The organism is Polyangiaceae bacterium, from assembly GCA_016715885.1.
Classification (GTDB): domain Bacteria; phylum Myxococcota_A; class Polyangia; order Polyangiales; family Polyangiaceae; genus Polyangium.
This window is the reverse complement of record JADJXL010000003.1, coordinates 346,030-403,700: the sequence shown is the minus strand read 5'-3', so window position 1 is coordinate 403,700 and position 57,671 is coordinate 346,030. Positions and strand designations below refer to the sequence as shown.

Below are 57,671 nucleotides of genomic sequence, written 5' to 3'. Positions count from 1 at the left end.
TGCAGACAATGAGCCCCCATGAAACGAAGGCTCGAAATGGCTGACACGCGCACACGATGAACCTCAGGAAAGCCAAGGCTCGAAATGGCGACGGATTCATGTTTCGATGGTACGACGACGGCGTAATGCGGATCAATGGAAATGGTAAGGGGCTACATCGTGCAAATTATCGGCACCGCCACGATGATTTATCTTCATCCTGGGCTCGGACCGGACAAGAACGTGCAACAAGGTGCATCCCCGGAGGCTGGGTCGTCGCTTCCGCCATCGCCGGCGCCGAATTTGTGGCGTTCGTCGAAACCCCATGCCACGAGCAGGAAAGTGTGGAACCTTGACCTGCGCATGAAATCGCTTCGTCGTGCACAGCTCTTGGGGATCGTCGCCGTCATCGGCTGCGAGCAACAAGCTCGGCGACCCGACATGCCGGGGCCCTTTGATCCAAAACGACCAGCAGACCTCGCACGCCTCGCTCAGGGCGACGCCGCCGATATCGAAGCGCGATGTATCGAGTGTCATGACGATATCGCGGCGGAGCACAAGAGCTCGCTGCACCGTGCGGCATGGACGCATCCAGCGTTTCAGCGCGCTTTTGCTATCGAGCCGGCGGCGTTTTGCCAGGGATGCCATGCCCCGGAGGCTCCCGCGGATCAACCAGTCCCCGCTCGACTTGGGGCCATCGGCGTTGGTTGTGTTACGTGCCACGTCCGAAATGGCGTGATCCTCGCGGCTCCGGCGCACGCCAAAGACAAGCCCGACAAAGAGGCGCCCCATGGTGTCACGCGTGATGAGCGTTTTGGAGGTCCGCAGGCTTGTGCGAAATGCCACGAGTTCGCGTTCCCTCGAGCACCGGGCCGTGATCCGCGCGAATTGATGCAATCGACGCTCGAAGAACACGCGCGTTCGCCGTATGCGGTCATATCGTGCGCGGATTGTCACATGCGGCGCGCCGACGGTCGAGTCGGCAACCACGCTTTCGCCGCATCACGCGATCCCGACACCATTCGCAGCGCCGCGAAAGTTACCGCCACGCGGTCCGGTCCGACGTCGGTTCGAGTGATCTTGTCCCCCGGCGACGTGGGTCATGCCTTTCCCACGGGCGACCTCTTTCGTCGATTGACGGTGTCGGCGGAGGCCGTCGGCGACGATTTTGCGGTCGTCGGCCACGCCGAGCGACACTTGGCGCGGCATTATGTGGAGGTCCGCAGCGGTTCCGCTGCCGTGCGGGTTCAAAAAAGCGACGATCGCGTGGGTCCGGGAGGCGAAGACCGAGTCGTGGATCTGGAGCTCGGGGCTTTCAGCAAGGGCGCGCCCATTCGCTGGCGCGTTCGCTACGAGCGCGTCGAGCACCCGCTGTCCATCGACGGCGAGGAGGCTGTGGTGGAGGGTTTTGTTACGGTGGCCGAAGGGCGTTTGCCCTGAGCGGCCATCGGGGGTCATTTCTTCAAGGCGCCCGTGGCGAGGTCGATGTTCAAGGTGCGGCGCACGCGGGGCGGATCGCCGCACAACACTTGCGGGCGCGCGGTGGGCATGCTCTTGCGGATCACGCCCGTGAGCGCATTGCCCATTTCGAGGTTCTTGACGAACGCACCGAAATACCTTCGTTGGCCATCGTCGGTTTCGACAAACCGAGCGCCCTCGAATTCGGGATGCCCGGCCAGGGCTTTGCGCGTCGCGGGAAAGTCGAAATCGGGAGGGGCATCTTCGGCGAGCGTGTAGAGCACGACGAAGACTTTGTCGCAATCGGGCGTTGCCGGGCGCAAATCGCCAGGCAGAAGCTGGCCTTTGGCGCTGAGTGTCGCGAAATCGAGGACAGATTCGAGCGGGCGTGTGCGGAACAAGAATGCGCGGGGCCCGTCCTTTTCAGCATCTTGGCTGTCCAGCGCTGCTTCCACCCGATTGCCCGCCATGCGCCACGATCTGCGACGGCTGTATTTGGGGCGAAACGCCGGACGGGAAGGGGACTCGCTGAAATACGCCGCCACGGGGACGATGGTACACCTCGCCCTGATGGCCGCTGAAACGCACATAAAGGGCCGCGCCACGGAAATCGAACGTGGACTCGGCGATCCATGTGTCGCCTTCGTTCGTGGCCGCGACACTGATGATCGAGATTTCACCGGGCACGTCTTCGACTTTCCACGTCTCGCCGTCGAAGTGCGCGAGGTACGGGAAACGTTTGCCGCCTTTTTCGATGCGACCGCCAACGAGCACGTCATTGGCAGCGCGGACGTGGATCGATGTGGGGATGATGATGCCGCCGCCCGGCAGGATATCGACCGTGCCCTCTTCCTGGCCGGGCTTCCAGCGCTCGACCGCACCCGCGTCGTTTGCGGTGCCGATGAGGAAGATTTCGCCGGTCGGGAGGGCGCGTAGTCCGCCGAGGATGGGCCTGAGGCGACTGCACACGCGGGAGTTGTCGCTCGTTCCCGTGCGATCCTGGGGCATGACATCCGGCTTCGGTCCCTCCACCACAATAAAATCGAAGAAGCAATAGCCAATGCTGTACGCTGCAGAGCCGGGGCCGCGTAGCGAGAGCCAGCGCCCGTTGCTCCAGGGAACGGCCAGGTCGTCGTACGAGGTGGGTCCCGGCTCGGCCGTGACCGGCTGCCATGCGTCGCGCCATCGAAGCAGCGTGGTCGTCCACTGGCTTCGTGCCGGCCAGCTCAGCGTGGTCATCCACAAGGTATCGGGCCACCGGCCGCTCAGGCCCATGATCGGCTGAGGGTAGCCGGACCCCATTTGGGGAGGGTGTCCTGCGCGCAGCGAGGAATCCAGGTGGAGCGCGTCGCCATCACCAAGGGCAAACGCTGGCGGGTATTCCTCGTACACGATTGTCTTGCCTTCGACGGCGGCGACACGCAAAGCGCTATGCCCTTTCGCAACGAGGTGGAGCGTTGGGGCAGGCTTTTCGGCCGCCGGCAATGGCGCGCTCGGAGTCGGAGCGACAACGCTCGAAGAGGCGACTGGGCCGGCATCGGCCGGCTCTGCACGTGTAGGCGTAGGGTTCGAGCGCGAGCAGGACGCGAGGGCCGCGGTGAGAATCGAAAAAACCAAGGGGCGCAGCATGGAGCTTGCAGTGCAACACGAAATGGTGCGCGAATCAAGCTTGGGATTGCAACAATTCCTTCAACGGGTTCCGTGCCCCGTGGGCAGAGTGGTCTGGACCAGGCATTGCCCCGAAAGTGGTATTGACAATGCGCCAGTTTCGTTCTGCGCTGACGAGCCATGAGTGAACTTGTCATCGAAAACACTGCCACCGAACGTGATGACGCCATTTCAGCGTGGAGTTTGGCCCGCCGTGTGACGCCGCGGTTCGTTTGAGCGTATGTCATTCTGTACTTTTCCCCCGGATCCTCGAATGTTCGTCCATTCGTCATCACGCCTTTCAGCGGCTGTCTGCACAAAAATACGATGGTGGTGCATTCAGGTCGTCTCAAGGAGCGGATGCCATTCGTCATAGGGTGGAATTGCAGGTTGAAATCCCCAAGCGCACTGCGCTATGCACGCTGATATGCGAAATCATTCTGGAATACATGGCAAGATGCCTCGTGGCACTTTCGTCTGCGGGCTCGTGCTCGTGGCGGCATCTTGCGCAACGGACAGCATGCAGGACCGCCCCCTGGAAGCTACCGAGCAGCCTGCAGTCGAATCGACGGAAACGGACAAGCTCCTCGCGCCCAGCGACCTGCGAGCTTCGTATGTTGCATCGGTGCAGTCTCGGGCTTCCGAAGCATACAATGCCATGGCGTTGCAACATGGGAGCTACTTTTTTACGAACGAAGCCCACATGTTTGGAACAATACTCGATCGCTGGGGTGTGGATAACCTCGGACGAAGAGCCGTGGTCCATGTCGATGCGGGCGATGGGGTATGGGTGCGAGGGTGCGATTTCCAAGTTGTCGGATGCGGAGCCCGAAGCGGAGGGCAATCGGGTTTGGTATCGGCACGATGGGCTCGAGAGCTGGTACTTGAATGGTCCGTTGGGCCTCGAGCAAGGGTTTGTCATTGCTGAAGCGCCTGCGTGTGCGGGGACGAAAGTGGTGACGATCGCGTTTGATAGTCAACTGGTCGCTCGGCTCGAGGATGGCGATCGGGATGGTCTTGGCGATACGATTCGGCTTTTGGATGATGCGAATCAGGTTGGGCTTTCGTACGCGGATTTGTTCGTGACGGATGCGCAAGGGAAAAGATTGCCCGCATGGTTCACGCTCGAAATGGGGCAGATTTCGATTCACGTGGACGATGCGGGGGCGGTGTATCCGCTGGAGATCGATCCGCTGATCATGACGCAGCAGGCGAAGTTGTTGGCGAGTGGTGGGATGACGAATGATCGGCTCGGTTATGCCGTGTCGATTTCGGGGGATACGGCGCTCGTGGGGGCACCGAATCTGGACGGGTTTTGGTCGGCGTTCGTTTTCGTCCGTAATGGTGCTGTCTGGACGGAGCAGGCCGAGCTTTCGGTGGTTGCACCGACCTATAATTATGGCACTGCGGTGTCGTTGTCGGGAGATACGGCGCTCGTGGGGGCGCCTTATGACGACGAAAATGCATTTCACGGGGGCGCGGCGTATGTCTTCGTGCGTAATGCGGGTGTCTGGACACAAGAGGCGAAGCTCTTGGCAAGCGATGCGGCGCTGGATGATTTGATGGGTACCTCGGTATCGATTTCGGGGGATACCGCGATCCTCGGTGCAATTTATGAAGACGACAAAGGCTCGAATGCCGGTTCGGCTTACGTCTTCGTGCGTAATGCTGGTGTCTGGACACAACAGGCGAAGCTCTCGGCAAGCGACGGGGCGGCGGACGATCGTTTCGGCACTTCGGTATCGGTTGCGGGGGATACGGCGCTTTTGGGAGCGTATCTCGACGACGACAAGGGTTCGGAATCCGGTTCGGCCTATGTTTTCGTGCGCAATGCTGGTGTCTGGACACAGCAGGCAAAGCTTTTGGCAAACGACGGGGTGGTGGGCGATCGTTTCGGAACTTCGGTATCGTTGTCTGGGGGCACGGCGCTCGTGGGCGCGCCCAACGATGACGATAAGGGTTCGTCGTCCGGTTCGGCTTATGTTTTCGAGCGCAATGGGAGCGTCTGGACGCAGCAGGGGAAGCTCGTGGCGAGCGACGGGGCGGCGAGCGACTTTTTCGGAATTTCGGTATCGTTATCCGGTGATGCTGCGCTCGTCGGAGCATACGTCGACGACGACAAAGGCAACGGATCGGGCTCGGCCTACGTATTTCTGCGGAGCGGTAGCTCTTGGACACAGCAAGCGAAGCTCGTAGCGACGGATGGCGCGGCGGACGATCAATTCGGACTTTCGGTATCGCTCTCGGGTGATACGGCGCTCGTCGGGGCGTATCAGAATGACGACCAAGGCAGCAATTCGGGCTCGGCCTATGTGTACGTCGTCGTTCCCCAAAGCAATGGTTCGTCATGTGTGCAGGGCCTCCAATGTGTAAGCGGTATCTGCGTTGACGGCGTGTGCTGCGATAGTGTTTGTGGTGGAGGCGCTGCTGATTGCATGGGGTGCAGCGTGGCCACGGGAGCTGCGATCGATGGAACGTGCAGTGTGGCGGCAGCCGGCACGCAGTGTCGTGCGTCGGCAGGTGCGTGCGACGTTGCCGAAGCGTGCAATGGCGTGAGCAATACGTGTCCCGCGGATTCCAAGGCTGCCGCGGGCACGGAATGCCGCGCGTCGGCAGGTGCGTGCGACGTAGCCGAAGCGTGCAATGGTACGAGCAATGCGTGTCCAGCGGATACCAAGGTTGCTGCGGGCACGGAGTGCCGCGCGTCTGCAGGAGCGTGCGACGTTGCCGAAGCGTGCAATGGTACGAGCAATGCGTGTCCAGCGGATACCAAGGTTGCCGCGGGCACGCAGTGCCGCGCATCGGCAGGAGCGTGCGACGTAGCGGAAGCGTGCAATGGTACGAGTGACGCGTGTCCAGCGGATACCAAGGTTGCTGCGGGCACGGAATGCCGCGCATCTGCAGGAGCGTGCGACGTAGCCGAAGCGTGCAATGGTACGAGCGACGCGTGTCCAGCGGATAACAAGGCTGCCGCGGGCACGGAATGCCGCGCGTCGGCAGGTGCGTGCGACGTGGCCGAAGCGTGCAATGGTACGAGCGATGCGTGTCCAGCGGATAACAAGGCTGCCGCGGGCACGGAATGCCGCGCGTCGGCAGGTGCGTGCGACGTAGCGGAAGCGTGCAATGGTACGAGCGACGCGTGCCCAGCGGATACCAAGGTTGCCGCGGGCACGGAATGCCGCGCATCGGCAGGAGCGTGTGACGTAGCCGAAGCATGCAATGGTACGAGCGACGCGTGCCCAGCGGATACCAAGGCTGCCGCGGGCACGGAATGCCGCGCGTCGGCAGGAGCGTGCGACGTAGCGGAAGCATGCAATGGTACGAGCGACGCGTGTCCAGCGGATAACAAAGTTGCCGCGGGTACGCAGTGCCGCGCGTCGGCAGGAGCGTGCGACGTAGCGGAAGCATGCAATGGTACGAGCGACGCGTGTCCAGCGGATAACAAGGCTACTGCGGGCACGGAATGCCGCGCGTCGGCAGGAGCGTGCGACGTAGCGGAAGCGTGCAATGGTACGAGCGACGCGTGTCCAGCGGATAACAAGGTTGCCGCGGGCACGGAATGCCGCGCATCTGCAGGAGCGTGCGACGTAGCCGAAGCGTGCAATGGTACGAGCGACGCGTGTCCAGCGGATACCAAGGTTGCCGCGGGTACGGAATGCCGCGCGTCGGCAGGAGCGTGTGACGTAGCCGAAGCGTGCAATGGTACGAGCGACGCGTGCCCAGCGGATAACAAGGCTGCCGCGGGCACGGAATGCCGCGCGTCGGCAGGTGCGTGCGACGTAGCCGAAGCGTGCAATGGGACGAGCGACGCGTGCCCAGTGGATACCAAGGTTGCTGCGGGCACGGAATGCCGCGCGTCGGCAGGTGCGTGCGACGTGGCTGAAGCGTGCAATGGTACGAGCGATGCGTGTCCAGCGGATAACAAGGTTGCCGCGGGCACGGAATGCCGCGCCGCAATGGGGCCATGTGACGTTGCAGAGAGCTGCAACGGCAACGATTCGGAATGCCCGACCGACGCTGTCGCCGATGTGACGAAGGAATGCCGACCCAGCGGCGGGCAGCGCTGATCTTGCGGAGAAATGCGACGGCGTGAGCAAGGGTTGCGGCGCTGATATGCTGGCGCTGCCGGGAAGCATCTGTCGGCCAGCGGCGGCCGAATGTGATGCTACCGAAGTATGCAGCGGCATTTCGACGGATTGTCCCGTCGATGGCACTGCGCCTGACGGATCGCCGTGCACCGACGGACTCTGCAATGGTGGTGTATGCATGAGCGGAACTGGCGGCGCTGGCGGCATGGGCGGCGCTGGCGGCATGGGTGGCGCTGGCGGTGCTGGTGGTGCTGGCGGTGCTGGCGGTGCGGCAAGTAGCAGCAGCTCGGGTGGCGCTGGCGGTATGGGCGGTGCTGGCGGTGCTGGCGGTGCGGCAAGTAGCAGCAGCTCGGGCGTGGGGCGCTGGCGGGCGGCGGTGCTGGCGGCGGCAGCAGCCCGGCGGCTGGGCGGCGCTGGCGGTGCTGGTGGCTCGGGGGGCAATGTCGAAACGAGCAGCAGTAGCAGCAGTAGCTCGGGCCGTACTCCCGCCAACGAGGGAGGCTGCGATTGTCGCGCCGTTGGTGGTTCACAGCGCGATTCGAACAACCGAGGCTTCGGCCTTGTTCTTGCCGCGCTTGGCCTCACGGTCCTCCGGCAACGCCGCCGAATGCGCGTCTGAGAGGGTGGCGCGATAGTCCGCCTGCTCGGAAAAGCCAACCCATCTGCGCTTGCACGAAATTGAACCCCCCATCGTGCGCGCAACCCAATCTCACCCCGCAGACAGTGCGTTGTATGCGAGAGCCAGCCAGCCGGCGAGGAACAGCAATCCCCCGAGCGGCGTAATGGCGCCCAACTTCCGCCGGCCCGTCAAAGCCATCACGTACAAGCTGCCCGAAAAGAGAACGACGCCGCCAAGGAAAAACCACGGTGCAACGGGGCTACCCGATACGGTCGGCGCCGGGCGCAATGCGCATAGGCCAATTGCGAGCGCATGCACGAGGTGATATTGCGCGCCCGTTTGCCACCAAGCGAGGCGCTCGCCGCCGTCCGCGAGGTCGCGCATCCGTTTTTTGAGGCCATGGGCACCAAATGCGCCAAACGCGACGCCGAGAAATCCGACCATTCCAGCGAGCAGTAGGGAAACGCGTTCCATTCGGGAAACATGACGCGAAATGGCGCGTTCGCCAGGAATTGTTACGACCCTGATGATCTCATGCCGCCGTTGGCTCGGTCGGAGGTTCCTCGGGCAATGGATTCGCTTCCGTCGTCGATGCATCGACTTCGTTCCGCGCCAAACCTACATCGGCTAACACCGCATAAATCGCCGGCAGAACCACCAAGACCAGCACGGTCGACACCGTGATTCCAAACACGATGCTCGCTGCGACCGGAATCAGCGATTGCGCCTGCTTGCTGCGCTCGAACATCAACGGAACGAGCCCTGCCACAGTGGTCGCCGACGTCAGCAGCACGGCGCGGAATCGTTCGCGGCTCGCGCGCTGCGCAGCTTCGACGGCCGTCGCGCCGCTCGCCCTTGCTGATTTGATGAACAACATCAGCAAAATAGAATCGTTCACTACGACACCCGCGAGCGAAACGAATCCAAGTAGCGATTGCGAGCTGAGCGGCAAACCGATCAGCAAGCTGCCCCAGACGACGCCCACGAATGCGAAAGGAATCGCGAGCATCACCACCAGAGGCTCGACGTAGCTGCGGAACTGGAGGCTCAGCAGCACGGAAATGCCAAAAAGACCAAGGATGAGGCCACGGCCCATCGATCCGAGCGTTCGCGCCGATTCTTCGGCTTCGCCACCCATCGTGAGGTTCACGTCCGGAAAATCCTGCTCGATCTGTGGCGCCTTTTCTGCAGCAAATCGGCGCATCAAGGACGCCGCGTTCGCCACGTTTCGGTCGATGTTCCCCTTTACGGTCGCCGTCCGTACGCCATTGACGCGGCTAATGGTCGCAAAGCTTCGATCAGGCGCAATCGTGGCAATGGCACCGAGCGGGACGGAAGCTCCCGGCGACACGCTGAGCGGAAATTGCTCGAGATCCGTCAACGTATCGCGATTGCTCCGATCCATTTCGACAAAGAGCTCATATTCCTCGCCCGCCTGATACAAGTGCTCGATGGACGTGCCCGCCAAAGATGCTCGAAGCTGCCCCGATACGGAAGCGCCCGTCATCGACACCGTACTTGCATCCGGCCGGAGTTTCACGGCGACTTGAGCCGTGCCCGGCTGCATATCGTCGGCGACGTCGAAAACTCCATCGAACTGGGAAAACCATTCTTTGATTTGCCCGGATACTTCCCCGAGTCGTTCGAGGTCATTGCCTTCAATGCGTACTTCGATGGGATTTCCGCCCGGACCGCGACGTCCGCCGGCGCCGAACGTAGCCGAAACGGTGCTGCCCATCGGCCCCGCTTCTTTGCGCCACGCCGTGGTGAATGATTCGAGCGTCGTCGTGCGAACTTCGACGTCGAGCAAGTCGACCGATACCGTGGCCGTATGCGGCCCGGGTTCTTCGACGTCCGGATTGTAGTTGAACCTGGCGGATACATTGCGGACGAGAGGCTGTTTGTCGGGTTGTTTTTCGCGCTGCGCATCGGAGACGCGCCAAGCGGCATCGACGACTCGATTCACTTCCCGCTGGGTGCGTGCGAGCGACGTGCCTGGTGGCATTTCCAATTTGAATTGCACCACGTTTCCTTCGGTGTCCGGAAACGCTTGATAACGAAGTTTGCCCGAGGTCACCATTCCAATCGACACGCTGAGGACGGCGAGCACGACGCCCAGCGTGATGATTCGGTGATGGACGGCGGCATCGACGGCTCGACCGAGGACGCGTTCGCGGAATTTGGCGAATCGGTCGTCGAACCACGTACGAAAGCGGCCTTCGGGCTCTTGTCCCGGCATACGTAGCGAATGACCGAGGTGCGCGGGCAAAATGAAGAATGCCTCGACGAGACTCACGGAAAGGACCGCGAGGAGGACGAATGGGATGACTTGCAGCGTCCTTCCAATGCGGCCTTCAATGGCCATGAGGGGAATGAACACGCATGCGGTGGTCGCGAAGGACGAAAGGACACCACCGGCGACCTCTTTGACGCCGTCGACGGCGGCATCCATCGGCCGTTTTCCCCGCATGAGATGCGCAGCAACGTTATCGGCCAATACGATGGCGTCGTCCATGAGCAGACCAAGGGCCACGAGCAGGCCCATCATGGTCATCATGTTGAGCGTTTGTCCGAGCAGCTTCATGGCCCACATGGCGCCCAAGAATGAAATGGGCAGCCCCGCAGCCACCCAAAAGGCAAGCCGCCGGCCAAAAAAGAGCCATAACGTGAAAAACACGAGCAGCAAGCCCTGCCAGGCGTTATTGACCAACAGCTTCAGGCGATCCTTGATGACCGACGCCGCATCCTCGGTCAGCGTGAGTTCCACGCCTTCGGGTTTTTTCACCTCCTGATCTTCGAGGAATTGCTTGACCGACGCGACGATATCCAGGCTGTCCTGCGAGCTCGTTTTGCTGACCGCGAGAATGCCGGCTCGACGCCCATTAAAAAACGTCTGATCGGCTTCGACGGCAAAAGTGTCCTCGATTTCCGCAATCTCGCCAAGGCGCACGGAGCCGCCCGTGGCGACGCCCTTGACGACGACGTCGGCAAGCTGCTCGACGCTCGTTCGCTTGTCCGAATAACGAACGACGATTTCCCCATCACGCGTGTCGAGCTTGCCAATGGGCATGTCCAGGCTTTGAGCGGAAACGGCAGCGGCAACGTCGCTCGTCGTCAAGCCCTGCCTTTCGAGCGCTGCGCGATTGACTCGAATGGTGAGCCGATGCGTGGAAAAGCCAGAAACGGTGACCTGCGTGATGTGACCGTAGCGGAGCAGCTCGCGTTTGAGGTGTTCGCAATAAAGTTTGAGGTCTTGGGGCGACATCGGCCCGGTGACGGCAATGGAGGCAACGGAGGCGACGCGCGTTGCTGCGGCGACTTTGGGCGGATCGACCTCGGCGGGGAAATCTCGAATCTTGTCGATGGCCGATTTCACGTCGGCGAGGAGCGCGTCGATTTTGATGCCATCTTCGACTTCGAGCGTAATGCTGACGCTGCCTTCGCGAGCTTGCGATCGCATTTGCGAAATACCGGGAAGGCCGGCAATCTCGTCCTCGATGCGCTGGGTGATCCTGGTATCGACGATTTCGGTCGGGGCACCCGGGTAACTCGCGCTGATGCGAATCGTGGAGGGCTCGAATTCAGGAAATGTTTCGCGCTGGAGCTGCGGAATGGCAAGTCCGCCGATGAGCACGAAAACGAGCATCAGGAGGTTTGCAGCCGTGGGGTGTCGAGCAAAATAGGTAATCACGGCGCAGGCTCCTCCGCTTTGGCGGCGGCAGAAAGCCACGTGGCGGCGGTATCGTCTTTGCGAGGCGCAATGAGCATGCCCTCGACCGCAGGCGAGAGCGACGTCAAAATGACTTGTTCACCTTCCTTGACGCCTTTGGTGATGCATGCGTATTGCTCTTGCAGCAAATCGGTCTCCACCGTACGTATTTCGAGGCGGTTTTCTTTGGTTACGACATGAACTTTGTCGCGCTGTAATGCGGTTCTGGGAATGGCGAGACAACCTTTTCGCGCCGGACCTCGCAATTCCACTTCGGCATGCAAACCGACCGACAATGGAGGCCCCGTTCGGCCTTCACGCCGGCGAGCATCGATGACTTCGACGACGACGCCCATCGTGCGCGTCGCGGGATCGACGCCTTGAAAGCGGCGGAATTTGCCATTCCACGTGGCTTCGACGCCTTGGCTCTTCAGGCGAATGATGGCTGTAATGGCCGATGAGCGCCGCGCACGTGGCGCTGCATTATTTGCGTCCGCGCCTGCATCGGCAGGGGGGGCGCCTGCATCGTCAGGAGGTGCGCCCGCGTCGGCGGCGTTCGCGGCAGCGGGACGGGGGCCCAAGAGCGACCCGATGGTACCGACTGGAAACTGCGCCGCGACTTCCATGACGTCGATACCGTCGCCAATGACGATGACCGAGCCTGGGCTGATGGCTTGTTGCAAGCTTGCGTTCACCTGGCGAATGCGCATGGTGAATGGCGCGACGACTTCGGTTTTCGTGAGGCTGATGCGTGCGCCTTCGACGCCGGCCTGCTGCTGATCAATCTGTGCTTCGAGCACGCGGCGGCTGGCGGGCAATTCGAGGAGCGTATTTTCCAGCGATTGCACTGCTTTTTCGGCAGCAATGACGCCGCGTTCTGCGGTGTCGACTTCGGTTGCCGTTGCAACGCCACCTTCCAGGGATTTGCGCGCACGTTCGAGGTCCTTGCGCGCGAGCTCGAGCGCTTTCTTTTCGAGCTCGAGGTTTTTCTTTGCGCTTGCTTCACGCGCCCGCAATTCGTCGATCTGCGCCCGCACGCCGCGCACCGTGGCTTCCGTGCGGCTCTTTTCGAGCTTGTAGGTGCCGGGGTCGATTTTGAAGAGGAGCGTGCCTTCTTGGACGGTGCGTCCAACTTCGACGTTTTCGCCCATTTCGACGATGCTCCCGCCCACTTCGGCAATGCCTTGCCAGCTTCGTTGTGCCTGGACGACACCGTAACCGGTTACGCGCGGGATGACTTCGAGCGGCTTGACTTCGAGCACGCGAGCTGCCCGACCGCGTTCTCGGGAAGGACGGCGCGCGGGGGCGTCGCCCGAGTACTGGATCCAGGCCGTGATCAACGCTCCGGCGAGAACGATGGCGAAGAAGGTGAGGAGCTTGCGACGAAGCGGGTGCATCGAGGCACGATTGATCAACCGAGCCGCGAACACAAGAGGTATCGTTGGAGGACAAACCGTCGTGCGCTGCTCCTTTCGAAGTGCGGGAGCAGCAGGAAAACCCCAAAGCGATCGTCATCTAGACGAGCTATTCCGATTTCGGACGCAGTTGTCTGTAATGGCGTAGGGGGCTTTTTGCGGGGTTGGTGCCCAGCAGCGCGCACTGCCGCACCAATGCTTTCATGATTGATATCGAGGAGCGCTCGGCTATGGTGCGTGCACCCGAAGTGCAGGGCCACGATCCGGGCTCGTATATACCCCAACACTTCCCATTGCGACCGAATACCCCGGTCGGGTCCACTTGGAATATCGAGCGCCGCGCAACGGAGCGGCGGTCGGCTGCGACCTCACCGCGCGGTTGCCATGAAACAACCGGCAGCGCACACATGCGCGCGCAGCGCCATTCACACGTGGCTCAGTGAAACCGGTATCCAACCCCAATCGGCAGCGCAATGTGAAAACCGTCCGAGGTCTTCAGGAACGTTGGCCACGCGCTTGCGAGCAGTGAGCCTGTCATGAGGCTCTCGCCCTTGCCGAACTCCGCAAGCCGGTACGACACTTCCGCGCTGGCGCCGAACGAGAAACCAAAGCCCACGTCGTCCTCCGCAGGGATCGTACGGTCGAGAATCACCTTGACCTCGTCCTGGCCTTGGTTCTTGGCGACCCACTCCGAAGGCACGACGCCCATCGCGCCGACGATGGGAGCGTTTTGCGCGCCCCAGCCGACGACCACCGTGCCGCCCACCCAGAGCCGCTCGCCAACTTGCATCGACAGCGACGGCCCGACGAGCAACGAATAACCGCCGGTAGGCATGAAGTTGCCGTAGAAGCGTCCACCGAGGTGCAGCTTCTCGCTCACGGCAAAACCCACGAACGCTTGACCCCCGACCGAAACACCGATCGCGGGATCCGTGATCGCACGACACTTCGACGAATCGCACACCTCGAGGTTCGTCGCGTCGAAACCGGCCGCGTCCGTGATGTGGTACTCGTACGTCAAATTCGATAGCGCTGGCAGGCTACCGCCACCGAGGAACAACTGTCCGCCCACCGAGATCCCAACATCGACGACGATGCGCTTGGCTCGGTGCACCGGACCTTTCGAGTCGTCGGGTTTGTTGGGGGGCGGGTTTGTCGTCTGAGACCCGTCCTTGGGCGTATCCGTCGGAGGCGTCTTGTCGGCCGTTTGATCCGGTTTGTCGGGACCCTTCGGCGGCGCAGCGCTCGCATCCTCCTCGAGCGCTGGGATCGGCACCGTCTTCAGTTGCCCTTGCTTGACCGTCACCGTCGTTTCAAACGGTTTGCGCTGCGGAGCGCTTGCCACGATCTTGTGTTCGCCAGGATCGACTGGACGGCCCTTACCCTGCGCCGATGTGTCGATCTTCTGCCCGTCGATGGTGACTTCCAGTCCGGCCGGTGGCGATGCGATCGTGACCGAAATCCGCGGCAGCTTCGGTTCCAGAGCTTTGCTGTTGCCTCGCGCCCGCGTCTCGATGTCCGACCGCCCAGCCTTGCGAGCCGCAGCTTCGGCATCGAGCAGCTCGCTCCATGCCGTCGCGAGCTTGCCCTGCTTTTCATGGCAAAGCGCCAAATCGACCAGCGTCGCGACGTTGGAGCTCTGCGCGTACGCTTCGGCAAACTTGGGGCAAGCCTCGTCGTACTTCTTCGCAGCGACGAGTTTCTTGGCGTCCTTGACGAGCGCTTCGGCATCTGCTGCATGAGTCGATGCCGCGGGCAAAAAAGCCGCAAACGCAAGCGTCAGCGCGACGAGACGCGAGGGCAAACGTCGAAAGAAGCGGTGGTGTGCAGGGGGAAGGTGCATGGGGGCAAAAGACATCGGTTGGTTCGTCGAAGTCATCGAGTGCAGAGCCCGCAATGGTAACGCTACATGAGCCATCCGAGCCACAGTCGTCGTATCGACCGTGGCCGTTATCGTTTCATGAGCGCCCTGAACCAGCCGGTGGGCGCCTTTTCTTTCTCCTCGTCAGCCGCCGGATCAGGCCCCTCGAGCTCATCGCTGAGCCCCGCGAACGTGTCGTCCGCATCGAGCGACGAGTTTGCGGCAGGAGGGAAGCTGCTGGCCGAGTTCGCCCCGGTCAGCTTGAACAGATCTGGCTGCAGACTCGTAGGTGCATCGTGCTGCGTGAGTGACTTGAACTCGAGCAGCATGAGGTCGAGCATTTCGCCGATGGCCGCGAGCCCATCGACCTTTCTCATCGGCGCACCGGCTGCACCGAGCACCAGATCGGCCACCTCGTATTCGCTCACCGGGCGGCCGTACTCGTACAGGAACCGGATCAGATCGGCGGCGAAGTCACGCGCGGTCAAGTACCGGTTGTCGCGATCCTTGGCGAGCGCCTTGCGGATGATCGTTTCGAGCTTGGCAGGGACGCCTGAATTGATCGGTGCGAGCGGCGGAATGACCGCATCGCGCACGAGTTTGACCGTGCCGAAATCGGTGTCGCCGAGGAACAGTCGTCGCCCCGCGAGCAGCTCCCAAAGAATGATCCCCGCAGCGAAGATATCCACGCGTTTGTCCGCGCCGAGCTCCATGACCGTTTCCGGCGCGAGATAACCGAACTTGCCCTTGATCACGCCCGCATCGCTCGAAGCAAGCTGACTCGATGCCTTCGCGAGACCGAAGTCCACGATCTTGATCTCGCCGTGCCGCGTGATGAGAACGTTCGCCGGCGTCACGTCGCGATGAACGATGTTCAGCGGTTCGCCTTCGGGCGTGTGCAGATCGTGCGCGTAAGCGAGACCTTGACAGATCTTCGTCACGATGAAGCACGCCGACTCGACGCTCATCGGCCTGCCGAGCTTCTTCTGGTACTCGATGACCTGCTTCAAGTCGGCCCCATCGACGTACTCCATGACGATGAAGTACGTGTTGTCGCCGACGCCGATGTCGAAAACGCTCACGACGTTCGAGTGAGCCAAGCGCCCGGACAAACGGGCCTCGTCCAGGAACATGTCGATGAACTGTTCGTTCTTGCTCAGTTGCGGCAAGACGCGCTTGATCGCGACCTGCTTGCGGAAGCCTTCAATACCGGCACTTTCCGCGACGAAAACCTCGGCCATACCGCCCGAGGCGAGCCGCTTGATGACTCGATAACGCTGGTTCTCCGACATCGATTGCTGCCCTTGTCTCCCGAGGCCCGCAGTATACCCGGCTCGCCGTTCTCACCTGATGTTTTTGTCCGCAGTTTGCGCAGTACGTCGCGGTGCGCTGGTTTTCTCGCGGATCGCAAGCGCATGCCGTAACGACACGTCCTCGAGATTACGGCGAATCGGAAAAACTCCTCGCGTCCGTCTAGCGTCCGGCAATCATCCGCCCGAGCGCCATCCCCAGCGTACCAGCCAAAAGACACGCGCAAAGCGTCGCGCTTCCGTACACCACCGCCGTGCGCACTTGCCCCTCTTGCACGTATCGCACAACCTCCAGGTTGAACGTCGAGTACGTGGTCAAACCCCCCATCACCCCGGCTCCCAGCGCCATTTGCAGCGTCGGCCCAAACCAGGTCGTGCTGCGCGTGAGCTCGAACAAACACGCCAAAATGAGCGAACCGACCACGTTCACGGCCAGCGTTCCGTACGGAAACGACGTGCCGTAGCGTGCGAGTGTCCAGGAAGTCACGAGGAATCGAAGCCCCGATCCGCACGCGCCACCGACGCATACCCAAGCCAGTTGATTGAGATGCATAGGCATTTCGACGCCTAGACAACGTCACATGATGCGCGCGGTCAAGCATGCGTCGCATGTGCCGCTGCTCGACGTGCGCACTCGTTTCGTTTGTCGTTCGAGACATCCACTGCGCTCGCCGCGATCCACGGCATCGCCGTCACCATCACGTCGGTCGTCTACTTCGTCTTCATCACCCGCCACTCGCCCCGTCGGTTTGCCCCCGGATCGCGTCGTCAAGCTTGAAATGCGGATCGGTCTGTGACCCAGGGACCAAAGCTCGTTGTTCTCCAATTCTTACGGCGCGCTCGTGACAAAACTTCGTCTCGGATGTGATGCGTATCGCGTAAAAACCGCTTGCTCATCTGCTGAACGTGTGTTCCTGTGCGCGCGATTGGAGACGACGATGGACGTGGCAGATCCCATCCCCCCCTCGGTCAAGGCCCTCGTGGAGCTGTTCAAGAACGAGCTTGCGGCGGTCGCATTTCCTGGCGTCGATGGCGCCATGCTCGAGCAACTCATTGGTGACGTTCAGAAATATACGGACGCGGTGATCCAGGCTGAAGCTGCGGTCGAAGCTGCGCGGACGGCGCTTCGCGAGAGCGAGGAAGCGCTTGCGGTCAAGTCGCAGAAGGCGCTCGCGTATGCGCGCGTGTATGCGGCAGACAATCCCGAGATTGCCGCGAAGGTGGATTTCGTGTCGCGTATTGCCGGTGCATCGGCGGCACCGCCCACGGGATCGACGCGCGATCGCGATGGTGGTTCCGACGCTCCGCCGAAGCGACGAGGTCGCCCGAAGGCAAAGGCCGCGGCGGCCGACGCGACGGACGCGACGCCGGCACCTGCAGCCGTCGAAGCTGTGGACGCGACGCCCGCCGCGCCGGCAGTGATGGAGCTACCTGCGGGTGACGTCGACGCGAGCGCGATGGATGCGCCCGCAATGGATGCGGCGGTGAATTGACGACCACACGGCGGGTTGAAGAGGCCGTCTCAGAACTCGACTCGCACATCCTCGCCCCAGCCCCGCGCGGGGTTGAAGAGGCCGTCTCAGAACTCGACTCGCACATCCGCGCCCCAGCCCCGCGCGGGGTTGAAGAGGCTGTCTCAAAACTCGGAACGCGTATCCTCGCCCAGCCCCGCGCGGGGTTGAAACCCCGCGCTACACGACAAGAAGTCCTCGCGCTACCGCGCTCGGACTGACGTCATGGCTGCATGGCGAGGCCTGCAATCTATGCGAAATCGTTGAGGATTCTCGGTGACGATCCGAAATTCCACAAGGCCAGTCCCGAACGGTAGTGAGGGACTTTTGAATGTGTAGCGCGGGATTTCAATCCCGCGCGGGCGTTCGGTGACACACTACGGCTCGAGTTTTGAGACAGCCTCTTCAACCCCGCGCGTGCGTACGGTGAGCGAGCACGGCTCGAGTTATGAGACGGTCTCTTCAACCCGCCCCGGGTCTCAAACCCGCGGAATCCTCGCTCCTTCCAGCGCGAGCATGCGCGCTTTCGTTTGCACGCCGCCGGGCGCTGAAAATCCCACGGCATTGCCGCTCGATCCGACAATCCTGTGACACGGGACGATGAGCATTATCGGGTTTTTCGAAAGCGCTTGACCCACGGCTCGCGCGGCCGCCGGTCGCCCCACCGCTTTTGCAAGCTCCCCGTAGGTCACGGTTTTACCCGATGGAATCTTTCGCGACGCTTCGTACACGTCCCGGTAAAACGGCGTCCTGCTTTCGATGTCCAAAGGCACTTGCGAAAAATCCTGAATCGTGCCTCCAAGATGCGCCTTCACGCGGAGAACGACATCACGCACCCAATCGGGTACATCACCCGCGTCTCCAGCTTCTACCGGATGCTCGCTCCGTACGTCGTGCAGCGTCAGCGCGCAGATTCCGCGAGGCGTAAAGCGTAGCGTTGCAGGACCGAGCGGCGTATCGAACGTTGTTTGGCCCGTCGCGTTCATCGCGCTTTTTTAACGAATTCCGGCGTCGACGTCGAGGCCCGATGCCATCCCGCCGACTTGCGGTATCCTCCGCTCCGCATGCGAGCGTCTCGTCCTTTTGTGCTTGCCACCCTGGGGTCGCTTTATCTCGTGCAGGGTTTGCCCTACGGCTTTCAAGCCGAGGCCTTGCCGTCTTTTTTGGCCGAACGAGGCGTCACGCTCGAATCGATCGGTTTTTCCGCGGCGCTTGCTGCCCCCTGGATGTGCAAAGCGCTCTTTGCTCCGCTCGTGGATCGTTTTGGTTCGTCCCGCATAGGTAGGCGCAAATCGTGGATCTTGCCCCTGACCGTGCTGCTCGCAGCGAGCGCCATTGCCGCTGCGTTCGTCGCCGAAGGACCATCACTCACGCCGCTCATGGCGCTGATTTTCCTGATGAACCTTTTTGCGGCCGCACAAGACGTCGCAGTCGATGGCCTTGCGGTCGACCTGCTCGAACCCTCCGAGCTCGGCGCGGGCAATGCCATTCAGGTCATTGGTTACCGTCTCGGCATGATCATGAGCGGCGGCGTGCTCGTATGGGCCAGCAAATTCATTGGATGGAATGGATTGTTTTTCGTCGTCGCGGCCATCTCGACCCTGGGCCTTTTGGCTGCGTGGTCCCTTCGCGAGCCTGCGGAAACGCATCCTTCTGCCGTCGAAACGGAGCGTCCTTCCATGGGTGAAATCCTTCGCCTCGCATGGACCGCCACGAAAGCAAATGGAGGCGCTGGACTGCTCGCCGTCATTGCGACCTACAAAATGGGTGAATCGATGGCCGAAGCCATGTGGAAGCCTTTTCTCGTCAAGCAAGCGGGATACACGCCTGCCGAGCTCGGGCTTTGGGTCGGCACTTATGGCGCTGTCGCAGCCATTCTCGGGTCCGTCGTCGGCGGCTTTTTGGCACGCCGGTTTTCCTTCCCCGTTGCGCTCTTCATCCCGGCGGCATTCCGAGTGCTCGGGATTGCCTTTCAATGGGCGCTCGTCAAAGCAGGCTTTCCAAGCAAAGGCGCCGTCATTGGAGTCACCGTGTTCGAGCACTTCTTTGCCGGCATGATCACCCCCATCATGTTCGCGCTCATGATGAGTCGCGTCGATCGTTCCATTGCCGCGACCCACTACACGTTTCTGGCCACCATCGAAGTGTTCGGCAAAGCTCCTACGAAGCTCTTTTCGGGCGTCGTCGCGAAACACTTCGGTTTTTCGGGCGTATTTGCCGCATCTGCGCTCGCATCGCTCGGCTTTTTGGCCCTCGTTCCGCTCGCTGGCCAAAGGCGCGCACAGCCCAAGCCCGAATCGGCTGCTTCGTGACCTCGACAAGTGCCTCGATGTTTTGGTATGAGTAGCAGCCATGCAGGTTCATCGTTTTTCGCTCGGTTGGGTATTGGTTTCGCTCTTGCTTGCTGCGTGCGGAGGTGCGTCGCAACAATCGTGTCCCGACGCGCCGGCGGCACCCGTTGCGGCTCCCGCGGCCATCCAAGTTGCCGGGAAAACCGATTCTTTCTTGGGCAACGTGCGTGAAGCCATTCAGAAGAATCCGCTGGGTGCCGAAGAAAAAACCAAACTATTGGCGTTATTCGAAAACGCCGACCATACGGTGAATCTCATTCAAACGCGCGGAGCCGTCCCGGCGCATCACCATGTCGAGCACGATGAATTGGTCATGGTTTTGGAGGGGAAAGGGACGTTCACCATCGAAGGGCAAACGCGCGAAGTTTCGCCAGGAGACATTCTGGTGATTCCTCGCGGTGCCGTGCATTCGTACGTGCATCAAGGGGATGGCATCACGGCGGTCGTATCGGTGTTTTCGCCGAAGTTCGATCCGAAAGACAGGATCATGGCTGAGAAGAAGCCGTAGTGAAGTCGTATCGAAAATGGCTCAGCTTGGCGGGTACAAGACATCGAATTTCTCGATGAGCGCTGTGGCGAATTTCAGCGTTTTTGGCGCAATTTTGTCCCGCGCATTCGTTATCCGATGACACAGATGTAGATCGCGCGCGGGACAACAAACGGCTCCAGTGGATGCGTCAACCCATGGATATTCAAGCTGTGGATGTTTGTCATCGCCGACTTGCGGGTGTGCATTTTCAAGTTCACGTATGAACTGAAATATGCTGTTCATCACGTCGGACGGGCCGATGCTGATGAGTGAAAGCCGTCTGCGATCACGAGCGAGGTTCAATAAGAACGTGGAGACGACAAGATGCTCCCGCACAGGCCCGAGCCCTTGGCGCGAGCGGACTGCTTTCACAAGCTTCTCAAATGACATTTGGAGCAACATGCAGAACGTGCTTGGTGCCCCGCGCTTCACCGTCGTTTGCACCCCGGTCTCATTCAGCAACACATTGATGAGCGATTGGGCCGCACGCAGATCCTCACGCGCCTGTTCGAGGAATGGTATTGCGTAGTCCTTCGGGTCCGGCGTCATCATCAATCTCGTTGCTCGAGATTCAAGCGCTTGAGATCACGCACTTCAGGCCAACCCTGCGGTAGCTTTCGTTGACCGGCTTCCAAGCTGGTCCACTCTTCTGGACTCACCAGAATGAGTACTGATGGATAAGGAACGCCATTGTTCGGATCGTCTGTAAACGCGTAAGGAAAGAATTCACTCGTCGTTGGTACGGACGCGGAAACTTCGACAAGCCGAATGAGGGGATCGTTCTCGCCAGATGCTAGGTACACGTCTCGGGTTGCCGGATCAATATCGCGATGTGCACGAGCCAGCTCAATTGCGCATTCTATGGGTTTCATGATCTTGGGCATGCTTTTCTGAACTGCGTGGAACTGCCTACTCAATGTGGCTACTGCCCAGTTGGCGGTTCGTCAAGCACCAGCTTCGCTTGTGGGAAGGATGGTTGGTAACGGCGTCGTTCCTAGTGAGACGCCATGGTCAACAGAACGTTACCAACACCAGCCCGACAGACTCGTCGATGTCTCTCTCAAGTCCCCCGCGTCCTAAACTTTAGGATCTTCCTAACTTGTCCACCTCCCCCACGTCCTAAACTTTATAACGCTCCTAACTCTTCCATGTCCCCCTCGACCTAAACTTTACCACCCGGCCAACTCTTCCATGGTCAACTGTGTGAATAGCTATACGGTTTGGGGACTTGTCCATGCCCCCTTGTGTAATCAATTATATAACCCGTCGACTTGATCGACCCCCTCGCGTGAATAGGCATACGTTCGAGAGGCTCGTTCATCTGTCTTCGTCCTTTCCGTTCTCGTTGACCACGTTGTTCATCTTCTGGTAACGTCGTGCTTCCTTACCCTCGCGTTAGGAGGACGACCTTGCCGATTCAAATCGAGGCCGCTCAGGCGTACGATAAGTTCTTACCTGTCGCTCTCACCATTGCAGCCGCCGACATCTTGCCGTATCGCATCGATGCTGCCTTGGCGATCACCAATGTGCGCGAGGCGATGCCGGTGCTTTTGGCGAAGGAGCACCTTTTGGCGGAGCATTTGCCCAAGGTGAATGCGGCGCTTTTGCTCGCGTTGCCCGATATCGCGCTGGCCACGGAATACGCGGCCCTCAAGGCGGAACATGCGCTGCCCACCGAAAAGCTCATGAGGCAAAAGCTCGCCGAAGGATGGCAACTTCGCGCGCTGCTCTTGGGCTCCGCGAAAGTACTCGCGTCCGCGGGATTCGTGACAGCGCAAGAGGTCGATGCGATTGCAGAAGGACGCGGTCAGCGAGACATGGCGCGCGATTGCGTGATGCTCGCAGACCTGTTTCGCAAATACGAATCGACGATTGCTGGGAAACACCCGGTCGACAAGACGCAAATCGACGATGCCGCCGCCGTGGGGTCGTGGCTCTCGGCGAACCTGCGGACCACGAATGCACTCCCGGCGTCGTCGACGTCGTCATCACCGGAAGCCGAAGCGCGGGATCGCATGGGTACGCTGCTCGTGCAGCAATACAACGTGCTGGAGACGGTCTTGCACTACTTTTATGGGAAAAACTGGGATGCGCTGATTCCGTCGCTGCAATCGCGCGCCATCAAGCGAGAAACGCCCGCCGAAGTGAAGTAATCACCCCACCGGAACCGGTTCCTCGTCGGCGTTGGCTTCCGATATCATCCGCGTCAGTTTGTGAAACGATAACGCAATCGCTTGCTCCACGCGAGCTCGCTCTTCGGGCGTGAGCACGCTCGAATGCGCCTCCTGCTGCGGCGGAACCTGTCCTGGGAAGGCTCGCAATGCTGCCTCGAGCCACGGTTTCACGTATCGCGCAAGCATTTGGGGCAGCACGACGGTTTGCTGACGAGCGTGCGCCATTTTGTCCGTTTTTTCGCTCGCATAACCATACACGTGAAGCGCTCCGTCGTGCTCGCCCGCGGGGGTTTCCGACGGAATGATCCGAAAACCCGTCACTTGACGCAAAATCGAGAGCGTGGCGCTGTAGCGCTGCGCTTTGGGCAAGTCCGTTTCGACATAGGTGTTTTGCGTGCACGTGGCCACGAAGAGCCGTTCGCCTCGGCGCGCTTTTTCAGCATAATCGCGCCATACGTCGAGTTGCCATTGCAATGGCGGAAGACTCGCATGCGTACCGTCGATGGCAACGACACCTGCGACATCGTGCCCCGCCATGAGCTCACGACGTACCGCTTGGCACCCTGCGGAATAACCCACCAAAATGACGTCCGAAACGTTCACCGGCGATTTCGTCGTCACGTGCGACATCGTCGTGGGCAATGGCTCGCCCTTCGGATCGTCGTACGCAATGATGGCCGGATCGGGACCGAGCGCCGCGCGCAGTTCGGGATCCATGGGCGACCCGACGAGGTACAGCACCACGAGCTGCCTGGGATTTCCTTGTCCTTGTTGTACGATACGCAGCGGCATCGGCTCCTCCAGTAAACCCATTGCAAGATTGGCTCGATAGCTTGACATCGAATGTACCGATGGGCTTGCCAAGAAGCTGCCCATTTTCGGTATGCCATCGATTGTCCACCACCGATGCTCGGACGGATCGCTTCCGTCTTGTGGCATCATTCGCGGCATGTTCGACTTCTTCAAGGAGCGGCGTCGCAAAGCGGTGCGTGAGCGGCCGTTCCCGGCGGAGTGGCAATCGATTCTCGCAGAGAACGTTCCTTACTTTCGGCGCCTGCGTTCGGAAGACCAGGACAAACTGCGCGATCTGATAAAGATCTTCCTCGACGAAAAACGCTTCGAAGGGTGCGGGGGTCAGGACGTCGACGACGAAATTCGCGTCACGATCGCAGCGCAAGCCTGCATTCTACTTCTGCAGCGCGAGGGAGACGTTTATCCGGATCTGGAAGTGATTCTCGTCTACCCGAGCACGTACGTGGACAGGCGTCCGCGGACGGTCGAAGGCGGCATCGTCATCGAAGAGCCGGAAGCTCGGCTTGGCGAGTCGTGGAGTCGCGGGGTCGTCGTGCTCGCTTGGGATGCGGTGCTGCATGGTGCATCGGACGTGCGCGACGGAAAAAACGTCGTTTTTCACGAGTTTGCGCATCAGCTCGATACGGAAGACGGGGCTGCCGATGGTGCGCCCGTGCTCGAAAAGCGGGCGGCTTATGGCCCTTGGGCTCGGGTGCTCGGAGCTGCGTATGAAGGGCTTTTGCGTGATGACGAAGAGGGAAACAGGACGGTGATCGACACGTACGGGGCGAAAAATCCTGCCGAATTTTTCGCGGTCGTGACGGAGAGTTTTTTCGAAAGACCTCGCGCTTTGCGTGCTCGACATCCAGCGCTCTATGAACAGATGCGCCAGTTTTACCAGCAAGATCCTGCTGCAATGGCGTCATCGGCAGGGTGACGTCGCGCATGCCGAGGGGCGCCGTCACGTGCTAGGAGAAGGCGCTCTGCAACATCAGCGTTCGCGTTGCTCTTTCCAAACGTATGTCTGGACAAACGACCACTCGAAAAAAAGCACTTCTCGTCGCCGTTCAACTGCCGCAGGTTTCGGACGAGGATCACGCCGGTTCTCTTGCCGAGCTCGGGCGTCTCGTCACGACGCTTGGATACGATGTCGTAGGGACGTTGTCTCAACGTCGCGCGCAAGTTTCCAAGGGGGCGGTTCTTGGGCGGGGCAAGTTGTACGAGCTTGCAAAGATCACCGATGGTCCGGGGCCGTCAGGAATGCGGTATCGCAAGCCGGGGACGAGCAAGCGTGACGAGGAAGAAGACGCAGACGAAGCGCCCGAGAGCGTGGAGGAAGAAGCGGGCGATGGTGAGAGCGACGAGGAGGGGTCGGCGAGGATAACGAAGCCCGATGTCGTCGTGGTCGATCACGATCTGACGCCGAGCCAGCTTCGCAACTTGGAGAAGTGCACGGGCCTGACGGTGATGGATCGGGCGGGCGTGATCATCGAAATTTTTCATCGACATGCGCGAAGTCGCGAGGCGCGTCTCGAGGTGGAGATAGCGCGGCTCAACTATGTGGCGCCGCGTTTGCGCGAGACGGGTGGGACGAGCGAGCGGCAGCATTTTCGCGGGTCGGGCGAGACGCAGCTCGATCTGGATCGGCGCAAGATTCGCGATCGGATCGCGGAGCTACGCAAGGAGATCGAAGCGATTGCTCGTGACCAAGCGGTACGGCGTGCGCTGCGTCGAGATGCGCGTCGCGTGGCGCTCGTGGGGTACACGAACGCGGGCAAGTCGTCGTTGATGCGAGCGCTGACGGGCAGTCAGGTGCTGGTCGAGGACAAGCTGTTCGCGACGCTCGATACGACGGTGCGAGCGATCCATCCCGAGGTCAAACCGCGGATTTTGGTGTCGGACACGGTGGGTTTCATCAAGAAGTTGCCGCATGACTTGGTGGCGTCGTTTCGTTCGACGCTGGACGAGGCGCTGGAGGCGTCGCTGCTCTTGTACGTGGCGGACGCATCGGATCCGACGTTTCGCAGTCAGCTCGAAGTGACGACGTCGACGCTCGAGGAGATTGGGGCGGCGGATGTTCCGCACAAGCTGGTGCTGAACAAGATGGACATGGTCGAGGCGACGGAGCGCAAACTTTTGGCGCGCGAATTTCCCGAGGCGATTCTTTTGAGTGCAAAGGATCCGGACGATGTTGAGCGTCTTCGGCAAACCATCGTGGAGATCTTCGAGGCGAAAATGGTGCCTGGAGAGCTTGTCGTTCCGTATGCCAAGCAAGCGCTGGTGAGCGAGGTATACGACAGTGCTCGGGTATTGTCGGAAACGTACGACGAGGAAGGGGCGCATCTGTCCGTTCGTGCCGAGCCTGCGGTGCTTTCGCGTTTGCGTACACTCATTGAAAAATGACGTGTCTTGGCCGACGGCACGTTTTGGTCCTCGTAGAAGATGCTTTTCTTGACGGTCGTGGTGTAAAACCAGGGCCCTGGTGACGATCGAGTCGGAAGGCGGCCATCTAGGCGACGAGCTTGCGGCATTTGCCGAGGCGGAGCTGCATCATCCCGACGATGACGACGTGCAGACGCTGGTCATCATCGGCAATGGGATGATGAGCTATCGGCTTTGCCAGAAGCTCGTCGAGCATCAGGTGCAGATGCACTCGCGCATCGTCGTTTTCGGCGAGGAGCGCTTTCCTGCGTACGATCGGGTGCACCTGACGGACATCTTTTCGGGCCGGCCTGCCGAAGCGCTGATTTTGGCGGAGGAGGACTGGTACGAGGAGAACGGGATCGAGCTCTACTTGGGCAATCCGGTCGTGTACATCGATCGGGAGCAGAGCTACGTGGAGGCGGCATCGGGGGATCGCGTTCCGTACAACCGGTTGGTTTTCGCGACGGGTTCGGAGCCGTTTGTCCCGCCGGTCGAGGGGCTGCGGGTCGCGGATGCGGAGGGCAATCTCAAGCTTCAGAAGCGCGTATTCGTGTATCGGACGTTCGATGATGTTTACACGATCGAAGCGGAGGTGATGGAGGGGACGTCGCGCGCGGTGATCATCGGTGGTGGTCTGCTTGGTCTCGAAGCGGCGAAGGCGGTGTACGACCTTGGGCGACGACTGCACGATATACAGGTCGAGGTGGTGGAGGCGGCGCCGCGTCTGATGCCTCGGCAGCTCGACGATGGTGCATCGGCGCTTTTGAAAGAGAAGATCGAGCAGCTTGGTGTTCGCGTGCATGTCGGGAAGAAGATGTCCCGCGTGGTGTACGACGAAGATGCCGAGCGGCTGATCATTCATTTCGACGACGAAAAGGCGACGCGGCTGGAAGACCGAATGCTGACGGCGGACATGATCGTCGTGTCGACGGGTATTCGGCCGCGGTCGGAGCTGGCGCGGGCGGCAGGGCTCGATCTTGCACCGAATGGCGGCATCATCGTGGATGATCAATTGCGGACTTCGGACGAGCAGATTTATGCAATTGGTGAATGCGCGTCGCACAACGGTACGACCTATGGGCTCGTTGCGCCGGGTTATCAAATGGTGGACGTGCTCGTGGCGAACCTCATGGGAGAGGACGCGCGGTTTACGGGGGCGGATCAATCTGCAAAGCTGAAGCTTCTCGGCGTGACGGTTGCGGCCCTTGGCGAATACGACGGCGACACGAAACCGCTGTCTTCGGCGCTCAAATACACGACGGGCGGCGTGTATCGAAAGCTCGTGACCAGGCAAGGAAGGTTGATTGGTGCGGTGACGATTGGTGATTGGGACAATCTCGATCGGATTCGTGATGCATTGGTCAATCCGGCGCCGATGTCGTTTTGGGACATGCGGCGATTTCGATCGACGGGGAATTTGTTTCCACGCGAGGAATCGAAGAAGGTCAGTGACTGGTCGGACGATGCCATCGTGTGCGGGTGTGTGCGCGTCACGCGTGGGCAGCTTGGTGCGGCGATTGCTGCTGGAGCGACGACGGTCAATGAGCTTTCGAAACGAACGGGAGCGGGGACTGTTTGTGGGTCGTGCAAATCGCTGCTTGCGGAGTTGATTGGCGAGGACGAGCTCGAGACGATGCAGATTGCGCTGCCGGATGCGATTGCATTTCGTGATCGTGCGGCGGTGAGCGCGCGTTCGTCCAACATGATGCGGCGGGATCGCACGGGACCCTTGTCGGTCACGAAGCGTTCTGGTTCTTCGGCGCCTGTGTCCGTGCGTCGGCCGGGGCTGTCGGCGCCTACGGTCGGTGTGCCGGGTTTTCAGAACATCGTCATGCCGGGACAACTCGTGCGTGGGCCCAATCGCACGCTCGCAGCGGAAGCGGTCATGCCGGTACAAACGCCGGCGGGGCCGTATCGGACGCAGCTCGACGCGCACGAGGCTTCGGATGAAGACATCGACAACATGTTTGCATCGAGGCGTGCGCACGAGCCGGACGAGGCGGAGATATTCGGGCCGGCGTCGCGACGCACGACGACTCGAAGGCTGAAGGCGGTAGCACGTCATCCGTCGTCCGCGCCCGATTCGATTGAAGTCATCAAACGTTCGCTTCTGCCGCTTGCGCCGGAAGACGAAGTGGAGGTGGGGTTGTCGTCGGATAGAGCGCCAGCGCTGCTCGAGGAAGGAGGCGTTCTTTCTGGCGATTTGCGTGTGCCGTCATTGCCGATGCCTCCGAGTTTCGAGAGCAGTGTTTTCAGCGCGACCGACGTGTACGAGGAGGAGGATGAATACGATACGGAGGCCGAGGAGGCGTTCAATGCGCTCGACGGCCCGCTTTCGACGCTGCACCAGCAGAAGCTCGTGCACGCGCGGCGCAGTTGGGTTCCGGTGCAGCCGCGGCGGAGCATGCGTCCTTCGGGCAATGCGCCATCCGATACGCAATCGGTTGCTCCAGGTGGTCGGAGCGAGGCGATGTCGCCCGAACCGGGGTATCGTGCGCTTGCCACGGCGTCCATTGCGGCCATTGCGCTGTCGATCGTTGCGATCGTTTCTCGACCCATTCCAATACCGCAATCGAGCGCGGTGCGTCAGGGGGTCGGGCGCGTTCTCACCGAAAACGCGTTCCAACAAGCGACCGGATACTTGCTCGTACTGATTTCGCTTTTCAGTTTGGTTCTTTCACTGCGCAAACGGTGGAGACGTTTTCAACTTTTCGATTTCCCGTTCTTTCGTGTGATTCACGTCGTCTTGGGCACCTCGACGCTCTTGGTTTTGGCGATGCACACGGGATTGCGTCTGGGCCAGGGCCTCAATTTGGCGCTCGCCATCGATTTCCTCGCCGTATGCATCCTGGGTGGCGTGGCAGGTATCGTCACGGCCAGCTCGCATCGTTGGGATGGGATGACGGCGCGCGATCGAAGGGTTCTCACGACGCGCGTGCACCTCGCCGCGTTTTGGCCATTGCCCGTTCTCGTGGCGCTGCACGTGTTTCAAGTTTATTACTATTGAAAAAGCTCGGCCAAGTGGCGAACATGGTCGCTCACGGTCATCTGCCGTGACACGATCGAATGTGAGGAGCTTATGGAATCACGAGCCGTGCGAAGATCCTGGTTTGTCGCATGCGCAATGCTCGCGCTCGCTCTTCCGGCAGCATCGCAAGGGTGCACGGAAACTGGGCAAGTGACGACGAGCGGTGCTGGTGGCATGGGCGGAGCAGCGACCGGAGGGCAAGGAGGCGAAGGCGGTTCTTTCGTCGGTCCGGTATCTGGATCCGGCGGTTTTTCCGGTACATGCAATCCGGTGTGCGATCCGACGCAAGTGTGTTCGCACGGCGTGTGCGTACCGATTGGAGGGTGCACGAGCGACGCACAGTGTAAAAACGACACGTATTGCGATCCCACGACGAAGCAGTGTTTGCCGTGGGAAGGCAAAATGCCTGGCAATGATCCAAGCTGCATCAATGTGATTGCAGCGGGCATTTTTTCGCCACGGGTCAAGTGTGAATTCGCCAAAGCACCCGACGGAGATGCTTTTCCCCAGCACGTCGACGTGCAAGGTACGCCCATCGTCGTCAATTTCAACAAGCCTGCCGCGGCGGGGCCTCCGAGCATTGCGGCAAGCTTCACGGCGACGGTCGTCGGCAATTACACCGAGGATCTCGGCGTGATTCGCGTGCTTCGCGGTTCCGATTGCACGCTCGAAGCCAACCTCGGCGGCACGGACCTCGATAACGACGGCATCCCCGATTATACCGTTTCATCGGCGACGCTTGCGTCGGGAGATCTCGATGGCGATGGCGTTGCTGAAATCGTCGCGTACGGGGCTGATGGTTCCACGCTTGCATTCACGCGCAAAAATGGAACGTGGGGTCTTTTGTGGAAGTCGCCGTTTCAGGCGGGCATCGTGGGAGGTCCGTGTGATGGGGGCAATCACCGGTGTCCCGTGGGATGGGGCGGGCCGTCCATTCACGACATCGACGACGACGGCAAACCCGAAATCATTCGCGAAGGCGCTGTGCTTCGATCCGACGGTACGCTGGCCGCGGGAGCTCCGGCTGGGTACGCAAGTTATTCGGCGGGCCTCTTCTCGGTTGTTGCAAACCTCGATCAGGACCCGAACATCGAATTCACGAATGGGCAATTCATTTGGGAATGGGTCGGCGGCGCGTGGGCGCAAGAACCTGGTTTCCCCGGCGCAAATGCGTCCGCACCCGGTCACGTGGCCGTGGCGAATTTCGGTGCGTACGGCGATGGCATTCCGGAGAAGAACCCCGAAATTGCCGTCGTCCGCAACAGTTTCGTCATGGTCTACGCCATTGACGGCACGCTTGCTCAACCTCCGGTGGCCGTTCCTGGTGCAGGGGGCGGCGGGCCTCCAACGATCAGCGATTTCGACGGCGATGGTTTGCCCGAGGTGGCCGTTGCCGGTCAAGCGTTCTACACCATTTACGACATCGATTGCGGCGCGGCTCCTCGGCCGGGTGGAACGTGCAATGCGGGGCCCTGCGATTTCGCCGGCGCCACGTGTGCTCCGGGGAGCTACATTCTCTGGTCGCGCTCCACGCAAGATCTCTCGTCGAACGTGACGGGATCGAGCGTATTCGATTTCGAAGCCGATGGCTCGAGCGAAGTCGTTTACGGTGATGAATGCTTCGTCCGCGTGTACGACGGTGATACGGGCGACGTACTTTTCAGCCAATACCGCTCGTCGTGCACGTGGTACGAAAACCCGCTCATTGCCGATGTCGACGGAAATTTCCGCGCGGACCTCGTAACACCCTCCAACAAGGCGTGTTCGCCCGATGGAACGGGTATCGTTTGCCAAACCCTCGACGCGAATGGAGTCGACCCGCAATTCCCCGGCGTACGTTGCACGACGAATAGCGAGTGCCTTTCGGGCGTTTGCGATGCGGGGCTTTGCCGCTGCATGGAAACCAAGCAATGCTGCAGCGCAAATGACGACGCTGCGTGCATTGAAGAAGGCTTCAAGTGCGCGCCGCCGCCTGCGGGCACGCCCGGAGCAGGCAATACGTGCCGGGCGGGTCACCCGCATGGCGTCTCCGGCATTCGCGTTTATTCGGATACCAACGACAAGTGGGTTCGCTCGAGGACCATTTGGAATCAGCATCCGTACGCCGTGACGCACGTGCAAGAAGACGGTACCATTCCTCAGACGAGCGCGTGGACGAACAATTGGGACGATCCAGACCTCAACAATTTCCGCCAAAACGTTCCTGGCAATGCCAATGGGGCCGCAACGGGTGATCCAACGGCTGGAGCAAGCGAGCAATACGCGTGTACGGGCGCGGGCGTCGAAATTGGCGCTCCCATCTGCAATCGCGGCGCGGATCCGGTCGCGGCGGGGCTATCCGTTGGCTTCTACGTTGGAGCTCAAAAGGTTTGCGAGGCGAAAACGACGGAAATCATTCTACCCGAAGAATGCCGACTCGTAAGCTGCGTATGGACCATGCCTCCGCAAATCGAGAGCGAAAAGGTCGATGTCACCGTCATTCCCAATGACGACGGTGCTTATGCCGAATGCAAACCCGGCAACAACCTCGGAACGATCTACGGCGTCTTCTGCAAGCCGCCGACTTGAGGCGTCGACGTCGCATTGGCGCAACTCGGCGGGAGCTTTGGCACGAGTGACCAGGTAAAACCATCGACACTCTCGCGCTTTTTGCTCTCGCCCTCCTCGCGCTGAATCTTCTTTTTCACCTTCTTGAAACACGGCCCGAATGCATCGTCGGGGATGTTCACGGTTGCCGATGCTTTCTCGATGACGTCGGCGAATCGGGAAACCGCTTCTGCGCCGAGCTCTTTCTCGAGCAGGGTTCTGAATGTCGTGGCACCGACGCCGGTCGATTGCGGACCAGACGCCGCGTCTGTTGGCGTTTGTTGTGCGACCATTCGAAGGAAATCTTCGAGTGATCGTTTTCCGCTGCTGCTGGCTCGAATTTTTGCATCGAGCTCGGCCGCATACAGCATTCCGCGATCATCGGCGTGCTCAATTGCGGTCGTGTTGCCTTTTGCTTCGAGTGTCGCGAGGGCAGTGCGGAGCCACGGCGACGCAAAATAGCGTTCGGCCCGCTTCGCAAGCTCGGATGCAATGTCAGCCGGACTGGCGAGACTCGAACGGCGCAGTGTTTCGAGCGCATTGTACGTGGCAAACCCTTCGTCGAACCAGCGAACGTTCATGAGGTTCGGGCCACGAGCGCTACGGATGAAAGCTCGTGTGACGGATAGTTTTTCTGGCCAACCGAATGTAGATTCGTTGTCGACGGTGGCAATGGCGCTGCGTCCGAACACGCCGACGTCGAAACGTTGCCCGGTCTTTCCCGTTGGACGAACAAAAAGGTCGAATTGTAATTCCGGATTATCGGAGGCTACCGTGCGCGCTGAAAGCCACGCGCGGTTTGCCCACGGAGCCACATCGAGCACGTCGAATGGACTCTTACCAAGCGTAATCCATCGAAATCGGACGCCTGGGGGCGTGTTTGCTGGTGTGGAAATGATGGCAATTGCGTGGAGCGACCCGGCTGCCCAGATGGCACCTTCGAGCGCCGATGGCGGCTCTTCCACGACGGCTTCCTCCGTCCCAAAAGTCGAAAAACCTCGAGCGTCCGAGCCGAGTGCCTGCAAGTCCCACCGAATGCGGATCGTGTGCGATTCGGTCGTCGACGGCAGCAAAAAAAGCGCTCGGCCAATGCCAAGTATGCCAGCGGCGCTCGTCGCGAATTCATCCGGTGCAGCGTCTGCAGGAGGCAATTCGAATCGATAATTGACCGTTACGGGCCCGCGCGCTCGCCGCTCGCTACGCCATTCGATGGCTCCAGGCTTGCTCGATTCGGCTGCGGCCACGCGCCGCAAGGCGAGACTTCCTTCACTGTCGCGCGCCGCGAGATCCTCGATGCGATCGGCCATTGCTGCTGTTGCGCTTCGAGAGGCGAAGTGCAGGACGATCGGGTTTGTCTCGCCGAAATCGACGGGAGGCACGGAAAATCGCATGGTGACATCGATGGCTGCGATTTGGCCGGCGTCGTCACGCGTTGGTGCGAGATGAAGATCGAGCGTTCGATGTGCGGCGGCATCGGATGGCGAAACCGCTGGAAGCGGCGCATTCACCACGGGGTACTCGACGGGCGGACAGGGCTTCTCGATGAAGACCTGCTGCGGCGTGCACGCGAGCGCTCCGCATGCCGCGACGAACGCGGCGCTCACCTGCAAAACGTGATGATGGGGCAGGGACAAACGCACGGTGGAGCGAGCATACTTCTGCCACGCGTGCGGGTGGACCAGAATTCACAAGCGCAAATCGAGGGCCGACAAGAAGTAGTTGGCTTCGGCGGTCGTGCGCGAGCTACTTGACGACGGAAACTCGAGCTTGCGATAGGCGGCGCCGACGCATGTCTCGAAGTTTTTGTCCCACCAGGGCTGCGAGTATGCGGATATGGGCTTGATTTTGACGTCCGAAACGCGGCCTTTGGCATCGATGTCGAAGATGACTTTGAGGCTGCCCGCGGCATCGGGTTTGCTCTTGGCTTGCGCGCGGTAGCAGTCGCGCACTTTGGGACGTGCAGTGTCGATGATCGACGTGATGCTCTTGGTGTCTTCGTCGAGTCCCGTGTGCCCCGTGATCGTCACTGCCGGCGCTGCATCTGGCTCCGTGCTGCCTTCGGATCCCGTTTGACCTGCAATGGTTGCGGTGGGTGGTCGCGGCTCTTCTTGCGGCACGGCTGCACGCCCTTGATCCGTTGCAGGGGGCGGTCGAGGCACTGGAGGCGGCACGTTTGCACGTCCTGCAGCCTTCGGCCCGTCTTCGGTGACGGTCGCAAGGGGAGCTGCCCGGTTCAACCACAGTTTCTGCTGGAAGACTGATCATGAGCCCGAATCCGGCCCCGAATCCCGTTCCCACGACGAACGAAATGACGGCGACGTTGAGCAAGTACCAACGCGACGGAGCAGGTTTGGCTGCACCGGTTTGTCGCAACCGATCCCGCTCAACCTTGCATTCGGCGAGCTCTGCTTCGCGCGCTTCGAGCGATGCCTTGCTTTCCTCGAGCTTGGCTTCGAGCGTGTTGATGCGGAGCCGGGATGCTTCGAGGTCATTGCGGTAGTCCATCGTCTACCTCGGGTTTGTCGGGGCCTACTTCACTTTCGAGCGGCCGCGCCCGCCTTGTGCCCTTTGGCAGCGGTGCGCGGTGTGGTCTTGGGCTTTGTCTTGGGTGTCGGTTTGGCCGCAGCCTTCGCAGGAGCTTTGGGGACGGGGATCTTGTAGGTTCGCCCCATCTTGAGATCGATCGTCTTCAGGCTGTTCGCTGACTGAATCGCTTCGACGGTCGTGCCGTAGCGCTTGGCGAGCACGTGGAGCGTGTCGCCGTTACGTGCCTTGTGCATGACGTAGGTTTGTCCGACGTGCGGCGGCGCAACCCTCTCGCGCTTCAAGAACGTTTCCGCGCGCCGTCCCAGCGTTTGCGCAATCGGACTCGAAAAACGTACGTGCAGATGGTTCGCATGCCCGCGCGCGTGACGCACGTACGGGCGCGGATGCTTGTTACGAACCTGAAACAATCGATCCACGAACGCTTCGTCTTCGCCGTGCGAAAGCGCGTACTTCACGAGCATGCGCTGAATCGCCGTGTCGACGAGGACGAGCTCCGTGTCCGTTTCCGTGACGATGGTCTTGATGAGGGCGTACGTTCGTTCGAGGTCCAAGTTTTTCTCGGTGCCTCGGACAAACACCGACTTCGGCGGTGAGTGGTAGTAGCCGAGATCGACATCGCGTCCCGATTGGTGGCTCTTGTGCGGCGAAAGGTGCCCTCCGCGCTTCGAGCTGATGTGCCCAATCGCAAGCGGCGGCGCGCCCGGATGTTCCGCCACGACCTTCTCGATGCTCCGCGCGATCCCGTCGATCGTCTCCTGCGTGCCCCATGCGCACGAAGGATCCTGCACGATCCACTTGTCGCTCTTCGGCATCTGCACGCCGTTGACGAGAGCTCCTGCGTTGGGTGTTCCGAGCGCGAGCGGTCCTACGGATGCCGGATCTTTCTTGTAGCGTTTCTCGAGGTCCGCAGCGCTCAGCGTAAGCAGCGGCGACTTTGGTGGAGCAGGACGAACCGCGCGCACGGCGGGCTCGGCTTCGGCAACGGGCGCGTCCGACGTTTCGTCGTCGTGATCGTCGTCGAGCTCTTCCTGCTCGTCCTCGTCTGTCGCGACGGGGTAAGAGGGCTCATCCGCGGCATTGGGATCCGCCGGAACGTCCGTCGCCACGATGATTTTCACCGTAGGCGCGGGCGGAGGCGATGGGGGTTTGTCCGCGTGCGTTGCCGCAGGCGACACGGCCCCCACGACCTTGGGAGGTGGTGCAGCAGCCGCTCCACATGCTGGAGCGATGAGCAAGACCAGCACGAGCCAGCGCCACATCGATCGGAACTATAGCCGCGGCTCGTACACCGACGCCACTCTTTGAGCTTTGCTCTTCTTCACACTCGTCGGGGCTGTCCCTTCACATACGTGATCGATGTTTCGCTCCAGAACGAAATGCGGCGCCAGAAAGCCGCAGAGGAGTCGAAACATGTTCGGATTCTTCGTCGGTACCGCTTGCCTCATCGGCCTTGTCTACACGCTGCGTCGTGGCGCTTGTCACGGTGGTTTCGGCTACCGGAACTACGCGCGGTTCGCGGGTTGCGGCGGCTATGACACACGCTCTTGCGCGTGGAACGACCACGATGTCGAAGGAGAACGCGGCCATCCGTTCCGCTCACACGGACGTGAACATTGGCAGCATGGGGCGCCTCCCATGGCGTTCTTCTTCTTGCGACGCGTATTCCAGGCTCTCGACACGACACCGGGCCAGGAAAAAGTCATCCGAGCAGCCGTCGAGGAGCTCGTCGAGGTGATGCGCAAGCATCGTGGTGAGCTGCAAAAGAGCCGCGAAGACATCGCGCGTGTGATGCGTAGCTCGAGCTTCGACGAGACCGCGATGGGTGAGCTGTTCGCACGCCACGACGCATCGCTCGACGCGCTTCGCAAGGCTGCTGTGGGTGCACTTGCGAAGACACACGAAGCGCTCGACGAGGAACAACGCAGGCGCTTCGCAGACATGATCGAACGCGCGGGCGGCTTCGGATTTCGTGGCGGTTGGGCGTGAGGGGAACGTTCGCGACATTCGCGAAAAATGATCTGAACACAAACGAATTGGAAGACGAACGAGGCGAATCATGAAACGACGACTGTTGATCGTGCTGCTCACGCTGGGGACCATCGGTGGTTACGCAGCCGGTTTTGCGAGCCTGAAGTGCCACCACCAGGCGAAGCGACGGGCCTTCGAACATCACGTTGCGAAGATTTGTGTCGATGCGGCGAAAGGTGCCGAGGCAGGGACTGCGCAGACGCCGTGAGCGATCAGGAAATGCTTTGTGTACCAACCGTTTGCTCGGCTGGCGCCGGTGAAGCCGTCATGGCTTGCGCAGTTGGCCCGAATTGGGGTTTGTAACTGAGCTCCACCAGCAGTTTGTCGAAGTCTTCGATGGGCATCGTGCAATGCCCGTACTTGTCGATGACGTCGCTCTTGACTCCCTCGAACCACGATCGCTGCGGATCCATGGGATCGTCGTAAAGCACGGTGCCTTTGATGCGATCGACCGCGAGAACGCGGACTTTGTGCGCCGCGTGTTCGGCACAGCCGTTCGACGCGGCGCGCCTGATGGGGCTGCGAACCTTCGACAATTCGATCGTGGCGAACACCGGTTCACCGGCGCTCGTCGAGCGCTCGATGATGTTCATGCCGTCTCGATGCAGATCGGGAAGTTTGGACGGGTCGAGGCCGAGCAATTTCACGAAAGGGGCAAACCCGTCGGAGATCGTCTTCCACGTTTCGCCGGAGGTGGCGACGAGCAGCCTCTCGAAGGCTTTCAAGCTCAGGCCCGTTCCCGTGTTGTCTTCGCCTTGAAACTGGGCGTCGATGTCGTTGCGGTAGTCGAGCTCCGGGTAGGCGTATTCCATGCAAGCCACTTGAAAAATGCGGCTGATGGGGCTGCGACGAAATTCGTGTTCGTCGGGAGCGAGGACGTCTTCGTCGCGGGAAAGCGCATCGCCGTTGCGGAGTGTCACGCAGCCGCGAGGTGTTACGAGCCCTGCGCAAAGTCGTGCGTACTCGGCGGGATCGCGTTCCGCCATGTAAATTTCGACGCACGTGGCTGCGCACGTGCCTTTGAGTCCCTGCGTGATTCGGCCTGGATTTGCGATGTTGCGAATGATCTCGCCAAGAAGAATGGTTCGTCCGGGCGCATCCTCGAAGTTTACGAACATCGGCTCATCGGCGACGTCGAGCAGATGCATGTACAGAGGGCGACCGAAGGCGTCCTTGCGGATGAACAGCTCACGATCGGCGAGATGGTGCAGCGCTTGGACGCAGCGCTTGCGCCAAATGCCGATGATCTCCTTCTCCCGCAGCGGGTAGGACGCGTTTACCGGCTGATCCAGCCGATCCTCGAGCGCGTCGATCAACTGCTGCGTATCCTCGAATTCGATCACGTTTGCCTCCAGCGGTGGCCGAGCATGCTGTCTGCATCCGCCCCTGACAACCTGCGACTCAGCCGTAAATCTTGCCGTGCACGCTCGACGACGGCAACAAGTCTCTTGGCACCGAGCCTACCGCGATGCACGGTGGTGGCGCTGTGACGATAGAGCGCTCAGACGTGCATCGGCCGACGTCGATTCACCGGATCTTACCCGTCGTTGCAGCCATGTGCACCAGCGTTGTCGCGCTCCCGGAAGCTCGCGCGCACTCGATTCCAGGTACGCAAACACTGCACGATCTCTGCCGCGCGGCCGACGTCGTTGCCGTTGGTCGGATCACGTATGTCGCGAAGGCCGCACCGAACGAAAAGGCACTTCCGCCCGTCGATGCCGACGTGCTCGAGCTCTTGCGTGAAGGCGACGCGAAGAGCGGCACCATCCGGTTTCTTCCGCACAGGCACGGCAACGATCAGTACGTCGTCGGGGAAGAGCTGCTGCTTTTTCTCGAGCACACGCGAACGCCCGAGCGAGTCAACGAAGCGAAGTATGAAGCGGTCGAGGCGATCTCGGAACGAATCGTGCTGCCGGCGGATCGCCGTACCGAGTGGATCGATGCGGCTCGAACGTATGCGGCGCTCGGCAAAGGACCGCGAAACGCGACCGATCCGCAGAAGCTCGGGCGCATCACCATCGCGATGCTCTCGCGTCGCGACACGAAGCTGGCTCACATGGCACTGCGAGATCTGACGCTTGCCGGTGCATCACTCCTGATTTCGGAGAGCGATGTTCCTGAGCTCTTGCGCGTCGTCGACGATAGGTCTCGCCCAGCGATGCTGCGCGTTGGGCTCTTGTCGGAGCTCGAACGGCGAAAGCTCACGCGCGTCGGATCGCACTGGGTTTCGGTGCTCGAGTCGGCATCGTCGAACGAACGATCGGCCGTGATTGCAGGCGCGAAGAGCAGATGGTTCGTGCCCGAGGTCAATGCGGCGCTCGTAGCGATCGTCGACGCAGCCGCGCCCGACGAAGCGACTTCGGCTGCGCGAGCGGTGGGGGCCGAGGGCAATGATGTAGCGGTGGATGCGCTCGTCCGGGCCGTGAGCAGGGAGCCTGCCGAGCTACGTTTTGCGGCACTCGGCAGCTTGCGACGCATCAACACACCACGTGCACGAGACAAACTCGCGGAGTTTGTCCAATCGCATGCGGATGCGGAGACGCGCAAGGTGGCGGCAACCGAGCTCGCGTTGCTTCCACCGGTGCCGGTTGCCGCGAAAAACCCTGGAGGGACAAACTCGATGCAGCCCCGATCGAGTCGGGTGATCTGGTTTGTCCTCGGCGCGCTCGTGTTGGGTGCCGTTGCGGTTTTTTTGAAAAAATTGTGGACGAAGAATCCGAGTTAGCGCCGCGACGGCGCCTTCTGCTCCTCGATCCATGCATCCACTTCGTGCCACTGTTCGTAGAGCCAATGGATGCGCGCGGCGTCGGACTGCGGAACGTTTGCCGAAGGAACGCGGAAAAACTTGATGCGAATGGTTCGTCCGAGGAGCGCGCCGCCAATCCAATCGCTCATTTTTCCCGCTCCCTCGAGCCCGACGTGAGCCCAAAATGCGACATCGTGATCACCTTTGCGCGACAAAAGCGCGAGCGATCCTCCAAGGTGCAGGGGCAAAACGTTTTGGAGCGTCCGCGCTCGATCGAATAATTCCGGATTGTTTTTTTGAATGTCGGCCAAACGCTTCGCCTGCTTCTCCTTCGTGAACCTCGTGCCCTCGGGGTAAATGATCACAATGCCCTCGGGACCCAGGTTGTCCGCAAGCGACTTGACTTGCTCGATGTCCGACGTGTCCCGCGTTCCGCCCCGACGAACGAATGCCGTCGGAATGCGGTGTCCGACGACGTCCACACACGGATTCCAAAGCACTTCGCGCTTCATCACGTAACGCACGTGCTTGGCAAACGGGTGCCCAATCACCGCAAGAGGAAGCATCGTATCGAGAATGCTCGTGTGCCGCATGAATACGAGCACCCGGCCGCCAGCCAATTCCTCCGCCCCCTCGATGACGACCCGCATTCGATAAATGAACACCGCTGCCTGCACCATGGCATTGGCCCACCACGCTTCGGCCTTGGCGGTCAGGCGAATTTCGCGTTCGCGCGGCGCACCCCAGAGGCGTCCACCGCGAAGGAACGCATCGAACAACATCACGAGACCAATGGGATGAAGTCCAATCAAAACGACAATCGATGCATAAAAACGTACCAATCGAAAATCATTCCGCCGCACGACGTCGAGCGCCGCAAGCACCGGCAAGGCAACGGGAGCCACTCCGACGACAAGTGATGTCAGTAAAAAAACACCCGGAATCGTGATGGCACGACGAGCCCAAATGGCGAAAAATGATTCCGTCGGTACCACTCGAGGTGGATGCAAAAGCTCAGTTGTTTTCATTACTTGCAGAACGGGGGCGGATTCTTTCGATGGTGACGCTTTTATCGCTTCAGCGCACGCGTTTTCGTTCGAGCGCTGCGCGACTGCCCCAAGGACAAGCAAACGTAGAGGGTTTTGTCAAAATCCACAACGTCGGGATGCGAGGTGGTTCGTCCGGGAACGGACCGTCTCCATCCGTGAAATACACGATGCCATCCGGCAAGTGCAAGCGTAGAAAAGCCTCCTCGAACACCTTGCGCAAATCCGTCCCGCCCCGACCAACCACTTCCGATAGTTTGCCTGCAAAAGGATAGACACGCTGTATTTCGGCGTCGCATTCGACGACGGTCATGAATGCTTGCTCGTGGATGAGGCGCAAGTGCTTTGCGATTTCCTCGAGCTCGGCCGACGTCATGCTGAGCGACGTATCAATGGCAATGAGCAGGCGCGGTCGGCTCATGGCGCGAGGCGACCATGCGCGGCCCGGCACTTCGCCCAAACGATTCGGAAAACGGCGGCTCGGCCGCGCAAACGTGCCTACGGGCGTGCGCTCTTGCGACGCAAACATGGAAAGGGCCGTTTTCCAATCGACCCAATAGGTGGGAGGACCGATCCAAGCGTCGATCTCTTCAATCCATTTTCCTGGATCTTTGCCAGCCAAAAGCCCGCGCCGCGGATCGTCCTGGTCGCCCGTGTCGCCCGCTTCTTCGATGGATTGCGCCAAAAGCTGCCGCGTCTGTTCAATCGCGCCCGGCTGCCCGGCCGTCTTCTTGAATCGCCTATGATCATCGACGACTTCGCCGCTTGCCACATTTGCGCCGAGTTTTCCCGATCGCGCAGCTTCGAGCAATTTTTCGTAACGTTCGAGCGTACTTTGCCCCGCCCGCAATCCGAAACGAGTATACTTTTGCCATAGGATGGGATCCGGCAAAGGTTCTTCGATGTATTCATTGGCGCTCATTTCCAGTGCCAAGTCGAGCAGTTCCGGCTCCGCTACGTCGGCAAACTTTGGATGGCTCAAGTGGCCGAGCACGACGTGGTGCACTTCATGCAAGAGCACGCCGCGCAGGAATTGAGGTTCGCGCATGAACGAGTCGACGTTGATGTGCAGGAAAAACCGGCCATCGTAAAGCGATACCGCCATGCGTTTGACCGATGGATCGGCGACGGGAAGCATGTTCCCGAGCGCCGCGGCATAATAGGGATATCGCTGCGAAAAGTCGCTTTTCGTGATGAAATCGTCCAGGAACGTGCGAACTGCGTCGACCATGGCGTTCGGTCACGAGGGGCGAATTGGAGTGATTCCCAGCCGTTTGCAGGTGCCGACCAAATCGAGCGCCCAGCGTTCGGGCAGGTCGACGAGCAGTCCGCCAAGGCTTGCGCGCACGGGATTGCTTCGCTTGACGTCCGCAAGTTTCGGGTGGCGTTCGAGGTGCGAACAAAGGGCCGTCACGACGAACGCGATGCGGTGTTGTTTCAAAGGTTCCACCGCAAGCTGCTTTATTTTTCGCTGCGCGCTCGAACCAATGTACCTCTCACACAGTTCTTCGGGACGTATTTCGACGATTGATACCGTCGTGGGATTTCGCCCGAACGACTCGACGAGTTTTTCGCGTTGATCGCCCGGAAGGTCACCCAAAAGCGCTTCGAATGCACCCAGCGTGATGCGTCCTTCGGCAAGGAGCACACCAGCTTCGGGGCCTTCGAGCAGTCGGCAAAGACGTGTCGTGATTTCGTCGAGGCGATCGGTTTGTCCTGACGATGCATACCCGCGAACGGTATGCTCGAGGTCCGCCCGTCGGTCGTATTCGGAAAGCAGCTCGCGCACGTCGAAGGGCAATGACGACGACCATGTCGCGCGACTCGAGACGACGATTTCGACCCATGAAGGTGGCAAGTATCCACTGAGCGCATCGCGTAGAAGTCCCACGTTTTCGATTTCGCGCGGAAGCAGCGCGCTCAGAATGTGCGACACGTACGTCCACGTGCGAGGCGGGACGTCGTCGAGCACGCGTTCGTGCGCTTGCGCGACCGCAATGATGCCGGGATGCACGCCGTTCATTTGCGCCCAACCCAGCCAGCTCGTGCGATCCGCTCGAACGGGCAAGCTCAAGAAACGAGCTCGCAAGGCTTTGTCGAGCGGCGTGACGTGGTAACCTTCGCTTTCCGGGTTTATCGCGGCAAAACACGCATAACCGGGCGGCAATTCGTATCCGTGCAGCCTTCGAGCGCTCAGCAGTTGCAGGGCTGGTTGCTGGATGTATCGCTCGGCGCGATTGAGCTCCTCCAGCATCAGGATGCCGGCTCCGCTCTGCGGAAGGACGTCTGGAAGGGCATACTTCGTGCGACCGTTTTCGATCACGGGCAAACCCACGAGGTCCGGGGGTTCGAGCAGCGACAGATCGAGCACGACGTGGGCGATGCCAAGTCGATCGGCAAGTTTTCTGACGATTTCGCTCTTGCCAATGCCCGTGGGGCCTTCGAGCAGGACCGGCCGGCGCGCTCGATACGCGAGCTCGAGCACGGCCTCCAAACGCGGGCCTACGGGGATGTGCGCGGTGCGAGCTTCGGGGATCGGTGCTTTGGCCACGGGGGCGTTTGGCTAGCACGAAATGACGTGGTTGCCACATCGCTCGCGAGAGAAAAACGAGATCGAGATACACCTTGCGGCTCGAAGGTTGATTCTCTATGCTTTGTCTCGAGGTCTTTTTTACGATGATGTCCACCGAGTCGCGGTCAATGCCGATTTCCTCCGAAGTGTCACCCTATTTGTCCGGAAACTATGCCCCAGTGCATACGGAATCGTCCGCGCGCGATTTGCGGGTCATTGGAGAAATTCCGCGGGATCTCGCAGGAACGTTCGTGCGTAACGGTGCGAATCCGCGTTTTCGGCAGGAGGGCCGCCATCATTGGTTCGATGGCGACGGGATGCTTCATGCCGTGCAATTCGAGGACGGGCGCGCAGCGTACACGAATCGATGGGTGCGCACCGCTGCATTTCTTGCCGAAGAGAAAGCCGGCAAGTCCCTGTGGCGAGGCGTTTCGGAACGCCCCGACTTCACCAACCCCAGCGGACCCTTCAAAGATTCGTCGAATACCGATGTCGTCTATCACGCCGGTCGATTGCTGTCGCTTTGGTGGCTCGGTGGAGCTGCTTATGTCGTCAAATTGCCCAGCCTCGAAACGTGCGGCACCGAAACGTGGGGCGGCAAAATGCCCACGGTTTCTGCGCATCCCAAAGTCGACGCCGTCACGGGCGAATTGCTGCTTTTCGATTACAAACCCTTTCCGCCGTACCTCACGTACGCCGTCGTGGCTCCTACGGGCGAGGTCGTTCACCACACGACCATCGATTTCCCAGGTCCGCGTTTGCAACATGACTTGGCAATCACCGAGCATTACACGCTCTTTTTCGACATGACCATGATGTGGGATCCAGAGCTTCTCGCCATGGGAAAAACCAAGGTCAAGTTCTTTCGCGACAAACCTGGTCGCATTGGCATCTTGCCGCGCTACGCGCCTGGATCCGATATTCGCTGGTTCGAAACGTCGCCATTTTACATGTACCACACCATCAACGCGTGGGAAGAAGGCGACAAAGTGGTGCTCATTGGATGCAAAATCGACGCACCGCTCGTCGGCGATCCAGCGAATCCGGCGCGCGACGTTCCAAGCATCGGGTTTCTCCGTCTGGAGCCGTGCCTCTATCGCTGGGAATTGGATCTTTCGACGGGCACCGTGAAGGAATGCCAGCTCGATGATGCGCTTTCGGAATTTCCGCGCATGGACAACCGAGCGCTGGGACGCAAAACGCGCTACAGCTACAACCAACGTTTTGCCAATGCGCCGACGCTTCTTTTCGATGGTGTCATCAAGTACGACATCGAAAAGAATTCGAGCACCGCGCACTCGTATCCGCATGGGTCATTCGGCGGCGAGGTCGTGTTTGCGCCACGTATCGGTTCGACTGCGGAAGACGACGGGTACCTGGTTACGTTCGTGGTCGACGAAGCGAGCGGCAAGAGCGAAGCGTGGGTATTGGATGCGAAAAACGTCGAGGCCCCGCCACTTGCGCGCGTGGAAATTCCGCAGCGAGTGCCGACGGGGTATCACGCGTGGTGGGTCCCCGCAGGCGCGTAAACGCGACGACAACGGCAAATCGACGAATTATTTCCCGTACATCTTGGCGAATTCGGATTCGATGATCGGCGCGGTCTGATCACCGGCCGAGTTTTCTTCGCCGTATTGCTGTTCGCCGTAGGTCCAAGGCTCGACGAAATCCCATTGCGTCCGCGGAACGATGTAGCCAAGGAAGTCATTGGCGCAGTTGATGATCATCTTGATGGATCCCGCAGGCAACATCGCTTGAATGGGCGTTTCGGGCTCGTCATTGGGGAAATCTCGACCTTCGGGCTTCTCGATGTACGAACCGCCCCCGGGTTTTTCCAGCCAAAGCTCGGTATACATTTCCCCAGGCACGCCCGCAATCGCGACCGGTCCGATTTGGATGCCATTGACCTCCGTCGCGACGACGACTTCGCCCGAGGAAATGAGCGACACGCTGATCCCAGGGCGTTCTTCGTCCGCGACCTTTCGTCCGTCGGCCCAATAGACGTCACGTACGATGAGGCCCGAGAGCACGCCGAGCGCCAGCGTCACGTTCGTCGGCGGAATCAAGAATGCGCGGCGACGAAATGCGAGTGCCGGTGCATCGTCTTTTGTCACGTTGGGCCCTTCGAGCGCTGCAATGGCTGCGTCGCCTGCACCTTTGCCGACATATTCGGCTCGCTCGAACGTCCCTTGCGGACATGTCTCCATACCCCCGGCGTCGGGGCATCCCGTAATGCCAATCGTCGTGGTGAGCCCTCCGAGCGGGCCGCTGAAGAAAATTGCGGGCGCCGATGGCCACTTCGCCTCGAAAGCTTCTCGCAAGTAATGCGGATAGTCCGACGTCAGGAGTTGATTCTTGCTCCCGAGTGCTTCCGGATGATTGCCCCAGATGACGACGTTCGCAATGGGTGCGGACGAGTCGTCCTGAAATTGGATCGTATTGATGTTTTGATCGACCACGATGGGCGGCCGCGTATCATTGACGAGCTCGGGCCTTTGGGCTTGGGCGACCACCATTTTCGACTTTTTCTGCGCAGCCTTGGCTTCTTTCAGCGCCTCTACTGCTTGCGAAATGACGTAATCCATGTACGCCGGATTGACGCCCGTGGTGCTCGCATTCGGACCCCACTGACCCACGGTGTCTTGCATTTCATGCACGTGCGTCGACGATACCAGGACGTGATCGAAATCCAGACCCGCGGCAGCCGCTGCTTCACGAATGTCGATGATCCATTGCTGGAAAAATCCAACGACATCGAGCGAAATCATTCCTATCGATACATCGCCTTGTTCGAGCGTTACGGCGCGCGCCCATGCATCGTCGTGCACACCCGTGGCCGCGCGTCCCATGCCGAATCCCGCAAGCCACACGCCGTCCCATTTGCCGTTTTTGTTGACGTCGTCGTAAGGCTCGCCGTCGTCCCAATCTCCATTGGCGTTCGTGTCCGTCCACGTCTCGATGGCGGGCGAAATGGTTTTCGACGCGGCGCCCACCATGAAATCGCCGGTTGCATTTTCACAGCCGGGCATTCCAGGGCAGGTCAAATTCGTCGCTTTGCCTTGGTCGTCGGCAATCGGCGGCGGCGCTGCCGGAGTTTTCGTGGGTTCCGTGCCGCCACAACCGACGATTCCAGGGGCAAGACACGATGCAAGCAACAATGCCAAAAGGTTCGAGATGGGACGCATGTTCACCTTTTCATGTTCGCGCACGAGCGCCCGCTTTGCAAGACGTTCCGTACGAAAAACGCATTCGTGCGGCGGATCGGCTCGCATCGTGAGCGCGCCCGACATCGTCCCTTGGAAAGCTCGCGAAGACTCATTACGTCCTCACGCAGATGCACATAGACATCGGGAAAGCCAGACGAAATGCGGAACGTCGGCGGCATGGCGACATTCGAGACGAATGGCAAGTGCCACGAAACGGTAACGACGTCGATTTCGCGACCGGCCAGCCGCATTGACGGACGCCTCGGATGGCTCGACGGATGATGGCGCACGCGGCGCAAGCCGTATGCCCGTGACGCAAAGCGAAATAACGGAGGCGACGATGGGACATGTTCGAAGTGCAGGCGCACTAATCCTCGGCTCGATAATCAGTTCGTTCACCGGCTCGAGCAATGCGCAGGAACTGCCTCTGCGGCGAGTTCTGCTCACGACCGGTGGCGTGGGATATTTTGAGCACGAAGCAACAGTCACGGGAGACGCAACCTTGTCGCTCGACGTGCGGCTCGATCAGGTGAGCGACATTTTGAAAAGTATCGTGGTCGTCGATGCGCAAGGGCAAATGGGGCGGGCAACTCTCCCTGGCCGCGAGCCTCTTGCGGAGATTTTTCGCGACATGCCGTTTACGCTCGAGGACCTCTCGTCGCCTGCGTCACTCATGAGAGCGCTACGCGGATCGATGGTTCGCATGTCGGTGCATGCCTCCGTGATCGAGGGGCGAATCATTTCGGTGACCGAAGAGACGACGTCGCTCGGAGAAGGGCAGGGGACCATCGTACGACACCGTATGACGTTGATGGGCTCGACGGGTATGCGCCAAGCTGTGCTCGAAGATGCGGGCTCGATCGAAATCGTCGATCCGATCCTGCGTGCCAATGTCGAGAACGCGCTGGCCGCAGTGGCCGCTCATAGCGCGACCGGGCGCCGCATGATTTCGATTCAAGCGGAAGGTGAAGGCGAACGGACGGTGTCGGTGGGGTACGTGGCCGAAGCGCCGCTCTGGAAGGCGACGTATCGGTTGGTCCTTCCAAACAGTGGAAACATGGCGCAAATGGAAGGCTTTGCGCTGCTCGAAAACATGAGCGGTCACGACTGGATCGGCGTCGAGCTGGCTGTGGCGTCGGGTAATCCGGCGACGTTTCGACAAGCGCTGTACGAAGCGTATTTCGTGACGCGTCCGGTGGTGCCGGTGGAGGTGTTCGGGCGAATTTTGCCGCCGGTCGATCCGGGTGCGGTCGCGAGGGACAAAGCGGTAGATGCGCCTTCACTGTCGCGGCATTCGGGAGTTATGCCGTTCGCAATGCCAGACGGGCTGTCCGCTGCCGAGGAGACCGAAGCGCCTGCTGCGGATACGTCGATCGCGAGGGCGACCGAAGGCGAAACGGCGGTGACGTTCATGTTCGCCGACCCGATCGATTTGGCCCGCGGCGAAGCCATGCTCGCGCCGATCATTCAACGCCAAATGCGTGCGGAACGCGTGTCGGTGTATCGTCGCGACGTGGGCAAGACAAACCCGACGGCGTCGGTGCGCCTCGTGAACGAATCGGACACGGGTTTGCCCCCAGGGGCCGTGACGGTTTACGAGATGCAAGGCGAGCAAGGAGACCTCGCTTTCGTCGGAGATGCGCAGCTCGGTGCGCTGCCCATGGGCGAAGAGCGGCTGCTCGGATTTGCCGCGGACCTCGAAGTCCGTGTCAATTACGATGACAAGTATGCGCAGGTCATGACGGGAGCATCCATCGATCGCGGGGTGCTCGTGGTTCGTCGTGTCGAGCGAAGGCAAACGGACTACACGATCGCCGGACCTGCGAACGAGCCGCGTTCGATGATCATCGAGCACCCACGTATCGCAGGGTTTGCCCTCGTGGCGCCGATGCAAGGCGTGCTCGGAGAAACCACGACGCATCATCGGGTGAGTTTGGAGGTTGCAGCAGGACAAACCGCCATGCTCGAGGTGATTCTGGAGAGGCCGATCGAAGAGCGGATGTCCATTGGAGGGATCGGTGTCGAGGCGCTCGGCGTGTTTGCGCAATCGGCGGAGATTTCGGAGACCGTACGCGCGGCGTTGCGGCGTGTTGCGGAGCTTCAACGGACGCTTTCGGGTCGACAGCAAGCGCTCGCGGCGCTCGAGGCTGATCGGACCCGAATCGCTGCGGATCAAGAAAGGCTGCGAAAAAACCTCGAAGCCGTGCCGGCGGAGAGTGACCTGGGGACGCGTTATCTCGCGGCGCTCGCCGAAACGGAGGATCGGATCGCTGCGCTGGATCAGTCGATTGCAGCGGCGCGAGACGGGGTGAAGATGGCGAAGGACGAGCTCGAGCAGTTCATTGCTTCGCTGTCACTGTAGGTAGGTTTGTCGAGGAAATGGCCGGCCGTTCATCGCGGCCGGCCATCATGCGGAAGGTTTTACGGCGCGATACAGAACGCGAGCTTCCAATTGTCGAGCGTGCCGAGATCGCCCGAGCCATCGTCGACGACTTTGAGCGTCCATGCGCCCTGAGCGGGCGTGCCGAGGAGCGGCAAGAGCGAAGCTTCGGGGGCAAAGCAACCCGAGTACGGTGGAGTGCCCGCAGTGATGAGTGTCGGACACACTGGATGAAGCACGGTTTCCGTGTAGTTGTCTCCGGTGCTGCCATTGTCGCTCGAGAGGTCGAACGTCACGTTGGCCGGGGAGACAATGGAAACGTCCACATCGCCGTCGAACGGATGCGTGATATTGAGGACGATTCCTCCGCTGGCGATGTTGCCGATGTTGTCGACGATGAACACGGGGCTCGTGATGCCCGTCGTGTTGGCGTCGGGGATGGCGATGGGCGCATGGAAGGACCTGTAGACGCGCAGCGTTTCACCCGCCTGGCAAGCGGGGAAGTACGCAGGCAAGGTGCAATCGGAATCGGCCGCATCCGCGTTGCCGTCGCCGTCGTTGTCGATCATGTCGCTGCAGTTCGTCTCGTACGCCATGCACGTGCTCGGCGCGGGGGTGCAGGTGTAGTCCGGCTCGACGGTGCACGTCGACGAGCAGCCGTCACCGTTGTCGGTGCCGCCGTCGTCGCATTGCTCGCCGGCATCTTGCATGCCGTTGCCACACGCGAGCGAGCAAATGCTCGGCGCATTGCCCATGCAAAGCCAGCCCGGTTCCACGGCGCAAGCGCTCGAGCAGCCGTCGCCGTCGTCCGTATCGCCGTCGTCGCACGTTTCGCCAATCTCTTGCATGCCGTCGCCGCACGTCGGCGTCGGGGCGACGCAGAGCCCGAGGCTCCACGAGCCCAAGAGGCCGCCATCGATATTGGCTGCGTCTGCAACGTTGAACGTCCACGCACCATTGGTGACTTGGCCAATGAGGCTGCTCAGCGCCATTTCCGGCTTGAAGCGGCCGCGGAATGGTGCGGCGCCGGCGGTGACGTTCGTCGAAGCTGCGTCGCTGAAGACGGTCGACACATAATTGTCGCCCGTGCTGCCGTTCCTGGAGCTCAGGTCCAGGGTCGTCCCCGTTGCGGAGATGAGCGTGAGGTTGAGGTCGCCGTCGAATTGGTGCGAGATCGCATTGGCCACGACGACTGCATTGCCCACGACGCCCATGTCGCTGACGTTGATGACGCTCGATATGCCCGCGAGGTTGTTGTCTGGGATGACGGCCGCGCCATCGGTCGACGTCAGGACGACGAGCGTTTCATTGCCTGCGCAGGTGATTTCGAGCTGGCAGGATGCGCAGCCGTCGCCCGCGTTCGCATTCATGTCGTCGCATTGTTCGCCAGGTTCGACAAACCCGTTGCCACAAACGCTCGGGACGCTGGGGTCGATGCAGAGAGCGAGCGACCAGGCATTGAGGGTTCCGGTCGTGCCGGAGAGATCGTCAGCCACGCGCAATACCCAATTGCCGGCGGCAGTTTGGTTTCCAAAACCTGCGGCGTCGGAAATGGTTTGTTCGGGCCTGAAGGTGCCCGTGTATGGCGCGGTTCCCGCCGTGATCGTTGTTGCGGCGGCGTCGCTGAACATCGTCCCCGTGAAGTTCGCCGAGGTACCGACGTCGGTCGCGAGTGCGCGTTGCACGCCGTGAGGCGAGGTGAGGAACGAGTCGATATGGCCCGTGTTCGCAATCGCGATGTTGAACGACGGAATGACTCTGCGCACCACGCCCGTTTGGCCGACGTTGATGACGCTGATGATGCCACCTTGGGCATTGTCGGGGATGGCGGCCGAGGTGGTATTCGTGAGGATGACGGATACCTCGCCGGGGCCACAGGTGATGTCGAGTGCGCAGGTATCCGAACAGCCGTCGCCGGCGGTCATGTTGCCGTCGTCGCACGCTTCGCCGCCGCGGAGCAGGCCGTCACCGCAAATGGCCGTGCACGTGCTGGGCGCGCTGGAGCAGTTCCAGCCCGTTTCAAGGGTGCATGTCGTGCTGCAGCCATCGTTGGCGGCGGTATTGCCGTCGTCGCAAGCTTCGGTGGCGTCCACGATGCCGTCACCGCACGCAATGCACGCGCCCATCGTGCACATGCCGCTTGCCATGTTGGACGTGCAGGCGGTGCCATCGGGCGCGTCGGGATCCGAGCACGTACCCGTCATCGGGTCGCACATGCCTGCGACGTGACATTGATCCAAAGGCATACACGTGACAGGGTCTGCCCCGGAACAAGTGCCCGCCATACAGCTATCCGTCTGCGTGCAGGCATCGCTATCGTCACACGAAGTGCCATCGGGTGCGTCCGGATCCGAGCACATGCCCGTCATCGGGTCGCACGTGCCCGCGACATGGCATTGATCCAGAGCCATGCACACGATGGGGTCGGCCCCGGTACAAGTGCCGGCCGTACAGCTATCCGTCTGGGTACATGCGTCGCTGTCGTCGCAGAGCGTGCCGTCGGGCGCATTCGGGTTGGAACACATGCCCGTCATTGGATCGCAGGTGCCCGCCTCGTGGCATGCATCCAATGCGGTGCACGTAATGGGCGTGCCCGCGGTGCACGTGCCCATCTGGCACGTATCCATCGGCGTGCACAGATCGCCGTCGTCGCACATGGAACCGTCGGCCATGTTCGGATGCGAGGGCATGCCGCCATTACATACTTCGTCCGTGCAAGCATTGCCGTCATCGAGCGGCAAGTCGGTATCGTCGGCAATATCGACGAAATTGCCATTGCCATCACAGACGTGCTGGAGGCAATCGTTATCTGTTTGCGCAGCAACGGGAGTGTCTGCCGCGGTGAACGTAAATCCGCACACGTTGTTGTCGCACGTCCGCGTCTTGCACTCGTCATCCGTGCCGGGGCAATCGTCTGCTGTATTGCATCCGACGCATTGAGCCATGTCGTTGCATACGAGCGGGTCGGGTCCGCCGGCCGGCGTGCAATCGGTTCCTTGCGGCAAATTCGTATTCGACGGCGTGCCCATCGTGCACACGTCGTCGGTGCACGCATTCATGTCGTCGGGCACGTCCATGTCGTCGTTGTTATCAATGGTCGCGCCATTGCCATCGCAAACCGTAATCAGGCAATCACCCGCCACTTGCGTGGGAATGGGCGTATCGGCCGCGGTGTAATCGAACCCGCAGGCGCCCATCGTGCACGTGCGCGTTTGGCATGCCGTGTCGTCGCCAGGGCATTCCTCCGCGTTGAAACACTGCACACACGCGCCATTGGCGTCGCATTTCGACCCGCCATTCGAGCTGCACGCGGTTCCCTCGGCCTTCGGCGTATGCGCCGTCGTGCCGTCGGTATTGCACGCATCGTCGGTGCAGTCGTTCATGTCGTTTTCAGGTACGCACGCCGAGCCCCCCGCGCCGTCGATTTGCGATCGATCGACTTGCGAGATGATTTCACATCCTGCCGTGCCCCCTATCGAGCTTGCGAATAAGACGAGCGTCGTCGTGACGAATCGCTTCGACGTAAGGCGCTTCCATCGGTTCATGAGTTGACATCTCCTGCCGGCGCAGCATAGGCGCCAAGAATTACGGGCATCGTCCCAGGCCAAACCTCATCACGGACGGATCGGGCGGTCAAGCACGAATCCGTCGAGCTGCCGGGAATTCGGCTCGCGGAACGATGAATAGAGGTTTCGCTGACGAAATGCCGGTCGTATGCACCGACCGGCCGGCCGGAAAGGTTGCTATGGTGCAATGCAGAGCACGAGCGCCCAGTTGTCCAGCGTTCCCGTGTCGTCCATCGAGTCGTCGACGCTTTTTAGTTGCCATACGCCTTGTGCAGGCGTTCCGGCGAGCGGCGCGAGAGATGCTTCCGGCGCGTAGCAGTTCGAAAACGGCGCAGCGCCGCCCATGATCGGCGGACACGATGCATGCAGCACCGTGTTCGTGTAGTTATCGCTGCTCGCGCCATTGTCGCTCGTGAGGTCGAACGAAGCGTTCGTCGGCGAAACGAGCGTCACGTCGACGTCTTCGACCCATGTGTGCGTCGCGCTGAGCAGGACCGCGACGCTCGCAACATTGCCGACGTTGTTCACGACCGACACCAAGCTCGTCGCCCCTGCCGGATTGTTGTCGGGAATCGACTTCGGCGTGTCGAACGATTTGTACACGCGAAGCGTTTCACCCGCTTGGCAACCGGGAAAATATGCAGGAAGCGCGCAATCCCCATCGGCTGCATCCAAGCTTCCGTCAGCGTCGTTGTCGATGCCATCGCTGCAGTTTGTCTCGTACAGCGCACAGACACTCGGCGTACCCATGCATCGGTAATCTGCCTCGACCGTGCACGTGCTCGAACAACCATCACCGCCGGTCGTGCCGCCGTCGTCGCATTGTTCACCGGTCGCAATCAACCCATCCCCACAGAATGGCAGGAGCATGCAATCCGCTGCGCAGTTTGCCCCACCATCACATTGCTCGGAACCCTCCGTGATGCCATTGCCACAAAGAGCATTGAAGCCAACCTGCAGCTTGTAAGCTGCAATGGTACCATTGTTGAGGTACTCCTCGACGCGGATGAAATACGTGCCCGGAGCAAGATGCCGAGCTGCAGCATCGGACACGACATTCGAGTCGATCAAGGAGCAACTGTTGATACCGTCCTCGTCATCGGTCACGAGCACGGTCGTGCAATCGGGACCGCGCAATTGGATGATCGTATCGGTACCCGTACTGCAACTGCCGTGCGTGGGCGCGAACGTCTCGATCTTGAGATCAGCATAAGTGGGCACCGTAATGGCGATGTAATCCTGATCTCCTATCGGGGAAATCGCTCCATCCAAGAGAAACGGAGGCAAGAAGGGGCCGCTCGTTTGTCCGCACGCATTGTTAGGCTCGACGTCGCTCGTGATTTCGAATAGGCAGTTGCTCGCGCAACCGTCGCCGCTCGTCGTATTGCCGTCGTCGCATTGCTCGTTTCCAGTCACCGTACCATTGCCGCAGGTGAACACACACATGCTCGGCTGCCCCGTGCAACCCCAGCCTTGTTCTACGAGGCACGCAGAAGAACAGCCGTCGTTATCGTTCACATTGGAATCGTCGCACGTTTCGCCGGCACCGATCGCTCCATCGCCGCAAGCCACGAGCGCAAGGTCCACCTGAAGCGTGTAATCGTACGTCGCGAGTCCGGCGGGTGCGAGCGTCGTGCGCTTGGCTTCGACGAAGTACGTTCCCGGCACGAGGTTGTTGACGGTGACTTTGGAACAATAATTCGTCGGGGGATTGACGTCGTCATTCGTTCCAAGCGACATTCCTGCGGCATTGCGCACGGTCAGAAAACTGTCGATATGCGTCGGATTCGAACACTTCGAACCCAATGGCCCGTCCTTGACTTCAGCCGTGAGCGTGCCCTTGTTGTTGGGTGGAACGACAATCGAGAAAACATCCTTGTCCAGCGTGGGATCGTTGAATGCCTTGACCTGATTGCCAATTGCGACTGACGACCACGCATTGGCCGTCGCGTCCGAATCGTTGGGCTCGATTTCGCACCCGGATTCGATGTTGCATATCGCGCTGCAGCAATCGCCACCATTCATGTTGCTGTCGTCGCATGCTTCCGCGCCTGCCTTGATCCCATCGCCACACGTCGTCGCGCAAGCGCTCGGCATACCCGTGCAAGCAAACCCAGATTCGACCGTGCACGTCGCGCTGCATCCATCGCCGCCATTCGTATTGCCGTCGTCGCAAAGTTCGGCGCCGACAATCATCCCATCACCGCAAATCGCAGTGCAAACGCTGGGAGTACCCACACACGAATAACCCATTTCGACGCTGCACGTTGCGCTGCATCCATCGCCTGCCGATCCATTGCCGTCGTCGCACGCTTCGGCGCCCGTCGTTTGACCATCGCCACAGAGCGAGTCGACGCATACGCCGGAGACGCAAATGCTACTCGAGCAATCCGTATTCTGCGTGCAGGTTTTGCCGAGGTCGCAAGGAGAACACATCCCTCCGCCGCAATCGATGTCGGTCTCGAGGCCGTTTTTCGTATTGTCCATGCACGTTGCGGTTTGACAAACCATCATCGAGCAAACACCGCTCGCGCAGTCGCCGCCGTCGGTGCACCCTTCGCCGTCGGGACAGTCCACGCAATCGGGACCGCCGCAATCCATGCCCGTTTCCGACCCGTTTTTCATTTTATCCGAACATGTCGCGGCTTGGCACACGCCACTACTACACACTTTGCTCGCGCAATCCGTCGCCACCGAGCACGTTTGGCCATCGGCGCATGGACTGCAGCTCGGTCCACCACAATCGACATCGGTTTCGTTGCTATTTTTTACATTATCGCTGCACGTAGGGAGACAAACCGCGCCCGAGCAATCTCCGCCCGTGCAATCGGTGTCCTGCGTGCATCCAAGCCCTGGACCACAAGGGCTGCACGTGCCACCACCGCAATCGACGTCGGTTTCGTCGCCGTTTTCCACCGTATCGCTGCACGTGGGAACGGCGCATGTCGCATTCGTGCAAACGCCACTCATGCAATCGGACGCGATGCTGCAGACGAGGCCATCGGTGCACGGAGCACAATCGGCTCCGCCGCAATCGACGTCGGTTTCGGTTCCGTTTTTCACCGTATCGACGCAAGCGGGCGACACGCATTTATTCGACGTGCACACGAGGCTCGTGCAATCGGTTGCGACATTGCATTCGACGCACGTTCCCTGACCATCGCATACCTTGCCGCTACCGGCTGCGCATACGGCGCCCGCAGCAAGAGGCGTGTTTTCCGGGCTGCCCGCATTGCATGCATCCGCCGTGCAATCGTTCATGTCGTCGAGCGTGTCGGCATCGTCGGGCTCGGTCGTCACCGTGCCCATGCCATCACAAACCTCGCGCTGGCAATCGCCTGTCGTTTGATTGCTCGTGGGCGTACCGGCTGGCACATCCGCAAAACCACAAACGCCATCGGTGCAGGTTCTCGTCCGACAAACCGTATCCGTTCCAGGGCACGAATCGGCCGTCGTGCACGCCGTCCCGCCTCCGGCTCCCGCCATCCCGCCCATGCCGCCTGCGCCGCCTCCGCCAGTGCCTGGGTTGACCGGCGACCCATCGGGCCCGCACCCCGAAGACGCTCCAAGCAATGCCGTGAGCAATACGAACGACGCAACGGCAAATCGATTCGACCCCAAACGCTTCCACCGCTTCATAGGCCAGCCCATTCCTCAATTGGCAGAACAAGCAAATTCTTGCCGAGCCACATCATCACGATGGGAAATGGGGGTCAAGCAGAAACGCGGAGGCGCTAACCTTGCAATTGCGCCGCCATTTTCAGCTTTTGGGGAGCAACTTTGGATGGGTTCGATGGGATTGGCGATGGCGTCGCCAGTGGAATGGGCGCGCCGCCTGCCGCCTCAAGGAGCAATGCAGAAGATCATGGCCCAGCTATTGATGGTGCCAGTGTCACCGCCTGCATCGTCAGCGGCTTTGAACTTCCAAACGCCTTCTGCTGGCATGCCGGCAAGCGACGCAAACGAAGTTTCGGGCTGATAGCAACCGGAGAAGGGGGCCGCGCCACTCACGACCGACGTGGAACACGTGGAATCGAGCACCGTATTCGTGAAGTGCTCGAGCGAGCCACCGTTGTCGGAGCATACGTCCATCTGCGCAATGCCCGGCGGAATCAAGAACAGGTCGAGATCCGCGTCCCAGGTGTGCGTAATGTTGTAGAGGAGTGCGGCGCGAGCGATCGTGCCTGCGCCGAGGCCGACGAAGAGGTTGCTCGTGACGCCCGTTGAATTGCTGTCCGGGATCGATTTCGGAACATCGATCGACTTGAAAACGCGGAGCTGTTGTCCTGCCGAACAGGCCGGGAAGTAGGCGGGAATTTGGCAATCGGTGTCGGCGGCATCCGCTCCGCCGTCGCCATCGTTGTCCATGCCGTCGTTGCACAAGCTCTCGAAGATCGTGCACGTACTGGGAGCGCCCGTGCACTTGTAATCGAGCTCGACAGCGCATCCGGGCGAGCATCCATCGCCTGCCATGGTATTTCCATCATCGCATTGGTCGTTGCCATCGACCATGCCGTTGCCACATGTGAAAATACACATGCTCGGTGTTCCGCTGCAAATGTATCCCGGATCGATGAGGCACAGATCGCTGCAGCCGTCGCTCGCTGTCATATTGCCGTCGTCGCATTGCTCGGTGCCGGTAATCGCTCCGTCGCCGCAATCGAACGTGCAGACGCTCGGCGCTCCGGTGCACGTCCAGCCCTGCTCGAGGCGGCAATTGTCGGCACAACCATCGCCGCTCGTCGTATTGCCGTCATCGCACGTTTCCGATCCTTGCGTCTGCCCGTCGCCGCACAGAGCGTTCAGGCCGATGAGCAATTGGTAGTTCGCAATGGCCGCATTATTGCCGTTTTCTTCGACCTCCACATAGTAAGTACCAGGCGGCAGATTTGCAGCCGATCCATGCGTCGTGGAATTGATGAGCGAACAGGTTCCCACTCCGCCATTGTCATTCGTGGTCAGGATCGTGCTGCAATCCGTGCCTCGCAGGTGGACGACCGTGTCATTGCCCGTCGTGCACGTGTCGAACGACGGCACGAACGTTTGAATCTTGACGTCGGCGTGAGCCGGAATGGTGAACGCATAAAGGTCCTTGTCGGTGCCCGCCGTAATCGATCCATCGATGAGCTTGGGCAGCGTGAAGGGGCCATTCGCTGCGCCGCACATGTCATTCGGCTCGGTTTCGGGGGTGCCCTCGACGCGACATTCGGCATTGCAGCCATCGCCGGGGGTCAAGTTGCCGTCGTCGCACGTTTCCGAGCCCTGCACGACGCCGTCGCCGCAAAGCGCATTGTAGGTGACTTGGAGCTTGTAGGCGGGGATCGTTGCGGAATTCCCGAAGCGGGTGACGCGTACGTAATACGTTCCCGGCGCGACGTGCTTCGCGCCAGCATCGGCCGCTATCGCGGAATCGATGAGCGAGCAAGGGGAAAGGCCGCCGTCGTCGTCGGTGACCAAAACCGTCGTGCAGTTGGACGCGCGTAGGTCGATGACCGTGTCATTGCCGGATACACATTGCCCGACGTTCGGAGCCCACGTTTGAATCTTCAGATCCGCGTACGCCGGCACCGTGAACTCGATATAGTCTTCGTCACCCGTCGGCGTAATGCGCCCATTGAGGACGAATGGCGGCGCAAAGGGTCCACTTGCATCGACGCACGTGCCGTTTGGCTCGAGCTCGATCGGGTAACATACGCTCGGTATGCCCGTGCAGCCATAATTCGGCTCGACGACACACACATCGTTGCAGCCGTCGCCCGCCGTCGTATTGCCATCGTCGCATTCTTCGAATCCGACGAGCAAAGAGTCGCCACAAATGGCCGTGCAAACGCTCGGCGTCCCCGTGCAGTCGAAGCCCATTTCGACCGTGCACGTGGTGCTGCATCCATCTCCGCCGAATGGATTGCCATCGTCACAGGTTTCACCCACGCCAATGATGCCATCGCCACACACCGGCGTGCATACGCTCGGACTGCCCATACAGCCATAGCCAGTTTCGACGGTGCACATTGCGGAGCACCCGTCGCCATCGGTGGCATTGCCGTCGTCGCAACCTTCGCCCATGACGACGATCGAATCGTTGCAGATGGGCGTGCATAC

40 protein-coding genes and 3 pseudogenes (2 of these 43 only partly in view) are annotated in these 57,671 nt (G+C 60.6%); 16 read left to right on the top strand and 27 right to left on the bottom strand.

Annotated features, from left to right (window positions below; genetic code table 11):
* Positions 1 to 100: the 5' portion of an HNH endonuclease gene (locus IPM54_08125; protein ID MBK9259792.1), read on the bottom strand. The gene continues 881 nt to the left of window position 1, outside the view; 100 of the gene's 981 nt are visible here — the first part of the coding sequence; it begins with the start codon at positions 98 to 100; its stop codon lies beyond the left edge, outside the window.
* A gap of 35 nt (positions 101 to 135) precedes the next feature.
* Here IPM54_08125 and IPM54_08120 point away from each other — a divergent pair, with 35 nt between their 5' ends.
* Positions 136 to 1,419, top strand: coding sequence for a hypothetical protein (locus IPM54_08120; GenBank protein MBK9259791.1), 1,284 nt, complete (start codon positions 136 to 138; stop codon positions 1,417 to 1,419).
* 14 nt (positions 1,420 to 1,433) lie between these two features.
* On the opposite strand, the gene IPM54_08115 is transcribed toward IPM54_08120, so the two are convergent.
* Positions 1,434 to 1,907 carry a hypothetical protein gene (locus IPM54_08115; GenBank protein ID MBK9259790.1) on the bottom strand — a complete coding sequence of 158 codons (474 nt, stop codon included), beginning with the start codon at positions 1,905 to 1,907 and terminating at the stop codon, positions 1,434 to 1,436.
* Positions 1,861 to 3,066 (bottom strand): hypothetical protein, encoded by a 1,206-nt coding sequence (locus IPM54_08110; protein ID MBK9259789.1) that lies wholly within the window; start codon positions 3,064 to 3,066, stop codon positions 1,861 to 1,863. Before IPM54_08110 ends, IPM54_08115 begins: the two co-directional genes overlap by 47 nt.
* A gap of 782 nt (positions 3,067 to 3,848) precedes the next feature.
* Between IPM54_08110 and IPM54_08105 the strand changes: the two genes are divergently transcribed.
* Positions 3,849 to 7,151, top strand: coding sequence for a hypothetical protein (locus IPM54_08105; GenBank protein ID MBK9259788.1), 3,303 nt, complete (start codon positions 3,849 to 3,851; stop codon positions 7,149 to 7,151).
* Positions 7,152 to 7,173: 22 nt separating this feature from the next.
* Positions 7,174 to 7,791 (top strand): hypothetical protein, encoded by a 618-nt coding sequence (locus IPM54_08100; protein ID MBK9259787.1) that lies wholly within the window; start codon positions 7,174 to 7,176, stop codon positions 7,789 to 7,791.
* A gap of 90 nt (positions 7,792 to 7,881) precedes the next feature.
* Here IPM54_08100 and IPM54_08095 read toward each other — a convergent pair whose 3' ends face one another.
* The 7 genes from IPM54_08095 to IPM54_08065 all read right to left on the bottom strand — a co-directional run bounded on the left by IPM54_08095 (position 7,882) and on the right by IPM54_08065 (position 16,858).
* Positions 7,882 to 8,265, bottom strand: coding sequence for a DUF423 domain-containing protein (locus IPM54_08095; protein MBK9259786.1), 384 nt, complete (start codon positions 8,263 to 8,265; stop codon positions 7,882 to 7,884).
* 58 nt (positions 8,266 to 8,323) lie between these two features.
* Positions 8,324 to 11,482 carry an efflux RND transporter permease subunit gene (locus tag IPM54_08090; GenBank protein MBK9259785.1) on the bottom strand — a complete coding sequence of 1,053 codons (3,159 nt, stop codon included), beginning with the start codon at positions 11,480 to 11,482 and terminating at the stop codon, positions 8,324 to 8,326.
* On the bottom strand, positions 11,479 to 12,897 hold the full coding sequence (locus IPM54_08085; GenBank protein MBK9259784.1) for a TolC family protein: 1,419 nt from the start codon (positions 12,895 to 12,897) through the stop codon (positions 11,479 to 11,481). Before IPM54_08085 ends, IPM54_08090 begins: the two co-directional genes overlap by 4 nt.
* 454 nt (positions 12,898 to 13,351) lie before the next feature.
* A complete protein-coding gene (locus tag IPM54_08080; GenBank protein ID MBK9259783.1) occupies positions 13,352 to 14,719 on the bottom strand; it encodes a hypothetical protein in 1,368 nt (455 codons plus the stop codon).
* Between the two features lie 146 nt (positions 14,720 to 14,865).
* The gene (locus tag IPM54_08075) at positions 14,866 to 16,068 is read right to left on the bottom strand and encodes a serine/threonine protein kinase (protein ID MBK9259782.1); all 1,203 of its coding nucleotides are present in this window, start codon (positions 16,066 to 16,068) and stop codon (positions 14,866 to 14,868) included.
* 181 nt (positions 16,069 to 16,249) lie between these two features.
* Positions 16,250 to 16,645, bottom strand: coding sequence for a fluoride efflux transporter CrcB (crcB, locus tag IPM54_08070; protein ID MBK9259781.1), 396 nt, complete (start codon positions 16,643 to 16,645; stop codon positions 16,250 to 16,252).
* A gap of 18 nt (positions 16,646 to 16,663) precedes the next feature.
* Positions 16,664 to 16,858, bottom strand: a complete 195-nt coding sequence (locus IPM54_08065) for a hypothetical protein (GenBank protein MBK9259780.1) — start codon at positions 16,856 to 16,858, stop codon at positions 16,664 to 16,666.
* A gap of 70 nt (positions 16,859 to 16,928) precedes the next feature.
* Here IPM54_08065 and IPM54_08060 point away from each other — a divergent pair, with 70 nt between their 5' ends.
* A complete protein-coding gene (locus IPM54_08060; protein ID MBK9259779.1) occupies positions 16,929 to 17,579 on the top strand; it encodes a hypothetical protein in 651 nt (216 codons plus the stop codon).
* A 497-nt stretch (positions 17,580 to 18,076) separates the two neighbouring features.
* Here IPM54_08060 and IPM54_08055 read toward each other — a convergent pair whose 3' ends face one another.
* On the bottom strand, positions 18,077 to 18,583 hold the full coding sequence (locus tag IPM54_08055; GenBank protein ID MBK9259778.1) for an MGMT family protein: 507 nt from the start codon (positions 18,581 to 18,583) through the stop codon (positions 18,077 to 18,079).
* Between the two features lie 78 nt (positions 18,584 to 18,661).
* Between IPM54_08055 and IPM54_08050 the strand changes: the two genes are divergently transcribed.
* On the top strand, positions 18,662 to 19,909 hold the full coding sequence (locus IPM54_08050; GenBank protein MBK9259777.1) for an MFS transporter: 1,248 nt from the start codon (positions 18,662 to 18,664) through the stop codon (positions 19,907 to 19,909).
* Positions 19,910 to 19,949: 40 nt separating this feature from the next.
* Positions 19,950 to 20,456, top strand: a complete 507-nt coding sequence (locus tag IPM54_08045; protein ID MBK9259776.1) for a cupin domain-containing protein — start codon at positions 19,950 to 19,952, stop codon at positions 20,454 to 20,456.
* 21 nt (positions 20,457 to 20,477) lie between these two features.
* Here IPM54_08045 and IPM54_08040 read toward each other — a convergent pair whose 3' ends face one another.
* Together IPM54_08040 and IPM54_08035 are read right to left on the bottom strand one after the other, a co-directional pair.
* Entirely contained in the window at positions 20,478 to 21,029 is a 552-nt protein-coding gene (locus IPM54_08040) for a hypothetical protein (protein ID MBK9259775.1), read from the bottom strand.
* Positions 21,029 to 21,361, bottom strand: coding sequence for a hypothetical protein (locus IPM54_08035; protein MBK9259774.1), 333 nt, complete (start codon positions 21,359 to 21,361; stop codon positions 21,029 to 21,031). Before IPM54_08035 ends, IPM54_08040 begins: the two co-directional genes overlap by 1 nt.
* Positions 21,362 to 21,886: 525 nt before the next feature.
* Here IPM54_08035 and IPM54_08030 point away from each other — a divergent pair.
* Positions 21,887 to 22,630: a hypothetical protein gene (locus tag IPM54_08030; protein MBK9259773.1), complete on the top strand. Its 744-nt coding sequence runs from the start codon at positions 21,887 to 21,889 to the stop codon at positions 22,628 to 22,630.
* Here IPM54_08030 and IPM54_08025 read toward each other — a convergent pair whose 3' ends face one another.
* Complete coding sequence (locus IPM54_08025; GenBank protein MBK9259772.1) at positions 22,631 to 23,443, bottom strand: hypothetical protein; 813 nt, start codon at positions 23,441 to 23,443, stop codon at positions 22,631 to 22,633. It lies immediately after the preceding gene.
* A gap of 157 nt (positions 23,444 to 23,600) precedes the next feature.
* Here IPM54_08025 and IPM54_08020 point away from each other — a divergent pair, with 157 nt between their 5' ends.
* From IPM54_08020 to IPM54_08005, 4 genes are all read left to right on the top strand, one after another.
* Complete coding sequence (locus IPM54_08020; protein MBK9259771.1) at positions 23,601 to 24,380, top strand: zinc-dependent peptidase; 780 nt, start codon at positions 23,601 to 23,603, stop codon at positions 24,378 to 24,380.
* Between the two features lie 83 nt (positions 24,381 to 24,463).
* A complete protein-coding gene (hflX, locus tag IPM54_08015) occupies positions 24,464 to 25,846 on the top strand; it encodes a GTPase HflX (protein MBK9259770.1) in 1,383 nt (460 codons plus the stop codon).
* 79 nt (positions 25,847 to 25,925) lie between these two features.
* Positions 25,926 to 28,874, top strand: coding sequence for an NAD(P)/FAD-dependent oxidoreductase (locus IPM54_08010; protein ID MBK9259769.1), 2,949 nt, complete (start codon positions 25,926 to 25,928; stop codon positions 28,872 to 28,874).
* A gap of 87 nt (positions 28,875 to 28,961) precedes the next feature.
* The gene (locus IPM54_08005; protein MBK9259768.1) at positions 28,962 to 31,463 is read left to right on the top strand and encodes a VCBS repeat-containing protein; all 2,502 of its coding nucleotides are present in this window, start codon (positions 28,962 to 28,964) and stop codon (positions 31,461 to 31,463) included.
* Here IPM54_08005 and IPM54_08000 read toward each other — a convergent pair.
* The 3 genes from IPM54_08000 to IPM54_07990 all read right to left on the bottom strand — a co-directional run bounded on the left by IPM54_08000 (position 31,433) and on the right by IPM54_07990 (position 35,287).
* Positions 31,433 to 33,121 carry a hypothetical protein gene (locus IPM54_08000; protein ID MBK9259767.1) on the bottom strand — a complete coding sequence of 563 codons (1,689 nt, stop codon included), beginning with the start codon at positions 33,119 to 33,121 and terminating at the stop codon, positions 31,433 to 31,435. The two genes, IPM54_08005 and IPM54_08000, sit on opposite strands and share 31 nt — an antisense overlap.
* Before the next feature lie 45 nt (positions 33,122 to 33,166).
* Positions 33,167 to 33,718, bottom strand: a complete 552-nt coding sequence (locus IPM54_07995) for an AgmX/PglI C-terminal domain-containing protein (GenBank protein MBK9259766.1) — start codon at positions 33,716 to 33,718, stop codon at positions 33,167 to 33,169.
* Positions 33,719 to 34,015: 297 nt separating this feature from the next.
* Positions 34,016 to 35,287, bottom strand: a complete 1,272-nt coding sequence (locus IPM54_07990; protein MBK9259765.1) for a penicillin-insensitive murein endopeptidase — start codon at positions 35,285 to 35,287, stop codon at positions 34,016 to 34,018.
* 151 nt (positions 35,288 to 35,438) lie between these two features.
* Between IPM54_07990 and IPM54_07985 the strand changes: the two genes are divergently transcribed.
* Positions 35,439 to 36,014, top strand: a complete 576-nt coding sequence (locus IPM54_07985; GenBank protein ID MBK9259764.1) for a periplasmic heavy metal sensor — start codon at positions 35,439 to 35,441, stop codon at positions 36,012 to 36,014.
* A 70-nt stretch (positions 36,015 to 36,084) separates the two neighbouring features.
* The gene (locus IPM54_07980; protein ID MBK9259763.1) at positions 36,085 to 36,264 is read left to right on the top strand and encodes a hypothetical protein; all 180 of its coding nucleotides are present in this window, start codon (positions 36,085 to 36,087) and stop codon (positions 36,262 to 36,264) included.
* 4 nt (positions 36,265 to 36,268) lie between these two features.
* On the opposite strand, the gene IPM54_07975 is transcribed toward IPM54_07980, so the two are convergent.
* On the bottom strand, positions 36,269 to 37,399 hold the full coding sequence (locus IPM54_07975) for a hypothetical protein (GenBank protein ID MBK9259762.1): 1,131 nt from the start codon (positions 37,397 to 37,399) through the stop codon (positions 36,269 to 36,271).
* Positions 37,400 to 37,611: 212 nt separating this feature from the next.
* Here IPM54_07975 and IPM54_07970 point away from each other — a divergent pair, with 212 nt between their 5' ends.
* Positions 37,612 to 38,781 carry a HEAT repeat domain-containing protein gene (locus IPM54_07970; protein ID MBK9259761.1) on the top strand — a complete coding sequence of 390 codons (1,170 nt, stop codon included), beginning with the start codon at positions 37,612 to 37,614 and terminating at the stop codon, positions 38,779 to 38,781.
* Here IPM54_07970 and IPM54_07965 read toward each other — a convergent pair.
* The 3 genes from IPM54_07965 to IPM54_07955 are packed head-to-tail and all read right to left on the bottom strand — an operon-like array spanning position 38,778 to position 42,399.
* On the bottom strand, positions 38,778 to 39,830 hold the full coding sequence (locus tag IPM54_07965; protein MBK9259760.1) for a 1-acyl-sn-glycerol-3-phosphate acyltransferase: 1,053 nt from the start codon (positions 39,828 to 39,830) through the stop codon (positions 38,778 to 38,780). The genes IPM54_07970 and IPM54_07965 overlap by 4 nt on opposite strands.
* 49 nt (positions 39,831 to 39,879) lie before the next feature.
* Positions 39,880 to 41,079 (bottom strand): hypothetical protein, encoded by a 1,200-nt coding sequence (locus IPM54_07960; protein ID MBK9259759.1) that lies wholly within the window; start codon positions 41,077 to 41,079, stop codon positions 39,880 to 39,882.
* Between the two features lie 9 nt (positions 41,080 to 41,088).
* A complete protein-coding gene (locus IPM54_07955; protein ID MBK9259758.1) occupies positions 41,089 to 42,399 on the bottom strand; it encodes an AAA family ATPase in 1,311 nt (436 codons plus the stop codon).
* 125 nt (positions 42,400 to 42,524) lie between these two features.
* Between IPM54_07955 and IPM54_07950 the strand changes: the two genes are divergently transcribed.
* Positions 42,525 to 43,949, top strand: a complete 1,425-nt coding sequence (locus IPM54_07950) for a carotenoid oxygenase family protein (protein MBK9259757.1) — start codon at positions 42,525 to 42,527, stop codon at positions 43,947 to 43,949.
* Between the two features lie 27 nt (positions 43,950 to 43,976).
* Here the strand turns inward: IPM54_07950 and IPM54_07945 are convergent, their stop codons facing one another.
* The gene (locus IPM54_07945) at positions 43,977 to 45,710 is read right to left on the bottom strand and encodes a hypothetical protein (protein ID MBK9259756.1); all 1,734 of its coding nucleotides are present in this window, start codon (positions 45,708 to 45,710) and stop codon (positions 43,977 to 43,979) included.
* 256 nt (positions 45,711 to 45,966) lie between these two features.
* Here IPM54_07945 and IPM54_07940 point away from each other — a divergent pair, with 256 nt between their 5' ends.
* Positions 45,967 to 47,988, top strand: coding sequence for a hypothetical protein (locus tag IPM54_07940; GenBank protein MBK9259755.1), 2,022 nt, complete (start codon positions 45,967 to 45,969; stop codon positions 47,986 to 47,988).
* Between the two features lie 614 nt (positions 47,989 to 48,602).
* Here IPM54_07940 and IPM54_07935 read toward each other — a convergent pair.
* The 5 genes and pseudogenes from IPM54_07935 to IPM54_07915 all read right to left on the bottom strand — a co-directional run.
* Positions 48,603 to 48,998 (bottom strand): annotated as a pseudogene (locus IPM54_07935) (DUF4215 domain-containing protein).
* Between the two features lie 450 nt (positions 48,999 to 49,448).
* Positions 49,449 to 49,931, bottom strand: a pseudogene (locus tag IPM54_07930) (proprotein convertase P-domain-containing protein).
* Positions 49,908 to 50,222, bottom strand: a pseudogene (locus IPM54_07925) (DUF4215 domain-containing protein). Before IPM54_07925 ends, IPM54_07930 begins: the two co-directional pseudogenes overlap by 24 nt.
* 1,527 nt (positions 50,223 to 51,749) lie before the next feature.
* Positions 51,750 to 55,211: a DUF4215 domain-containing protein gene (locus IPM54_07920; GenBank protein MBK9259754.1), complete on the bottom strand. Its 3,462-nt coding sequence runs from the start codon at positions 55,209 to 55,211 to the stop codon at positions 51,750 to 51,752.
* A gap of 204 nt (positions 55,212 to 55,415) precedes the next feature.
* A protein-coding gene (locus IPM54_07915) for a DUF4215 domain-containing protein (GenBank protein MBK9259753.1) crosses the window boundary here: on the bottom strand, positions 55,416 to 57,671 show its 3' portion. Its footprint extends 1,404 nt past the window's final position; the window shows 2,256 of its 3,660 coding nt (coding positions 1,405–3,660); the start codon falls outside the window, past its right edge; its stop codon occupies positions 55,416 to 55,418.

Bases quoted from the DNA above. Each gene is read 5' to 3' on its own strand.
- IPM54_08115 (MBK9259790.1), bottom strand. From the start codon at position 1,907: ATGGCGGGCAATCGGGTGGAAGCAGCGCTGGACAGCCAAGATGCTGAA.
- IPM54_07920 (MBK9259754.1), bottom strand. From the start codon at position 55,211: ATGAAGCGGTGGAAGCGTTTGGGGTCGAATCGATTTGCCGTTGCGTCG.
- IPM54_08110 (MBK9259789.1), bottom strand. From the start codon at position 3,066: ATGCTGCGCCCCTTGGTTTTTTCGATTCTCACCGCGGCCCTCGCGTCC.
- IPM54_08075 (MBK9259782.1), bottom strand. From the start codon at position 16,068: ATGTCGGAGAACCAGCGTTATCGAGTCATCAAGCGGCTCGCCTCGGGC.
- IPM54_07940 (MBK9259755.1), top strand. From the start codon at position 45,967: ATGGGACATGTTCGAAGTGCAGGCGCACTAATCCTCGGCTCGATAATC.
- IPM54_07960 (MBK9259759.1), bottom strand. From the start codon at position 41,079: ATGGTCGACGCAGTTCGCACGTTCCTGGACGATTTCATCACGAAAAGC.
- crcB (MBK9259781.1), bottom strand. From the start codon at position 16,645: ATGCCTATGCATCTCAATCAACTGGCTTGGGTATGCGTCGGTGGCGCG.
- IPM54_08035 (MBK9259774.1), bottom strand. From the start codon at position 21,361: ATGCCCAAGATCATGAAACCCATAGAATGCGCAATTGAGCTGGCTCGT.
- IPM54_07985 (MBK9259764.1), top strand. From the start codon at position 35,439: ATGTTCGGATTCTTCGTCGGTACCGCTTGCCTCATCGGCCTTGTCTAC.
- IPM54_07970 (MBK9259761.1), top strand. From the start codon at position 37,612: ATGTGCACCAGCGTTGTCGCGCTCCCGGAAGCTCGCGCGCACTCGATT.
- IPM54_07965 (MBK9259760.1), bottom strand. From the start codon at position 39,830: ATGAAAACAACTGAGCTTTTGCATCCACCTCGAGTGGTACCGACGGAA.
- IPM54_07950 (MBK9259757.1), top strand. From the start codon at position 42,525: ATGATGTCCACCGAGTCGCGGTCAATGCCGATTTCCTCCGAAGTGTCA.
- IPM54_07980 (MBK9259763.1), top strand. From the start codon at position 36,085: ATGAAACGACGACTGTTGATCGTGCTGCTCACGCTGGGGACCATCGGT.
- IPM54_07945 (MBK9259756.1), bottom strand. From the start codon at position 45,710: ATGTCGGGCGCGCTCACGATGCGAGCCGATCCGCCGCACGAATGCGTT.
- hflX (MBK9259770.1), top strand. From the start codon at position 24,464: ATGTCTGGACAAACGACCACTCGAAAAAAAGCACTTCTCGTCGCCGTT.
- IPM54_08085 (MBK9259784.1), bottom strand. From the start codon at position 12,897: ATGCACCCGCTTCGTCGCAAGCTCCTCACCTTCTTCGCCATCGTTCTC.
- IPM54_08050 (MBK9259777.1), top strand. From the start codon at position 18,662: ATGCGAGCGTCTCGTCCTTTTGTGCTTGCCACCCTGGGGTCGCTTTAT.
- IPM54_08040 (MBK9259775.1), bottom strand. From the start codon at position 21,029: ATGATGACGCCGGACCCGAAGGACTACGCAATACCATTCCTCGAACAG.
- IPM54_08055 (MBK9259778.1), bottom strand. From the start codon at position 18,583: ATGAACGCGACGGGCCAAACAACGTTCGATACGCCGCTCGGTCCTGCA.
- IPM54_07990 (MBK9259765.1), bottom strand. From the start codon at position 35,287: ATGTGGCGCTGGCTCGTGCTGGTCTTGCTCATCGCTCCAGCATGTGGA.
- IPM54_08025 (MBK9259772.1), bottom strand. From the start codon at position 23,443: ATGCCGCTGCGTATCGTACAACAAGGACAAGGAAATCCCAGGCAGCTC.
- IPM54_08095 (MBK9259786.1), bottom strand. From the start codon at position 8,265: ATGGAACGCGTTTCCCTACTGCTCGCTGGAATGGTCGGATTTCTCGGC.
- IPM54_08105 (MBK9259788.1), top strand. From the start codon at position 3,849: ATGTCGATGCGGGCGATGGGGTATGGGTGCGAGGGTGCGATTTCCAAG.
- IPM54_08120 (MBK9259791.1), top strand. From the start codon at position 136: ATGGAAATGGTAAGGGGCTACATCGTGCAAATTATCGGCACCGCCACG.
- IPM54_08045 (MBK9259776.1), top strand. From the start codon at position 19,950: ATGCAGGTTCATCGTTTTTCGCTCGGTTGGGTATTGGTTTCGCTCTTG.
- IPM54_08020 (MBK9259771.1), top strand. From the start codon at position 23,601: ATGTTCGACTTCTTCAAGGAGCGGCGTCGCAAAGCGGTGCGTGAGCGG.